The organism is Paracoccus sp. SM22M-07, from assembly GCF_001887735.1.
Lineage (GTDB): Bacteria > Pseudomonadota > Alphaproteobacteria > Rhodobacterales > Rhodobacteraceae > Paracoccus.
In genome coordinates this window covers 1-57,350 of sequence record NZ_JPKW01000013.1, presented here as the reverse complement: position 1 = coordinate 57,350, position 57,350 = coordinate 1, and the positions used below count along the sequence as shown (strand labels likewise).

Here is a 57,350-nt window from a genome sequence, read left to right as displayed (position 1 = left end):
ATGCTGCGCACAAGTGCTGTCCGTCGATCGTCTGGGACATTTCACCTCTGCGGACAGTTCGCTGACTTTCGGTTTTGATTAAGCCCCCGCATCTGCACTGCCGACGCTGCTGGTTCGAATTTGCTGCGCGGAGCACTGACCTACAGTCTGCAGGGCCAGAGAGCGATGCTTGACTGATAGCCACTGACAGAGACGGGACAATATCGATACGATGTGGCGTCAAGGCATGAAATTCGTATCCGATCGGTTCATTATGCAAAGGTTCGGTCAAGGCTAAGTCCTGCCCCCGCAAACAGAAAACACCCTCATAACAATGCCCCATGCCCAGCCTCACCGCGGGGCTTTCGTATGCCGGAAAAACAGTTCAACCAAATGACCGCAGCACAGGCGGGAACTGAGCAGTTTGGCCATGGCAACGGGGTCAACCCGCGGTGCCGTGGAAGGCGAAATCGTGGAATGACCGCACCCCGGTCGTCGGTCCGAACGCTGTCGGGGCGGCGAATTTCGGTCACGGCTGCCGACGGCCCGCAAGTGGCAAGGATGACCTCCGCCGAGGATTGCTGGCGGCCTTGTCGGAGATGCAGGTCTGCTTTTGGTAGAAGAGGCCAACCTGCTGAACGGGGTCTGTCGTCGTACTCATGGCACATGGCAGCGGACAATCTGCGTACGTTCGTGAAGGCCGCGACGACACCATACGAGTCCCGAGCCGAGTGCATGTCGTAGGATTTTCGATTGATCGGCACGCTCGGTTGCCCTGGTCCACAGGTCTGCCCGGCTTTATGTAAAGATGGCGGTCGGCGCACGCGTCGCGCCCATGATAAGCAGAACTGCCTCGGTCGCGACTTTGCGGGCAAAGTCAGCCGGTATGGTCCTATCGTTCCGGTGCGGCCAAATCGGCCGGCTGGTGCAGGCGACGGTCCACCGCTTTCTAAGATCCACCCTGAATGCGGGATTGCTGTCGCCGTCGCTGTAGCCTCGGTTTCCCGGCAGCGAGGTGACACTAGAACCAAAGGCCGCGACGCTTTAGGCACAGTCGACGAATATACCACCTTGGGTCGATGTCACCGACGTCACCTGGATCCGCCGCAAATACACGCGGCGGAAGTTCTCGCGAAAGGTCGCCTGCTGCTTTGGTTTCGCCCCCTACACTGGATGGGGCGGCATCGGGCGCGAGAGGCAACCGAGCCGGAAGGCCGAGAGCTGGTGGCGCGAGCAGGCACTTGAGCCGAAGGTGCCGGAGGCTGTCGATGAGGCGATCATCATCGTGGACGGGTGGGGCAGGCCGACCGAGTTCGCGGCCCGCTTTACCGAACTTACCGCCCAGAGGTTTGCCCCAGGCCTTGCAGGCGTCCCTGTTGATGCGCCGCATGCCCCGTCATCCCCGCGACCAGGGGCTGGTCAGACGCGCTTCAGCGTCGCAGACCGGTGACGCAGTATGGGCCTATCCAGTCTTGTTCGGCGCTAAATCTGCCGCCCGAGGTCGGGTATGATCGCTCTGACCCCGAACAAGCTCGCGGCAGTTTTCGGGAGCGGTCAGGCTTATAGCGACTAGATGAACAGGCTTTGGCAGACCGATCCCAACGTGCTTATGGACGGCGGTCGGGAGTATTGTGCGATCGACGACCAACCCGCAGACGGAGGATGGCGCTTCATCGTCAACCGGCGATGCCGTTCCAGATTGACGAAGCCGGGGGCTCTTCGCAGAGACTGCAGAGTGGGGGGACCATCCGCGCCCTGTCACCGAGATCCGCGACAACAGGTCCGAACCGTATATTTCGTCCCGCGGGACCCCGCGGTCTGGAATATGTGCACAGGGACGGCGCCACATCGTCATGGCCTGCTTCTGCTACTTCGTAGCGCCGACACAACTGCATTCTCGCGGGCGCGCGACAGGGCGCCAACGCGGCGGAGGGCCCGTTCATCGGGTTCGTCATCCTGCGGGGCAGGGAGGGCTGCCCGAATGAAAGCCGCCATGCCGGGCTGCACAATCCGCCGAGCGCGGTGATCATGGGCTTCACCGCTTCGCCGGAGGCAGGGTTAGCCTCGCAGCGGATGAGGCACCAGGCAGCAGCGGACCTGAACTGACCGCGAAAACAAACTTTAGGCATCTCGGCCTCAGTCGAATATCTTCGCGCATAAGGGTCAATAAAGTTGACCTTACGTCGCCTGTTGCAGATCATGCAGAAAATATTCCAGACATTTGCGTAAATGATGGAACGCGGTTCCGGCAGGTTGCATGCCTAAGGAATGACCATCATGAAACCGGCGAGAAAAGTCGGGCATGAAGACCAAGGTTCAACAGAGACTGGAAGGATATTCCGAATGACATATCTCTCGCGTGGCATGATCGCGGTTTCAGCGCTGGCGCTGATGACCGTGGCGGCGCAGGCCAAGACGTTCGTTTACTGTTCCGAGGCGTCGCCCGAGGGTTTCGACCCGGCGCCCTATACCGCCGGCAGCACCTTCGACGCCTCGGCGCATCCGATCTATAACCGCCTGACCGAGTTCAAGAAGGGCACGACCGAGGTCGAGCCTGGCCTGGCCGAAAGCTGGGAAGTGTCCGAGGACGGTACCGAATACACCTTCAAATTGCGCCAGGGCGTCAAGTGGCACTCGAACGAGGTTTTCACGCCCACCCGCGATTTCAACGCCGATGACGTCATCTTCTCCTATGAGCGTCAGGCGAATGCCGATCACCCCTGGCACCAGTACATCCCCGGCGTGACCTATGAATACTACACCTCGATGGCGATGCCGTCGTTGGTCAAGTCGATCGAGAAGGTCGACGACTATACCGTCAAGTTCACCCTGAACCAGCCCGAGGCCCCGTTCCTGGCCAATATCGCGATGCCCTTCGCATCGATCGTGTCCAAGGAATATGCCGACAAGCTGGAGGCCGACGGCCGTCAGGAAGACCTGAACAACATGCCCATCGGCACTGGTCCCTTCACCTTCCTGGCCTATCAGAAGGATGCCGTGATCCGGTACCAGAAGAACGCCGATTACTGGGGCACCGCACCCAAGATCGACGACCTGATCTTTGCGATCACCCCCGACAGCGCCGTGCGCCTGCAAAAGCTGAAGGCCGGCGAATGCCAGCTGATGCCCTATCCCGCGCCCGCCGACATCGAGTCGATCCGCGCCGATGACAGCCTGAAGCTGGACGAACAGCCCGGCCTGAACGTTGGCTATCTGGCCTATAACACCACCGTCGCGCCCTTCGACAATCCCAAGGTCCGCAAGGCGCTGAACATGGCCATCAACAAGCAGGCCATCGTGGATGCCGTCTTCCAGGGTGCCGCCGAACCGGCCAAGAACCCGATCCCGCCGACCATGTGGTCCTATAACGACGCGATCCAGGACGATCCCTACGATCCCGAAGCCGCCAAGGCGATGCTGGAGGAAGAGGGCGTGACGGACCTGTCCATGAACATCTGGGCCATGCCCGTCCAGCGTCCCTACATGCCCAACGCGCGCCGCACGGCGGAACTGATGCAGGAAGACCTGTCCAAGGTCGGCGTCAGCGCGCAGATCGTGTCCTATGAATGGGGCGAATACCTGTCCAAGTCGATGGAGCCGGGCCGCGACGGTGCCGTGCTGCTGGGCTGGACGGGCGACAACGGTGACCCGGACAACTTCCTGTCGGTGCTGCTGTCCTGCGATTCCGCGGGCGATGGCGGTGCGAACCGTGCCTTCTGGTGCAACGAGGAATTCTCGGGGCTGCTGAAGGACGCCAAGGTCACTGCCGACCAGGACGAGCGGACCGCGCTTTACGAAAAGGCGCAGGAGGTCTTCAAGGATCAGGCACCTTGGTTCACCATCGCGCATTCGACGCAATACGTGCCGATGTCCAGCAAGGTCTCGGGCTTCGTCATGAGCCCGCTTGGCGACTACACCTTCGAGACGGTCGACCTGGCCGAATAATCAGCCCGATCGCAACTCTGCAACCGGACGCGCGGGGCCATGCCCCGCGCTTTCCCAAAGGTATAAGGGCAAATGGTCCGTTTCATCCTCTCAAAACTGTTGTTCCTGATCCCGACCTTCCTGGGCATCACGATCATCGCGTTCGGCTTCGTGCGCATCCTGCCCGGTGATCCGGTGCTGCTGATGGCCGGCGAACGCGGCGTCACCCCCGAACGGCATGCCGAACTCAGCGCGCAGCTGGGCTTTGACCGTCCGCTGGTGATGCAATACCTGGAATTCCTGAACCGGCTGTTCCATGGCGACCTGGGCAATTCGCTGGTCACCAAGAAGCCCGTCCTGACCGAGTTTCTGGCCCTGTTCCCGGCAACGGTCGAACTGGCCCTGTTCGCCATCATCCTGGCCACGGTGATCGGCGTTCCGGTCGGCGTGCTGGCCGCGATCAAGCGCGGCAGCTGGTTCGACCAAGTGTCGATGACCGCAGCGCTGGTCGGCTTTTCGATGCCCATCTTCTGGTGGGGTCTGCTGCTGATCATCTTCTTTTCCGGCATCCTGGGCTGGACGCCTGTGTCCGGTCGCATCGACCTGCTGTATTATTTCCCCGACGCCACCGGTTTCATGCTGATCGACAGCCTGCTGTCGGGGCAGAAGGGTGCCTTCGCATCCGCCGTCAGCCACCTGATCCTGCCATCCGTCGTGCTGGCCACGATCCCCCTGGCCGTCATCGCGCGTCAGACCCGTTCGGCGATGCTTGAGGTGATGGGCGAGGATTACGTCCGCACCGCCCGCGCCAAGGGCATGCCGCAGCGCCGCGTCATCGGCGTGCACGCGCTGCGCAACGCGATGATCCCGGTCGTCACCACCATCGGCCTGCAGATCGGCGTGCTGATGGCCGGCGCCATCCTGACCGAGACGATCTTTTCCTGGCCGGGCATCGGCAAATGGATGATCGACAGCATCTCGCGCCGCGATTACCCGGTGGTCCAGTCGGGCCTGCTGCTGATCGCGGGCATGGTCATGGTGGTCAACCTGCTGGTCGACCTGACCTATGGCCTCATCAACCCCAGGATCCGTGCATCATGAGCGATACGACCGTCAAACTTTCCGACGCCGCCATCCGCCGCAGGATGCTGGCCGAATTCTGGTTCTATTTCAGCCAGAACCGTGGGGCCGTCGCGGGCCTTGTGGTCTTTTCACTGCTGGTGGTGGTGGCGATCTTCGCGCCGCTTCTGGCCCCCCATGGCGCGGCCACGCAATATCGCGACGCGCTGCTGCTGCCCCCCGTCTGGCAGGAGGGCGGCGACAGCCGCTTTCTGCTGGGCACCGACGCGGTCGGGCGCGACATGCTGTCCCGCCTGATCTATGGCGCGCAATATTCGCTGTTCATCGGCGTCGTGGTCGTCTCGATCGCGCTGGTCGGGGGCATCATCATCGGGCTGATCGCGGGCTTCTTCCGGGGCTGGGTCGATGCGATCATCATGCGTGTCATGGACCTGATCCTGGCCTTCCCGTCGCTGCTGCTGGCGCTGGTGCTGGTGGCGGTCCTGGGGCCGGGGCTGACCAATGCGATGATCGCCATCGCCATCGTCTATCAGCCGCATTTCGCCCGCCTGACCCGCGCCGCCGTCATGGGCGAGATGGAGCGGGAATATGTCACCGCCGCCCGCGTGGCCGGTGCCGGCAACATGCGCCTGATGTTCAAGACCATCCTGCCCAACTGCCTGGCGCCGCTGATCGTCCAGGCCACGCTGTCGTTTTCCTCGGCGGTGCTGGATTCCGCGGCCCTTGGCTTTCTGGGGATGGGGGCGCAGCCGCCCACGCCCGAATGGGGCACCATGCTGGCCGAGGCACGCGAGTTCATCCTGCGCGCCTGGTGGGTGGTGACCTTCCCCGGCCTTGCGATCCTGATCTCGGTTCTGGCCATCAACCTGATGGGGGACGGTCTGCGCGACGCCCTTGATCCCAAATTGAAGCGGAGCTGACGAATGGCCATTCTGAACATCCGCAACCTGACCGTCACCTTCGCGACCGCCACCGGCAGCTTCACGGCCGTCAACGGCATCGACGTCCATGTCGACCGGCACGAGGTTCTGGCGATCGTGGGCGAATCCGGGTCGGGCAAATCGGTCTCGATGCTGGCGGTGATGGGGCTTCTGCCCGACACCGCCACCGTCACCGCCGACGAAATGACCTATGACGGGCGCGACCTGCTGACGATGTCGCCCGCCGAACGGCGCAAGCTGATCGGGCGGGAAATCACCATGATCTTCCAGGAACCCGTCGCATCCTTGAACCCGTCCTTCACGGTCGGTTTCCAGATCGAGGAGGTCCTGCGCATCAATCTGGGCCTGTCGGGGCGCGCCGCCCATGACCGCGCGGTCGAATTGTTCACCTCGGTGGGCATCCCCGACCCCGAGGCCAAGCTGAAGGCCTATCCCCACCAGATGTCGGGCGGGCAGTGCCAGCGCGTCATGATCGCCATCGCCATCGCCTCGGAGCCCCGCCTGCTGATCGCGGACGAACCGACGACGGCGCTGGACGTGACGATCCAGAAGCAGATCCTGGACCTGCTGATGGCGCTGCAGGAGGATTACGGCATGGCCCTGATCCTGATCACCCATGACATGGGTGTCGTGGCCGAAACCGCCGACCGGGTCGTGGTGCAGTACAAGGGCCGCAAGATGGAGGAGGCCGACGTTCTGTCCCTGTTCGAGGCCCCCCAGAGCCCCTATACAAGGGCGCTGCTGTCGGCCCTGCCGGAACACGCGACGGGCGACCGCCTGCCGACCGTGTCCGACTTTTTCCAAGAGGAGCCCGTGCGATGACCCCCGTAGTCGAAGGCCGTGCCATCACCCGCGATTACCACGCGGCGGGCGGCATGTTTTCCAAGGGCAGCACGGTGCGCGCCCTGAAGGGCATCGACTTTCAGGTGCAGAAGGGCAAGACGCTGGCCATCGTGGGCGAAAGCGGTTCGGGGAAATCCACCCTGGCCCGCATCATCGCGCTGATCGATCCGCCCAGTTCCGGAGAGATCCTGATCGAGGGCAAGCCCGTCGACATCGCGGCCCGCCGCCCGGGCCCCGAGATGCGGTCCAAGGTGCAGATGGTGTTCCAGAACCCCTATGGCAGCCTGAACCCCCGCCAGAAGGTCGGCGACGTGCTGATGGAACCGTTGATCATCAACACCAAGGTCCCCGCCGCCGAACGCCGCGAAAGGGCGCAGGCGATGCTGGCCAAGGTCGGGCTGCAGCCCGAGCATTTCAACCGCTATCCGCACATGTTCTCGGGCGGGCAGCGGCAGCGGATCGCCATCGCGCGGGCGCTGATGCTGAACCCGTCGCTGCTGGTGCTGGACGAACCGGTTTCGGCCTTGGATTTGTCGGTGCAGGCGCAGGTGCTGAACCTGCTGGCCGATCTGCAGGATGAACTGGGCCTGACCTATGTCTTCGTCAGCCATGATCTGTCGGTGGTGCGCTATATCGCCGATGACGTGATGGTCATTTCCAAGGGCGAGGCCGTCGAACAGGGCAGCCGCGAGGCGCTGTTCGCCAATCCGCGCCACCCTTATACGCAGCAGCTGTTCGCCGCGACCCCGGCGACCGACCTGGAGGCGATCCGCGCCCGCGTCGAACGCCGCAAGGCCGCGCGCATGGCGGCAGGGGCGTGACCTGATTGTCGCCGCCCTTCGGGGCGGCGGCGGTTTTCAGCGGCGTTTGCCGCCGCGGGGCAGCGTGACGCGATTGTTGCGCGGTCCCGATTGAACGGGCGTGTTGGCGGTGTTTTCCTGATCCAGCTTGCGCCACCGTTCCAGCCGCTCCGCCGACAGATCGCCCGCCTTGACCGCCGCCTGCACCGCACAGCCCGGTTCATGTTCATGGGTGCAGTTGCGGAACCGGCACAGCGGCGCCAGTTCGGTGATTTCCGCGAACAGCACCTCCAGTCCCGCCGCCACGTCGCTGACATGCAGGGTCCGCATGCCCGGCGTGTCGATCACCCAGCCCCCGCCCGCGATGCCGTGCAGCGACCGCGCGGTGGTCGTATGGCGACCCTTGGCATCGCCTTCACGGATGCCGCCGGTCAGCTGCTGCTGGTCGGGGGCCTTTTCGGCCAGGGTGTTCAGCAGCGTCGATTTCCCCACGCCCGACGATCCGACCAGTGCCACCGTCTGCCCCGGCCCGGACCAGGGCAGCAGCGCATCGGTCGCATCGGGGTCCTTGGCATTGACCATCACCACCTGCAGGTCACGCTGGAGTTCCAGCGCCTGGTCGCGATAGCCTGCCGCGTCATCGGTCTTGTCGATCTTGGTCAGGACGATCACGGGGGTGGTGCCGGCTTCGTTCGCCAACGCCAGATAGCGTTCCAGCCGCGCCGCGTTGAAATCGTCGTTGCACGAGGTGACGATGAACAGCGTGTCGACATTGGCCGCGATCAGCTGGGGGCCGCGCATGTTCTCGTTCCGGCGGCGCAGAAGGGATGCCCGCTCCAGCCGCCGCACGGCCACGCGGCTGTCGGGATCGACCAGCACCCAATCGCCCACGGCGAAATCGTTGGTGGTGACATGCAGCGGCAGCTCCAGCCGGATCTGGTCCTGTCCCGTCTGCGCCGAGAGCCGCGACCGATGAACCGAGGCGATGCGCATGGGCACCAGTCCCGCATCCTCGGGGGTGATCTGTTCGGCATAGAAATCGGCCCAGCCAAGGCCGGAAAGCTGGGGAAATGTCATCTGCTGCACCTGTCCTGTCCGTCCTGAATGGGCATGCAGGGGTTCGGATGCAAGCCTTTCCTTGCGCGCGGGGCGGCCCCGCATAAGGTCTTATGGACAGCGAACGTCCTGCGTGCTGCCATCGGGTGGGGGACAGGCCATGCGCGACACCGACCACATGACCGAGATCGACCGCGTTCTGCGCGGACAGGCCACCGGGCGCGACGACGTGGTGCGCAGCAGCTGGCGGCGTTGCGTCGAAAGCTGGGGGCTGGACCCCACGCGCCCTTCGCCCGCCCATGTCGTGTCCGATGCACAGCTGCGCAGCCACCGCGAACAATCCGAACGCCTGATCGCCATCGCGCGGTCTGGCCTTGATGCGCTGTTTCGGCAGGTGGCGGGGCAAAGCTATGTCCTGCTGCTGGCCGATGCCAAGGGCGTGACGGTCGATTTCCTGGGCGATCTGCGCCAGGCGGACGATCTGCGCGGCGCGGGGCTGCATCTGGGGGCCGATTGGTCCGAACCGCTGGCCGGGACCTGCGGGGTTGGGTCCTGCATCGTGACGCAGAAGGCGGTCACCATCCACCAGACCGACCATTTCGACCTGCATCACACGCCGCTGTCCTGCACGGCGGCGCCGATCTTTGACACGTCGGGGCAATTGGCGGCGGTGCTGGACCTGTCGCTGCTGCGGTCGCCCCGTGCCAAGGCCAGCCAGGATCTGGCGATGGGGCTGGTGCGGACTTCGGCCCGGCGGGTGGAAATGGCGAACCTGATGGCCATGACCCGCCGCGATTGGGTGCTGCGGCTGTCGTCCAGCCCCGAATTCCTGGATGTCGACCCCGAGGCCGCCATCGCCCTTGACGGCAACGGGTGCATCATCGGGCTGACCCACGCGGCGCAGGCAGCCCTGAGCGGCGACGCGCCCCTGCTGGGCCAGCGGCTGGACCAGGTGGCCGAACTGTCGGTCGATGAACTTCCCGACCTGATGCGCGGCCGCCCGACCGAGGAACGCCTGATCCGCCTGCGCGACGGTCGGGCGCTGTTCGGCCACGCGATCGCCCCGCAAAGCGCGCGCCTGCCGCGGGGCCGGCCTGTCCTGCCGGGCGGGTTGTCCAGCCTTGCCGGACCGGACCCCACGATGCAGTCGGTTCTGGCGCAGGCGGCGCGCCTGTCGTGCAGCGCCGTGCCATTGCTGATCACCGGCGAAACGGGCAGCGGCAAGGAACGGCTGGCGCGCGCCATCCACATGTGCCTGCCATCGGGCACGCCCCTTCACCGCATCGACTGCGCAGGGCTGGCGGCGGATGCGCTGGTGAATGCCGACTGGCCGGACCATGGCACGCTGCTGGTGAAAAGCCCCGGCGATCTGGACCCGGCGGGGCAGGCGGCCTTGCTTCGACGGCTGGCCGACACGCGGCTGAGGGTCATTGCGGCCTCGGGCACCGATCTGGCGGCGATGGTGCGGCGGGGCGAATTCCGCGCCGACCTGTTCTTTCGAATTGCGGGGGCCGCGCTGGACATTCCGCCACTGCGGCTCAGGCAGGATCTGGATTGGCTGGTGGACCGGATGCTGCGGCGGGGCGATGGGGACGGATTGCGGCTGTCGGCGGCGGCGCGCGCCGAGCTGCGGTCGCGGCTGTGGCCGGGCAATTTGCGGGAACTGGCCATGACGCTGGATACCGCCGCCCTGCTGACCGAGGGGCGGGTCATCGACGTTCCCGACCTGCCGCCTGCGCTGCTGGACCCGCGTGCCGAACCCGAATCCGCCGAGGATCTGCACGCCGTTCTGCTGGCCTGCCACGGCAACATGGCGCAGGCCGCGCGGCGGCTGGGGGTCAACCGATCGACCGTGCTGCGGCGGATGCAGCGGGCGGGGCTGACGCCGCAACCGTGATGTTGCGCCCTGTTGCATGTGCAACAAGGCTGCGCCGCAGCGATGAATTGCCGCGATGCCGCGTGGGTTTTTCCTGTCGCGATGCCTGGCAAGGGACCAGCCTGACCCTAGGGAGACCATTTCCGATGGGAGGAAAACATGCTGGATTCATCCGTGGCAGACCGCGCACAGGCGGCCCTGACCGAATTGGGACAGGCGTTGGAGGCGGGCGATATCGACCGTGCTACCCAGCTTTTCGTGACCGACTGCTATTGGCGCGATCTGGTCAGCTTCAGCTGGAACCTGCGCACCTTCGAAAGTCGCGACCAGATCGCCGACATGCTGCGCGCGCAGCTGGATCACATCGAACCCACGGGCTGGGAGCTGGACCCCGCCGAGATCCCGTCCGAGGAGGATGGCGTCATCACCGCCTGGTTCCGGTTCGAAACCAAGGTCGGGCGCGGCTATGGCCTGATGCGACTGCGCGACGGCCGCATCTGGACCCTGCTGACCGCGCTGCAGGAACTGAAGGGCCACGAGGAGGCCAAGGGCTTTGCCCGCCCGATGGGCGCCAAACATGGTGCCGACAAGAACCGCCGCAGCTGGCGCGAGGAGCGCGAGGCCGAACAGGCCGAACTGGGCTATGACCGCCAGCCCCATACCGTGATCATCGGTGGCGGGCAGGGCGGCATTGCCCTTGGCGCGCGGCTGCGCCAGCTGGGCGTGCCCACGATCATCATCGAAAAGAACGACCGCCCCGGCGACAGCTGGCGCAAGCGCTACAAGTCTTTGTGCCTGCATGACCCGGTCTGGTACGACCATCTGCCCTATATCAAGTTTCCGGAAAACTGGCCGGTCTTTGCGCCCAAGGACAAGATCGGCGACTGGCTGGAAATGTATACCAAGGTGATGGAGCTGAACTATTGGACCCGCAGCGCCTGCACCCGCGCCAGCTTTGACGAGGCGAAGGGCGAATGGATGGTCGAGGTCGATCGCGACGGCGAAAAGGTCACGCTGCACCCCAAGGAACTGGTGCTGGCCACCGGCATGTCGGGCAAGCCGCGCATCCCCGTCTTTCCGGGGCAGGACAAGTTTCGCGGTGAACGGCAACATTCCTCGGCCCATCCCGGACCTGACGCCTATGCGGGCAGACAGGTGGTGATCGTGGGGTCCAACAATTCGGCCCATGATATCGCGGCGGCGCTGTGGGAACATGATGCCGACGTGACGATGGTGCAGCGGTCATCGACCCATATCGTCAGATCCGACAGCCTGATGGAGATCGGCCTTGGCGCGCTTTATTCCGAAGAGGCCGTGCAGAACGGCGTCAGCACCGAAAAGGCCGACCTGATCTTTGCCTCGCTGCCCTACAGGATCATGCATCAATGGCAGATCCCGCTTTACGACCAGATGAAGGAACGCGACAAGGATTTCTATGCCGGGTTGGAACAGGCGGGGTTCAAGCTGGATTTCGGCGATGACGGGTCCGGGCTGTTCATGAAATACCTGCGCCGCGGATCGGGCTATTACATCGACGTGGGCGCCAGTCAGCTGATCATCGACGGTCAGGTCAAGCTGGCGCACGGGCAGGTGACCGAAATCACCGAAACCGGGGTGCTGCTGGACACGGGGCAGGAACTGCCTGCCGACCTGATCGTCTATGCCACGGGCTTCGGGTCGATGAACGGATGGGCCGCCGACCTGATCGGTCAGGACGTGGCAGACCGCGTCGGCAAAGTCTGGGGCCTGGGGTCCGACACCACCAAGGACCCCGGCCCGTGGGAGGGTGAACAGCGCAACATGTGGAAGCCCACCCAACAGCCCGGCCTGTGGTTCCACGGTGGCAACCTGCACCAGTCGCGTCACTATTCGCTGTATCTGGCGTTGCAGCTGAAGGCCCGTCAGGTGGGGATCGCGACCCCGGTCCATGGGCTGCAGACGGTGCATCACCTGGGCTAGGGGATCAGCCCAGCTTTTCCTTGCCGATCAGGGCGGCCTGGGTGCGGTTCACCGCGCCCAGCTTGCGGCACAGCGTCTTGACATGCAGTTTGACCGTCACTTCGGCCAGCTGCAGGTCGTTGGCCATCACCTTGTTGGATTTCCCTGCGCAAAGTCCGCGCAGGACATCCGTTTCCCGCTTGGTCAGGTTGGCGATGGGGTTGTCTTCCTCCTGCTCCATGAACTCATAGGGCACGAAGACCTGCCCCGAGGCGATCAGCCGGATCGCCATGCCCAAAGAGGTCGAGGCCAGGGTCTTGGGCAGGAACCCGCGCGCCCCGGCATCAAGAGCCTGTCGCGCGACCGTGGGCGAGGCCGCCCCCGAAATGAGCGCCACGGCGGCATCGGGGGCAAGCTGCATCACGCGGTTCAGGCCCGCCAGCCCGTCCATCCCCGGCATGTCATAGTCCAGCAGGATGACGTCGAAGGGCAGGTCGACGGCCGCCTCGATCGCCTCGACGGCCAGGGGCAGAGACGCCACCCCGGTGACATCCGCGAAGCCCTGGCCCTTCAGCAGGGCGGCAATGGCTTCGCGGACAAGATCATGGTCGTCGGCAATCAAAAGGCGCATCAATCAACCTGTATAGCAGTGGCACGACCCGGGCGGGTTGCCATCAGGTCCTGATGTGAAGCTTCGTGCAATCCGTGGTTGCACGCAACAGCGAAGCGTCCTTGCGCACCGTTTCGCGCGATTGCGGCGTGCGGGCGGCCCGAAACCCGGTTTCCAGCTGCGTCAGCGCCACGCGCATGCGTTCCTGGCCGATGACGGCGGCGCTGCCGGCCATCTTGTGGGCCAGGCGGGCCAGGTCGTCGGGTTCCATGTCGGCCGGCGCCTCGGACAGGCGGGCCAGCCCGTCGTCCAGCTCACGGCGGACCCGGTCCAGAAGATCCGCGGCCGCATCCGCACCCAGCAGGGACGCAAGATCGGACGCGGGCCGGGGGCGCGACAGCGGCGCAGGGCGTGCCAGGTGGCGGTCCAGAAGCGCCTTGAGCACGACCCTGTCCAGCGGCTTGATCAGCGCGTCCTCCATCCCTGCGGCCCGGAAACGGGCCAGATCCTCGGGCGTGGCATGGGCCGTCAGCGCGATGATGGGGGTCGCGGCATTCGCACCATCGCCCGCCCGTATCCTGTCGGCCGCGTCCACGCCATTCAGGCGCGGCATGCTGATATCCATCAGGACAAGGTCGAAGGGGTGATGCTGCGCCGCCTCGACCCCGGCCATGCCATCGACGGCTTCGGTCACGACGCAGCCATAGCTTTTCAGCATCTCGCGGGCGACAAGGCGGTTGATCTCGTTATCCTCGACCAGAAGGATCCGACGGTCATCGTGGCGGCCATCGTGATGGGCCAAGGCGGTGGCAGGGGTCAGGTCCTGCGCTGCGATGCTGGCCGTTTCATCGGCGATGGCCAGGGGCAGGCGGATGGTGAAGGCGCTGCCTTCACCAAGTTCGCTGACCACGTCGATCTCGCCGTTCATGGCCGTGACCAGCCGCTTGACGATCGCAAGGCCCAATCCTGTGCCTTCGGCCTTGCGGTCAAAGAACGAACCCAATGTGACGAATTCGTCAAAGATACGGTCCAGATCCTGATCGGCGATGCCGGTGCCGGTATCGCCGACCTGCAATTCGATCAGGCCTGATCTGCCGATCCTGTCCAGCTGGACCGTGATCTGGCCGCCTTGGGTGAACTTGATGGCATTGCCGACCAGGTTGACCACGACCTGCCGGATCTTTCCGACATCACCCAAAAGCAGCCGGTCGTCCTGGCCAAAGCTTTCAAAGGTCAGCTCGTTGCCGCGCTGGCGGGCGCTGGCGCGCAACCCGTCCAGCAGATCCCGGATCGTGGCTGCGGGATCGAAGGGGGTCAGGTTCAGCTGGACTTGTTCGTTATAGGTGCGGGATGCGTCCAGCACGTCGTTCACATGATGCAGCAACAGGTCGGCGGAATGCCGCATCGCAGTCAAATAGCGGCTTTGTTCCGCGGACGGGGCGCCATGTTGCATCAGATCCAGCGTCCCCAGAATGCCGTTCAGCGGTGTGCGCATCTCGTGGTTCATGACGGCGATCATGCGCGCCTTGGCACGTTCCCCCTCCAATGCGCGGTCGCGGGCGGCGATCAGTTCGGCCTCGGTCTCGACCCGGCGCGTCACGTCGCGGACATAGGCCACGATCAGCGGCCCGTCGCGGTCGTCGTTGAAGGACACCGAAACCTCGACCGGGATCGTATGGCCGGCCTTGTGCAGGGCCCGCGACTGGGTAAGGCCACCGGCATTTTCCTCGGGCAGCGGTTCGCCCCGGCGCAGCCGGAGCAACAGGGCCTCGACGGCCGCCAATCGTTCGGGCGGGGTCAGCAGATCGCGGATATCCGCGCCGATGGCCTCGGCGCGGGTATAGCCATAGATCCGCTCGGCGGCCGAGTTGAAGTTGCGGATCGTGCCGCGATGGTCGGCGACCACGATGGCGTCGATCGAGGTTTCGAAAAGCGCGTTCAGGCGATTGCGTGCCAGGATGATGCTGTCGCGCTGGGCGATGATTGACCCGACGGTCACGAACAGGAACAGCACGCCCCCCGCCAGAACGATGAACAACAGCAGGATGATGCCCGCCAACTCGTCCAGAGTGACGACGATCGTCTGACGTCGCGCATCCGACGTCTGGGAAAAATGGGTGATGCCCTCCAGGGAAATCGTGCGCAGGTCCGGCGCCACAGCCTCGATCCGGTCCAGCAGGTCCGGCACCGCGGCACGCAGCGTGGCGTCATCGCCGTCGATCAGGGGGATCGCATCCACCAGCATCGTCTTGACGGATTGCAGCGCCGCCGCCACCGCGGGCTCCTGCCGCAGCCGGGCAAAGTTCTGCCCGAATTCGACCGTGTTGATGCGCGAATAAAGAATGTCGAAGCGGTCACGCAACGCTTCCAGATCGCCGTCCGGGTCCGCGTTCAACGCCATCACGGCATTGCGCAGGGCGAACATCTCGACCTCGGATTGGGCCAGGAACCATTGGGTGCTGTCGGAATTGGCCGTGCTGAGCGCCTGGATCTGGTCACGCATGTCGCGGCTGAAATGCAGGACGCCCACGAATGCCGTCACGATCACCAGGAAGAAGAACCCAAGCCCGATCCGGGCGCGGCGCGACCCGAAGCCATGCCGCATCAGGCGCAACCCCGACCCGCGTGCCACGGGGCGGCCCTAGTCGGCCTGCACGATCCGGTCCAGCTGCCAGATGCTGCGCGAGTAGTTGATTTCGGTCTGGTATTCCACCGACATGTCATAGGGATAGACGATCCAAAGCGGCCCCTTGTCGCGAACGGACATCGTTTCGCCATTCAGATGATAGGCGACGATGGGGGCAATGTCATCGATCTCGTCCAGCGGGATCTCGACGGCGTAATCGTTGATCGCGGTGGCCAGGATGCGCCCTTCGGTGATGCCCGCATCGGCCAGCAGGTCCGAAAGCAGCACGCCGGTGAATTCCTGCTCTCCCTCGGTCCAGAGGGTCGTGGTGACAAAACTGGTCTGCGGCAGCGCCTGCAGGGCTTCCAGATCGTATTCGCGCGAACCATCGGCGGTGGTGATGGTCATCAGCACCTCGGATGCGGCGACGGCATCCGCCATCGCGGCTTGCAGGCCGGCAAGACTGATTGCGGCAATCGCCGCCGATCGAAGCATGTTCATGGCGATGTTCCTGGCGAATCCTGAAGGGGAGACCCCGGCGTTATCTCATGGGCCGGGCGCAGGCGGCAAACCCGCAAAGGTATAACGCGCTAGCCTTTGGCATAGATGCAGGGAAACGTCATTCGGTCATGGCATGCCGGAACATGGCGCGATAACGGCTGGGGGTCGTGGACCTTGCGGCCCTGAACTGGCGGGCGAAATGGGCGGCATCGCTGAAGCCGCAATCGGTCGCGATCAGCGCCATGCTGCGATCGGTGCGGACCAGCAGCTGGCAGGCCTGCCCAAGGCGCAGCTGGTTGACATATTGGCTGATCGACATGCGGGTCGCGCGCTTGAAGACGCGTTGCAGCTGGCTTTCGGTCAGGTTGGCCCGGTCGCACAGGGGCGCCAGCCGCAGCGGTTCGCGGTAATGCAGGTGCAGCCAGTCCAGCACGCGCTGCATCCGGTCGCGGTCGCGGGGGATCTGGCTGACGACGATCTCTCCGGCGGCCAGGGGGCGCGCGTCGGGGGCGCGGGCCAGTTGCCCCAGGATCGCCAGCATCTCGATCGCGCGCTCCATGTCGGGCAGGTCCGGCATTGCCAGCATCCGGACGCGCAACCGGTCCGAGGTCGCCTGCCCGAAGGCCAGCCCCCGACGCGCCCGATCCAGCAGCGCAGCCACGGGGGCCAGTTCGGGAATCAGGTCGGTCAGGCGCATCGCCCAAGCGCCGTCGAACCAGCAGACCAGCGCCCGATGCAGGTTGCACGGACCCGGATGCCCGGCAATGACCGCGCCCGATTGCCAGGCATGGGGGACATTGGGGGCCAGCAGCACCAGATCGCCGTCACCATAGGGCTCGACGCTGTCGCCCACGAACCGCATGCCGCGGCTGTTCAGGGTCAGGGTCAGTTCGTATTCGGGGTGATAATGCCAGTTGAACGGGAATTCCGGTAATTGCCGGTCATAAAGCAGCCATGACCGATCCTGCGGGATGCCCACCTGTTCGAAAAAGGGTTGCATGATGGTTCCACCCCTTTGTCGCCCCCTGGATGCGGCAATTCTACAAGAAAAGGCGGCTCGTGGGAATGGCGCCCTCTGCCTGTGGGGCTACTGTCCATGCCGGGAAGACAGGGAGGCCGCATGGATCAGGATAATTCGCCGGATGTGATCATCATCGGGTCGGGCGTGGGCGGAGGGGCGGTGGCCCATCAGCTGGCGGGAACGGGGGCCAGTATCCTGATCCTGGAACGCGGCGATTTCCTGCCGAACGAGCCGCAGAATTCAGATCCCGACGCGGTCTTTGTCCAGGCCCGCTATCGCACCACCGATGAATGGCAGCATGCCGATGGCCGCCGCTTTCGGCCGGGGCAGTATTACCACGTGGGGGGACACACGAAATTCTATGGCACGGCGATGTTCCGGTTCCGCGACAGCGATTTTCGCGAGCAATCCTTCGCGGGGGGCGTGTCGACGGGCTGGCCCGTCACCTATGACCAGCTGCGTTCCCATTATGATATGGCCGAGCGTCTGTTCGGCGTGCGCGGCCAAGCGGGCGCCGATCCGACCGAGCCCGACCGCGACCCCTATGCCCATGCCGCCATCCCCCATGAACCCGTCATCGCCGACATGGCGGCGCGGCTGGCGGGGCTGGGGATGCATCCGTTTCCCATGCCCTCGGCGGTGGATTACGGGCCGGGTGGGACCTGCCGGCGGTGCGGCACCTGCGACGCCTTTGCCTGCCGGTGGGATGCCAAGGGCGATGCCGATACGCGGCTGATCCGTCCCCTGCTGGATCATCCCGACGTGACGCTGTGGACCGGTGCCAAGGTGACGCGATTGATCGCCGACGACCAGGATGGCCGGATCACCGAAGTCGAGCTGACGCATGGCAACACCCCCCTGCGGATATCGGCACCCCTGGTGGTCCTGTCGGCCGGGGCGATCAATTCGGCGCTGATCCTGCTGCGCTCGGCCTCTCAGGCGATGCCGCAGGGCCTGGCGAACCGGTCGGGCGTGGTCGGGCGTTACCTGATGAACCACCACCTGACCGGGCTGATGGGTCTGCGACCCTTTGCCACGAACCCGACACGCTTTCCCAAGACGTTGTCGATGAACGATTTCTATCACGGGCTGCCGGATGATCCGGATGCCCGCGGCAATGTGCAGATGCTGGGCAACATCAATGGCCCGATGATCCGGTCCACCTATCCGCAGATGCCGCGCGCCATGGCCGATTGGCTGGGCCGGCACAGCGTCGACTGGCTGTGCATGTCCGAGGACCTGCCCGATCGCGACAGCCGCGTGCGCCTGTTGCCCGATGACCGGGTCCAGATCGAATATGCCCCCGGCGGGCGCGCGGGTCATGACCGCTTCGTGCGCCATATCCGCAGCCAGTTGCGCCGCGCGGGTTTTCCGGTGGTCCTGCGCCACAGCTTCGGGATCGAGGCACCGTCGCATCAATGCGGCACCGTGCGGATGGGGGATGACCCTGCGACCTCGGCGCTGGATCATCTGTGCCGGGCGCATGACCACCCGAACCTCTATGTGGTGGATGGCGGATTCATGCCCTCCAGCGCCGCGTTGAACCCCGCCCTGACCATCGCGGCGCAGGCGCTGCGCGTGGGCGACCATCTGCGCGGGCAGTGGCGCCAGCTGGCCGCCGCCTGACCCCGTGCCCACCCCGCTGACAAGGAGATGACATGAATTTTCTTCTGCCGCTGACCGGTTCCTTTGCCAAACCCGCCGCCGAAAATCCCACCGTCGCCATGATCGAGGCCGCCTATCGCGCCATGGGGCTGGATTGGCGTTACCTGAACTGCCAGGTCGATCCGGCGGATCTGGGCGATGCGGTGCGCGGCGCGCGGGCCATGGGGTGGCGTGGCTTCAACTGTTCCATCCCCCACAAGGTCGCCGTGATCCCGCATCTGGACGAATTGGGAACCTCGGCCCGGATCATCGGGGCGGTGAACACGGTCGTGCGCGACGGGGATCGGCTGATCGGGGAAAACACCGACGGGCGCGGCTTCGTCAAGGCGCTGCAGCAGGTCTGCGACCCAAGGGGCAAGACAGTCGTGCTGTTCGGGGCAGGGGGCGCCGCCCGCGCCGTCGGCGTCGAGATGGCGCTGGCCGGCGCGGCGCGGATCACCGTCGTCAACCGCAGCCGGGATCGCGGACAGGCGTTGGTCGACCTGCTGAACAACCAGACTGGTGCCAAGGCCGATTATGCGCCATGGCAGGGCAGCTTCCGCATTCCCCATGGCACGGACATCGTGATCCACGCGACCTCGGTCGGGCTTTATCCCGATGTCGACGCCATGCCCGATATCGACCTGGACAGCATCACGTCCGACATGGTCGTGGCCGACGGCATCCACAACCCGCCGCTGACGCGTCTTTTGAAGGCCGCGCAGGACAAGGGATGCAAGACCGCCGACGGGTTGGGGATGCTGGTCCAGCAGGGTGTCATCGGCATCCGCTACTGGACCGGCAAGGATGCCGATCCGGCGGTGATGCGACAGGCGCTGCTGGACCTGGGGTTGTAAGCGCGGCGGGTCAGGCCTGACGGTCCAGATGCGATTTCAGCGCGGCGATATGGGGGGCGTCGATGCCGCAGCATCCCCCGATGATCGTCGCGCCCGCCGCCAGCCAGCGATCGACCCAGGCACCATAGCCCTGGGGGTCCAGATCCTTGCGGATCGCGGACAGGACCTCGTTCGCGGCGCCTTCGTCTTCGGCGGTGAAGGCATTGGCATAGACGCCGACGGGAATGTCGCGGCCGCTGCGTTCGACGACCTGCAGGGCCTGGCGGATGGCAGGCTCCATCGCCTCGGGCATGGAACAGTTGAACAGGACCGCCTGCGCACCGGCGTCGATGGCTGCCTGGACGGCGTCGGCCACCGGCTCGCCCGACCGCAAAACCGGGCTGTCCAGCTGATCGGGCAGCTCGTCGCGCAGGGTATAGGAAATCCACAGCGGCAGGCCCGTGCTTTCGATGGCCTTGGCGGCGGCGCGCGCCTCGGCGATGCAGCTGAGCGTTTCGCCCAGCCACAGGTCGACATGCGGTGTCAGGTTCTCGGCCAGCACCGACAGCACCGCCTGCGATGTAGCGGCGTCGAAATTCTCAGGCTCATAGGACCCGCCGACGGGCGGCAGGCAACCGGCGACGCGAACGTCGCGTCCGGTATCCGCCGCCGTCCGCGCCAGCTGGCCCGACCGTTCCGCCAGCATCGCGCCGTCGCGGTCAAAGCGGTCCTGGCCCAGGTGATAGGGCACCACGGCATAGCTGGCGGTGGTGACGACCTGCGCGCCCGCCGCGACGAAATTTTCATGGGCCTGCCGGACCTTGTCGGGTTCGTTCATCAGGGCCAGCCCCGACCATTCGGGTTGGCGCAGCGTCGCGCCGCAGCGTTCCAGTTCGCGGCTGAGGCCGCCGTCAAGCAGGGTGATCTTGGCCAAGGGAAGGCTCCGTTCGTTCGTGTTCAGCGCCCCGTCGGGACACGGTTTTCCAGCCAGCGCAGCCCCAGGATCAGGATGCCGCTGAGGCAGAGATAGACCGCCACCAGCAGCAGCAGGGGTTCATAGGTCAAAAGCGTGGTCTGCCGGATGCGGGTGATCACCGCGTAGAGGTCGGTGACCGTGATCGTCGCCAGAAGGGGCGTGGATTTCAGCTGCAGGATGATCTCGCCCGTCAGGGTCGGCAGGGCGCGATGCAGGGCGCGCGGGAACCAGACGCGGCGAAAGACCAGCCATGGCGACATGCCCATGGCGCGCGCGGCCTCCAATTCGCCATGCGGCACGCCGGTGAAGGCGCCGCGCATCACCTCGCCCTGATAGGCGGCGAAGGACAGGGTCAGCGCCAGGAACCCATAGGGCCAGGCCTGCCGCAGATAGGGCCAGGCCCAGGAGTCGCGGATTTCGGGAAACTGCGCGAAAAGCGCGCCCAGCCCGAAATAGAACAACCACAGCTGCAGCAGCAGCGGCGTGCCCCGGATCAGCGTGCAAAAGCCAAGCGACAGCCAGCGCAACGGGCGCGGTCCCATCACCTGGAACAGTGCCAGCGGCAGCGCCAGCACGAACCCCGCCGCCACGCTGGCCGCCAGCATCGCCAGCGTCATCAGCAACCCGTCCCACAGGCGCGGCAGGTTTTCGGGCAGCCAGTCCCATTGCATGGTCAGCGCCATGGCGACCAGCCCGGCCAGCGCCAGCGCGGCCATGACCAGGCGGTGCGGCATCAACATCTGGATCATGATATTGCGCATCATCGGGCCTGATGGGCGGCGATCAACCCGCGGCGGGCGCGGACCTCGTATCGGCGCAGGATCACGTTCGAGACCAGCGTCAGCATCAGGTAAAGCGCCCCCGCCGACAGGAAGAACAGGAAATAGGCCCGGGTCGAGGAGGCCGCCTGGCGCGTCACCTGCGTCAATTCGCTGAAGCCGATCACGGCCAGTAGGGCGGTGTCCTTGGTGGCGATCATCCACAGGTTGGCCATGCCGGGGATGGCATGGGGCGTCATGGCGGGCAGCGTGACGCGGCGCATGACCTTCAGGGGCGACATGCCGAAGGCCTGGGCTGCCTCGATCTGGCCATGGGGGACGGCGCGGATGGCGCCGCGGATCACCTCGGTCGCGTAGCCGCCCTGGACCAGCCCGATGACCAGGATGCCCGCCGCCAGCCCGTCCACCTCGATGCCCTGAAAGCTCATGCCCTGCGCCGCGCGGTTCAGAAGGTCGGTGCCGACGTAATAGAACAGCAGCATCAGCACCAGTTCGGGAACGGCGCGGATGACGGTGGTATAGACCTGCGCCAGATCGCGCATCACCAGCCCGCCATAGAGCTTCGCGCTGGCGCCCAGGATGCCGATGACGATGCCCATGGCATAGCCCCCCGCCGCCAGCTGGATCGACCGCCAGAAACCCTGCAGCAGCGCGCCGCCCCATCCGGGGGCGTCCAGCGCCAGCAGGCTGAAATCGATCGACTGGAACATGAGGCGGGGGTCCTTTCGCAGGGCCGGTCGGGGCCGGATCAGTCGCCGTAGATGTCGACGGTGAAGTATTTCTGCGTGATCTGGTCATAGGTGCCGTCTTCGCGGATCTCGGCCAGGGCCTTGTTCACGCGGGCCAGCAGCTCGGTATCCTCTTGGCGCAGGCCGGCACCGGCGCCATAGCCCAGAACCTCGGGGTCGGGTTCGACGGCGCCCTTGTATTCGCAGCAGGCCTGGCCTGCCTCGGATTCGGCAAAGGGCTGCATGGCCAGCGTGTCGCCGATGACCGCGTCCAAGCGACCCGCCGCCAGATCCTGCAGTTCCTCGTCCAGGTTCTGATAGATGCGGATCGAGCCTGCGGTGTCTGCGAAATACTTGTTGGCATAGACCTCCTGGATCGAGCCCGACTGGGCGCCCACGAAGGCGCCGCTGACGCCTTCGGCGGTCGGTTCGATATCCGAGCCCTTCTGCGTCATCAGCCCGGTCGGCGCGGCATAGTACTTGTCGGAAAAGGCGATCTGTTCGGCCCGCGCGGGCGTGATGGTCATCGAGCCCATGATCATGTCGATCTTGCCGGTGGTCAGGGCAGGGATGATGCCGTCCCACGCGATGGGGGTGACCACGCATTCCGCGCCGATGCGGGTGCAGATCTCGTTCATCAGGTCGATTTCCCAACCCGACCAGCTGCCGCTGGCATCGGGGGTGAAGAAGGGCGGATAGGGTTCGGCCGACACGCCGACCTTCAGGGTTTCGGCCATGACCGGACCCGCAAGTCCAAGGGCCGCCACGGCGGCGAGGGTGAATTTGCTGAACATGGGAAATCCTTCCGAAAATCAGGAAAATTGACGGCGGGTCACATGACCGACCGGATGAACTGTTTCAGATGCGGGGATTGCGGGTCGCCGAACAGCTGTTCGGGGGTGCCTTCCTCCTCGATCCGGCCATCGCGCAGATAGATGACGCGGTTGGCCACGTCACGCGCAAATGCCATCTCATGGGTGACCAGGATCATGGTGCGGCCCTCGCGGGCCAGGTCGCGGATCACGCCCAGAACCTCGCCCACCAGTTCGGGGTCCAGCGCGCTGGTCGGTTCGTCGAACAGCATGGCAAGCGGATCGACGGCCAGGACGCGGGCGATGGCGGCGCGCTGCTGCTGGCCGCCAGACAGGCGGACGGGATGGGCATCGGCCTTGTCGCCCAAGCCCACGCGGTCCAGCACCTGGCGGGCACGGGCGATCGCTTGGGCGCGCGGCTGGCCCAGAACATGGATCGGTGCCTCGGTCACGTTTTCCAGGACCGTCCGGTGGGGCCACAGGTTGAAGTTCTGAAAGACCATGCCCAGCTGCGCGCGGATGCGCTGGACCTGCCGCCGGTCGGCGGGTTCCAGGCCACCGTCGCGGGTGGCCCTCATGCGATAGGTTTCGCCCTGGATCGCGATCTCGCCCGCGCTGGGATGTTCCAGCATGTTGATGCAGCGCAACAAGGTCGATTTGCCCGACCCCGATCCGCCGATGATGGCGATCACATCGCCCGGATGGGCGGTCAGCGAGACCCCCTTCAGGACCTCCAGGTCGCCAAAGCGCTTGTGCAGGTCGCGGATCCGTATCGCGGGCTTGTCATCCATGGCCATATCCTTGTCGCACGGCGCGGCCTGCGACGGGCGCGGGCGGCGGCGTGTTTGGCGGCTCTTAGGGGGAAAGGGCCCGGGGTGGCAAGGGGAACCGACCGGTCCCCCCGTCGCAAAATGGTGACCGGCCCGCCGGGGTCAGCGCGCGGCGGGCTGCCGTTGCGTCAATCGGCCGGTCCCGGCAGGGCGCGTCGGGTCGTGGCGCAGCAGGCGCATGGCGTTCAGCGTCACCAGCACCGTGGCCCCCGTATCCGCCAGGATCGCGATCCACAGCCCGGTGATCCCCAGAATCGAGGTGACCAGGAACACCCCCTTCAGCCCAAGCGCCAGCGCGATGTTCTGATGGATGTTGCCCATCGTGGCGCGCGACAGGCGGATCATCGCGGCCACGTCCGCCACGCGGTCGCGCAGGATGGCCGCATCCGCGGTTTCCAGCGCCACGTCGGTGCCGGACCCCATCGCCACGCCCACATCGGCCTGTTTCAGCGCGGGCGCATCGTTGATGCCGTCGCCGACCATCATCACGCCGCCATCCGCGGACAGGTCGCGGATGGCGGCCTGCTTGTCCTGCGGCAGCATCTGGGCGCGGTGATCGGTGCCAAGGGTCCGGGCGATGGCGGCGGCGGTGCGGGGGTTGTCGCCGGTCAGGATGACGGGCGACACGCCCAGGTCACGCAGCTGCCGCATGGCGTCGGCCGCATCGGCGCGGGGTTCGTCGCGCAGGGCGACCATGCCCTGGACGTCATCTCCGAACAGGACCGCCACGGTCTTGCCCTGTGCCTCCAGCGCCTGCGCGCGGCCCAGCAGGTCGCCGGTCAGCACGCCTGCCTCGGTCGCGTGGCGGGGGCTGGCGACGGTCAGGGTCTGTCCCCCGATCACCGCCTGCACGCCCTTGCCAGGGATGGCGCGGGCTTCGGTCGCCGTGGGCAGGGGCAGGTCGCCGGCATGTGCCACGATGGCGCGCGCCAGCGGGTGGCTGGAGGCGCCTTCGACGGCGGCCATCCGGGCCAGCAGGGTGTCGGCGTCGATGCCGATGGGCAGGATGTCGGTGACCTGCGGGCGGCCATGGGTCAGGGTGCCGGTCTTGTCGATGGCCACTTGGCGGATGCGGGCGGCGGCCTCGATCACCGCGCCGCCCTTCATCAGCAGCCCCCGTCGCGCGCCCGATGACAGCGCCGAGGCGATCGCCGCCGGAACCGAGATGACCAGCGCACAGGGACAGCCGATCAACAGCAGCGCCAGCCCGCGATAGATCCAGACATCCCATGCCATCCCGAAGACCAGCGGCGGCACCACGACCGTCAGCGCGGCCAGCGCCACCACGGCGGGCATGTACCAGCGGCTGAAGCGGTCGATGAAGCGTTCGGTCGGCGCCCGCGATTCCTCGGCCTCCTCGACCAGGCGGATGATGCGAGAGATGGTGTTGTCGGCGGCGGCGGTCGTTACCGTGACGCGCAGTGCGGAGTCGGCGTTGATGGCGCCGGCAAAGACATCCTCGCCCGGGCCGCGGGTGACGGGGACGCTTTCGCCGGTCACCGGGCTTTCGTCGATGCCGCCGGTGCCCTCAAGGATCCGCCCGTCCGCCGGAATGCGGTCGCCCGGACGGACCAGCACGACCTGTCCGGGTTCCAGCGATGCGGCGGGCACCTCCTGCGTCCGGCCGTCCCGTTCCAGCAGCGCGGTCTTGGGCACCAGGTCCGACAGCGCGCGGATGCTGTCGCGGGCCTTGTTCGAGGCCACGCCCTCCAGCACCTCGCCCACGGCGAACAGGAAGACGACCAGCGCGGCCTCCTCGGCGGCACCGATCATCAGGGCTCCGGCGGCGGCGATGGTCATCAGGCTTTCGATGGTGAAGGGCTGGCCTCGGCGCAGCATGGCAAAAGCCCGGCGGGCGACCGGGGCGACCCCGATCAGACAGGCCGCGACAAAGGCCCAATGCCCCACCGCGCCCCCTGTCGTCAGGCGGATCGCCCAGGCCAGGACCAGCAACAGCCCCGTGACGATCACCAGCCGCCCCTTGGCCGAGGCATGCCATGGCCCATCGGTCGGCCCGTGGTCATGGCCGTGCTGCGCGTCGCGATGGGGGCCTTCGATCCCGAAGCCCAGCTTGCGTACCTCAGCCTCGATCTGCGCGGCCGAAGTGGCGGCATCGTCCAGCTGCAACGTCAGCTTGCGCGACATCACCGTGACCCGCGGGTCGCTGACACCCGGCAGGCGCTGCATCGCATGGGTGATCTTGGACGCGCAGCCCGCGCAATCCATCCCCGTCACGGTCCATTCGCGGCGATTGTCCATCCTGCTGTCCTCTTTTCCCGGCGGCCTTGTTCGATGCGTGATCCGAACATAGGATCTCTAGTGACTAGAGGTTCAAGGGGTCAAAATGCCAAGCATCGGAGAGACGAGCAAAAGGACCGGGGTCAAGGTCCCCACGATCCGCTATTACGAACAGATCGGGCTGCTGCCCGCGCCGGGGCGCAGCGCGGGCAACCAGCGCGTCTATGACGCAGCCATGCTGGAACGGCTGGCTTTCATCCGTCATGCCCGCGACCTGGGCTTTCCGCTGTCCGACATCCAGGACCTGCTGGCCATGGCCGACGACCCGGACCGGTCCTGCGCGGCCGCCGATGTCATCGCCACGCGGCAGCTCGCCTCGGTCAAGGCGCGCATCGCGCGGCTGACCGCCCTGCAGCAGGAACTGGAACGGATGCTGACCCAGTGTTCGCATGGCACCATCGCCGATTGCCGCGTGATCGAAGTGCTGGGCAATCACGACCTGTGTGCGCGGGACCACGCCTGATAGAAAAATGGCGCGCCGTCGCGGGCGCGCCATCCGTTGCTTGAAAGGGCCGAGGATCAGCCGATGGTTTGGCCGTCTTCGCGCCAGATGGCGATCACCGCGGAACGTGGCTTGCCTTCGTTGTCCGGCCAGGACCCGCCCGGGTGCTGGATCCCGACAAAGGCGGTCTTGCGGTCGGGCGACCAGGTCAGGCCGGTCACTTCGGCGCCCTTGGGGGCGGTCAGAAAGCGGGCGATCTGGCCGGTTTCGGGGTTGCCGACCAGCATCTGGTTGTTGCCCTGGCCCGCGAATTCGCCTTCGTTGCTGTCCTCGCCGTCGGTCTGGATCCACAGCATCCCGTCGGACGAAAACACCATCCCGTCGGGCGAGTTGAACATGTTGCCCTCGTTGATGTTTTCCGACCCGGCATAGGCATCGTCGAAGACCGTCGGATTGCCTGCCATGACATACAGATCCCAGGTGAACCCGGTCGCGCCGTGATCCTCATCCGAGGGGCGCCAGCGCACGATCTGGCCGAAATTGTTGGCTTCGCGCGGGTTCGGGCCGCCGACCGGGGTGGCGTCGCCGCCCTCGTTGGGTTCCACGCCCCGGTTCTTGTTGTTGGTCAGCGCGCAATAGGCCTCGCAGCGCAGCGGGTTGGCGGCGACCCATTCGGGACGGTCCATCGTGGTCGCGCCGACCTTGGACCCGGCCATGCGGGCAAAGACCAGCATCTCGTCCATGGCCATGCCGGTGGTTTCGGGGGTCAGCGGCAGCCATTCGCCCGACATGTCGTCGTTGAACTTGGCGACGAACAGCGTGCCGTCCGACAGCAGGCCATCGGTGGGCTGACCTTCGGCCCAGGTCCCGTTCGAGACGTATTTGTACAGGAACTCGCCGCGTTCATCATCGCCCATATAGACGACGATGCGGCCGTCATTGGCCTGCACCATCTCGGCGTTCTCATGCTTGAAGCGGCCCAGGGCGGTGTGCTTGACGGGGGTGGACTGCGCGTCAAGCGGGTCGATTTCGGTGACCCAGCCGTGGCGGTGGGGTTCGTTCGGTTCGGCCATCAGGTCGAAGCGTTCGTCGAACTTCTCATAGGCATAGCGGCTCTCGCCCCCGATGCCGTAACGCGTCTCGGCCTCGTTCGGCTGATGGTCGGCGCCGGCGCCGAAGTAACCGTTGAAGTTTTCCTCGCAGGTCAGATAGGTGCCCCACAGCGTCTTGCCTGACCCGCAATTGTTCATCGTGCCCTTGGGGGACATTCCTTCGGGGTCGGCCTTGGTGCTGACCAGTGCGGAACCTGCCGCCGGTCCGTCCATGGTCATCGGCGTTTCATGCGTGATGCGGCGGTTGTAGGGGCTGTCCAGAACGATCTGGTATCCATCGTCGCCCGCGGCGATCTCCATGACGGTGACGCCCTGAATGTTCTTCAGCATGCGGACCTGATCGGCCGATTGCGGCATGCCTTCGGTTTCGGCGGGCAGGTTGATTTCCGGGTTGGCATATTCCGAATTGATGGCAAGGATGATCTTGTCGCCATCGGTGAAGGTTTCCATGCCGTCGGTGTTTTCGCCGAAGACCTTGTCCGACATCTCGACCGAGACGCCGTTTTCAGAGGAATAGGCACCCTCGGCATCCGAAAACAGCGCGTCGCCCCAACGCACCAGCGGCTTCCACTGATAGCCCTGCGGGACATGCACGTCGAAATCGGTGGCGATGCCGATCGGCTGGAAGGCAAAGGCCGCAGCCTGCGCCCGGGCCGAGCTGGCCGAGCCCAGGATGCCGGTCCCCATCACCGCCGCGCCCGACCCGAAGGCCAGCGCCGCACCCAGGAAGCCCCGGCGCGACAGGGCGCGTTCGACCACGGCATCAAAGCCGTTGGTATCCGGGCGCGGGTCGCGCAATTCGTCATATTCGTCCCACGACAGGTTGGCGATGTCCTGCTTGTTCATGGCGAAGCCCCTCTTGCGTCTTTGTATCCGGCGTCGGTCAGGGTGACCGCGCGATGACGCAGGGCCTACGCCTGATTTCCTTCATTTTTCTGACGGTGGCGCAAAGATTTCATGTCAGCAGGTCGCGCATCAGGCGGGCCGCCTCGGGGATGGGGCGGATCAGGGGGACGGGGCTTCGGGCCGCGATGCGCTCGGCCGCCTGCGCCAAGGGGCCTCCGCCGATGATCACGGCCTGGGCGCCGGCGCGGGCAGCGTCATAGGTCGCTTCCAGCAGGGCCGGGTCCAGCCGCCCCGGGTCCGACATCACCGCCAAAGTTGGCCCGGGGGTCAGGAAGCATCCCAGATAGGGTGCATTTCCCGCATGGGCCCGCATCAGCGCATCGATGCCGTCACGCAGGTCCGGGGTCGTGGTGGCGACCGCGAAGGGACGCCCCCTGGCAGCACGCGCAGCCGCCGCGCCGATGCCGATGACCGGACAAGACTGACGCGCGGCCAGCCGGTCGGCGCCCGGATCGCCAAAGGCCGCCACGATCACGCCCCGGCAGCCCGGCGGCGGTTCCAGCAGGGCGACCTGGTCGGCGGCTTGGGCCAGCTGGTCCGGCGTCAGGATCACGCTTGGCCCGCGCGGGGCGGTCCAGCCCTGCAGATCGGGCAGGAAAGGCGCCGCGATGGCGCAGATCTGTGCCGTCGTCGCCGCGTTGCTGTTGGGGTTCACCACAAGAATCATGCCGGCCTCCTTTCCTTGCCGCGATGGGCGCGCCCGTCGCAGATCAATGTCCATCGCCATGCCCCGGACCAAGGCATGGTTTTCCTGCATGCAGAAATTGTCATCAATCTGACCGCCCTTTGGGCAGGCCGGGACCGATCCATGTCTGGCTGCCGGTTTTCCTGACCCCGACTGGTGCGGTTTCGGGCGACCGCGTCAATGGTCGGTCCCGAAAGCGGGCGACCAAGACTCCTGCGGATCTGTCCCAAGACCTGTTGTCCATCAAGGAGAATGACATTGCTTCACCTCAGAAAAGGCCTTGCCGCATTGGCGCTGTCGGTCGCGATGCTGGGCGCCCAGGGTGCCGCGGCGCAGGGAACGCTGCGGATCGGGATGACGGCGTCCGATATCCCCCTGACCACCGGCCAGACCGATCAGGGCGGCGAGGGGCTGCGCTTCATCGGCTATACCGTCTATGACGCGCTGATCAACTGGGACCTGACCAGTGCGGACCAGCCTTCGGTGCTGGTGCCGGGGCTGGCGACGGAATGGGCGGTCGACGCCGAAGACAAGACGAAATGGGTCTTCACGCTGCGCGACGGCGTGACCTTCCACGACGGCAGCACGTTCAACGCCGAGAATGTGGTCTGGAATCTGGACAAGCTGCTGGACGAAGGCTCCGAACAATACGATCCGCGCCAATCGGCCCAAGGCAAGTCGCGCATTCCCGCCATCGCCGGATATCGCGCCATCGACGACCTGACGCTGGAAATCACCACGACCGAACCCGACGCCACGCTGCCCTATCAGCTGGCCTGGATCATGATGTCCTCCAAGGCCAACTGGGAGGCGCAGGACAAGGATTGGGAAAAGGTCGCGCAGCATCCCTCGGGGACCGGTCCGTGGAAGCTGGAAACCTTCGTGCCGCGCGAACGGGCCGAACTGGTCCCCTTTCCCGAATACTGGGACGACACCCGCATCCCCAAGCTGGACAAGCTGGTGCTGATCCCGCTGCCGGAATCCAATGCGCGCTCGGCGGCGCTGATGTCGGGGCAGGTCGACTGGATCGAGGCACCGGCCCCCGACACCATTCCCGCGATGCAGGGAAACGGCTTTGCCATCTCGTCGAACGCCTATCCGCATAACTGGACCTGGCATCTCAGCCGTGTCGAAGGTTCGCCCTGGAGCGACATCCGCGTGCGCAAGGCCGCGAACCTCGCCATCGACCGCGAGGCGATGGGCGCGTTGCTGGGTGGGCTGATGATCCCCGCCGAAGGTTTCGTGCCGCCCGGATCGCAGTGGTTCGGCGAACCCGATTTCAAGCCGACCTACGACCTGGAGGCCGCGCAGGCCCTTATGACCGAAGCGGGCTTCGGTCCCGACAACCGACTGAAGGTCAAGGCGCTGATCTCTCCCTCCGGTTCGGGGCAGATGCTGCCGCTGCCGATGAACGAATACATCCAGCAATCGCTGGCCCAGGCCTGGATCGATGTCGAGTTCATGGTTGTCGAGTGGAACCAGATGATCAATCTGTGGCGCGCGGGCGCCGCCGATCCCTCGGTCGAAGGGTCACAGTCGATCAACTTCACCTATTTCATCCAGGACCCGTTCACCGGCTTCATCCGGCACCTGGATTGCAACCTGGTGGCACCCAACGGCACCAATTGGGGCCATTATTGCGACGACGAGATGCAGTCCCTGTTCGAGGAGATCAAGACCACCTTCGACCCCGCCGCCCAAGACGCGGTCATGCGCCGCACGCACGAGAAATTCGTCGACGACGCGCTGTTCCTGATGGTCACGCATGACGTGGCGCCCCGCGCGATGTCGCCCAAGGTGCAGGGCTTCGTGCAGCCGCAGAACTGGTATCTGAACTTCTCGTCCATCACGATGGCCGAGTGATCCGACATCGGCCGCGCCCCGTACGGGTGCGGCCAAGACAGGGACGCATCCATTGCTCAGCTATTTCCTTCGACGTCTGATCCTGGTGCTGCCGGTGGCCTTCGGGGTGTCGGTCGTGTGCTTCGCGCTGGTGCAGATCGCGCCGGGCGATCCGCTGACGGCCATCATGCCGGTCGACGCCACCGCCGAACAGCAGGCCGCGATGCGCGCGGCATACGGTTTGGACAAGCCCTTGCCGGTGCAATACCTGATCTGGATCGGCAACCTGCTGCAGGGAGAGATGGGCCGCTCCATCGCCAGCGGCCGCCCCGTCGCGGACGAGGTCTTCGGCGCGGTCGGCAATTCGCTGCTGTTGGCGGCGGCGGCGGCCGTGATCGCCTTTCCGATCGGCATCTTCCTGGGGTTTCTGGCGGGCTATTTCCGCGACACGATCCTGGACCGCCTGATCACCGCGCTGTCGATCACCGGTGTCTCGGTGCCGAACTATTGGCTGGGCATCGTGCTGGTCATCATCTTTTCGGTCAATCTGGGCTGGCTGCCCTCTATGGGCGCGGGGCCGGGCGGGTCGCAGGACTGGCAGTGGGACTGGGCGCATATGCGCCACCTGGTCCTGCCTGCGGTGACGCTGGCGGTGGTGCCCATCGGCATCGTCGCGCGCACCGTGCGGGCACTGGCGGGCGACATCCTGTCGATGGATTTCGTCACCGCGCTTTATGCCAAGAGCTTCAGCCGCGGCGACGTGCTGCGCCATGTGGCCCGCAATGCCGCCGCCACCGCGCTGTCGGTGATGGGGCTGCAGCTGGGCTATCTGCTGGGCGGGTCGATCCTGATCGAGACGGTGTTCAACTGGCCTGGATCGGGGTTCCTGCTGTCGAACGCGATCTTCCAGCGCGACCTGCCGCTGCTGCAGGGCACGATCCTGATCCTGGCCATGTTCTTTGTCGGCATGAACCTGATCGTCGACGTGGCCCAGGCCGCCATCGACCCCCGCATCAAGAGGAGCTGACATGGCGCAGACCGAAACCGCCATCGCGGCACCCGCCCATCGCGGCTATTGGTCGGCCGTCCTGTCACGCCTGCGGCGCGACAAGGTGGCCATGACCTGTCTTGTGATCCTCGGGTTGCTGGTGGGGTCGGCCGTCTTCGCGCCCTGGCTGGGCCTGGCCGACCCCTATCAGGGCAGCATGATTGCGCGGCTGAAGCCGCCGGGCACGCCGGGCTATCCGCTGGGCACGGACGAACAGGGGCGCGACATGCTGGCCCGCCTGATCTATGGCGGGCGGCTGACGCTGTTCATCGGGCTGATGCCGGTGGTGCTGGCCTTCTTCATCGGCGGCGCGCTGGGGGTCGTCGCGGGCTATGTCGGTGGCATCACCAACACCATCATCATGCGGGTGGTCGACGTGTTCTTCGCCTTCCCCTCGGTCCTGCTGGCCATCGCCATTTCCGGGGCGCTGGGCGCAGGCATCGTCAACAGCCTTGTGTCGCTGACCATCGTCTTCATCCCGCCCGTGACGCGGGTGGCCGAGGCCGTGACATCGGGCGTGCGACAGCTGGACTATATCGATGCGGCGCGGGCATCGGGGGCCAGCGCGCTGACGGTGATCCGGGTGCATGTCATCGGTAACGTGCTGTCGCCGGTCTTCGTCTATGCAACCTCGCTGACCTCGGTCTGCATGATCTTGGCGGCCGGGCTGTCCTTTCTGGGCATCGGCGTGCGCCCGCCCGAACCGGAATGGGGGCTGATGCTGAACACGCTGCGGTCCGCCATCTATGTGAACCCGTGGCTGGCGGCGCTGCCGGGGGTGATGATCTTTGCCACCTCGCTGTGCCTCAATCTGCTCAGCGACGGCCTGAGGAGTGCGATGAATGTCCGCGACTGACAAACCCCTGCTGAGCGTGCGTGACCTGAAGAAGCACTTTCCCATCAAGGGCGGCATCCTGGGCCGCACGCAGGCGATGGTGCAGGCCGTGGACGGCGTCAGCTTCGACGTGGCCCCCGGCGAAACCCTGGGCATCGTCGGCGAATCCGGCTGCGGCAAGTCCACCACCGCGAAACTGCTGATCGGCCTGACCGACCGGGACGAGGGGGACATCGTCCTGAACGACAGAACCCTTGGTCGCGACATGACCCTGCGGGCGCTGCGCCGCGATATCCAGATGGTGTTTCAGGACAGCTATGCGTCGCTGAACCCGCGCATGACCATCCTGGACAGCGTGGCCTTCGGGGCGCGAGTGCAGGGGCTGGACGATCCCTTGGGCCGCGCGCGGCGCCTGATGGACCGCGTGGGTCTGGCCGCCGACCGCTTTGCCCACCGCTATCCGCATGAATTGTCCGGCGGCCAGCGCCAGCGGGTCAACATCGCCCGTGCCCTGGCCATGTCGCCCAAGGTCGTGGTCCTGGACGAGGCCGTCAGCGCCCTGGACAAGTCGGTCGAGGCGCAGGTCCTGAACCTGCTGGCCGATCTGCGGGCGGAATTCGGGCTGACCTATATCTTCATCAGCCATGACCTGAACGTAGTCCGCTATATCTCGGACCGCATCCTGGTCATGTATCTGGGCGAGGTGGTGGAGATCGCCCCCGTGGACCAGATCTGGGCCGATCAGGCCCATCCCTATACGCGGTCGCTGTTTTCGGCGATGCCTTCGATGGACCCTGACAGCCGCACCGAAAAGCCGCCCCTTGCGGGCGATCCGCCGAACCCGATCGACCCGCCGTCAGGCTGTCGGTTCCATACGCGTTGTCCCTTGGCGGTCCCCGTCTGCAAGACGCGCCACCCGGTCCTGGGACCGCGCGCGCAGGGTTCGACCCATTGGGTGGCCTGCCACCTGCATGACGCCCATTCGGGCCATCCCCAGGCCGGAAAGGCGGTGCCCGCATGACCGGCACGCTGTTGCAGATCGAAAATCTGGATGTCCGCTTCAGGGGTGCCCGCAACGTCCATGCCATCAACGACCTGTCGCTGGAACTGAAGCAGGGCGAAACCCTGGCCCTGCTGGGCGAAAGCGGGTCTGGCAAAAGCGTCACGCTGAAGACGCTGCTGCGCCTGCTGCCGGAACGGCGCACCGATCTGGGGGGCAGGATCCGCTTTGACGGTACCGACATCATGACGCTGTCGGGGCGGGCGCTGCGGTCCTATCGCGGCGGTGATGTGTCGATGGTGTTCCAGGACCCTGGGCTGGCGCTGGACCCGGTCTATACCATCGGCCAGCAGATCGCCGAAACCGTGATGCGCCACAAGGGCATCAGCCGCGCCGACGCGATGGAGGTCGCGCTGGACATGCTGCACCGCGTCCGCATCCCGTCGGCGGAACGGCGCATGAAGAACTATCCGCACGAACTGTCCGGGGGGATGCGCCAGCGTGTGATGATCGCGCTGGCGCTGGCCTGCCGGCCGCGCCTGCTGCTGGCGGATGAACCGACCACGGCGCTGGACGCGACCGTGCAGATCCAGATCCTGCTGCTGCTGCGCGAATTGCAGCGGGAATTCGGCATGGGGGTGATCTTTGTCACCCATGACATCGGCGTCGCGGTGGAAATTTCCGAACGGATCGCGGTCATGTATGCCGGCCAGATCATCGAGGAAGGCACCACGCATGAGGTGATCCGCAACCCCCAGCATCCCTATACCCAAGGATTGTTGGCCGCGAACCTGCATGACGTGGCGCGCGGCACGCGGCTGGACGCCATTCCCGGATCGCCCCCCGCGCTGGAAACGCGCCCCGATGCCTGTCCCTTTGCGCCGCGCTGCCCGCTGGTCATGGATGCCTGCCGCCAAGCGCTGCCGCCGATGCAGCATCCCGGTCTGCGGCGCCGCGTCGCCTGTCTGCGTGCGGGCGAACCGATCCCGGCCTAGGGGGTCAGAATGGTGGCGGCGGGGCGGTCAAAGCTCTGCCGTCCGCGTTTGAAACCCATCAAAGGTTGCGCGATGCCGGCAAAGGCATCGGTGGCCGAAGGCGCGTCCAGCACCACCAGATCGGCCCAAGCCCCGACATGCAGCCCGTAATCCGCCAGCCGCAGGATGCGCGCGGCATCATGGGTGACCATCGCCATGCAGCCCGCGAAATGGTCGGCGCCCAGATGCATGGCGTTGGCATAGAGATTGGCCATGCGCATCAGCGATGCATCGCCATAGGGCGTGAAGGGGTTCATCACGTTGTTCGTGGCGACCGATACCTGCACCCCGGCCTGCGCCAGCAGATGCATCGGCGCGATGCCGCGGGGCGCACGGTGCCCCATCGCCATCCCGTTCAGATAGAGATCGGTCGCGGGCAGGGCCGTCACCGCCACCCCCGCCTGCGCCAGCATGGCCGCATATCGGGCAAAGCGCGCGTCATCCATCATCGCCAGCTTGGTCGCATGGCCGATATTGACGCGCCCCTGCCAGCCATGGCGGACGGTCGCATCGCAGACAGCGTCCATCTGCGACCCGTCCGGGTCCAGATCGAAATCCAGGTGAAAGTCCAGATCGACATCGTGGCGGAGGGCCATGGCGAACAGGCGCTCGATCTGTCCCACAGGGTCGGTGTCGGTATAGGGGCAGCCGCCCAGCAGATCGGCCCCCTGGTCCAGCGCCTGTTCCAGCAGATCCTCGGTGCCCGGATCGTTGGTCAGGCCTTCCTGGGCAAAGGCGCAGATCGACAGGTCCAGCGCAAAGGCGAAATCGCGTTTCAGCGCCAGCATGGCCTGGAAACTGCGAAGGCCCGCCCTTAGGTCGACCTCGACATGGGTGCGCATGTGCATGGTGCCCTGGGTGATAGCCTTGCGGATGACGCGTGCCGCACGGTCATGGACATCGGCCACGGTGAAGTCGCGCTTGGCCGCCGAGACCGCCGCGACCGCCCCTGCCAGCCCGCCCGCCTGGCCACATCGGCAAAGCAAGCCCGCCTTGTCCAAGTGGATATGGGTTTCGACCAGCCCCGGAATGACCACCCGCCCGGCCAGATCATGCGTGCCGGCCGCCGGACCAAGATCCTTGCCGATGCCTGCAATCCGACCATCCCTGACGCCGATGTCGCAAACCGCGTCATCAAGGCGGGAATTCAGCAGCAGCAGGTCGAAAGGGGCGGTCATGATCTTGCATTCCGGTGCTGTTGTGTATGGGGTAAGTGTATGCAGTTGGAAACCGAAACTTCAAGGATCAAAGAGGCGCATCATGGACCCGAACACCGAACGTGACCTGCAGGCGGTCAAGGATTACCTGGATGCCTCGATGGCGCGCGACACCGAAAGGGCGGCGCGTTTCGTCGCGCCGGGCTTTGTCTGCCGCTTTACCGGCGGGCGGGTCTATGACGCGCCGGATGGGCCGACCGGCTTCAACGCCGGGCGGTACAAATGGGTCAGGAAGCGGATCGAGCGTTATGACGTGATGCCCGGCGATGGGCAGACGGTGATCTACAGCCTGGGCTATCTCTATGGCGAATGGCCCGATGGGACGGCCTTCGACATGAACCGTTATGTCGACCGGTTCACGGTCAGGGATGGGCTGATCCTTGACACCGATGTCTGGAACGACAGCGCCGAATGGATCCTGGACCCCTCCATCGCCCGCAGCTAGTCGCCGCGATAGGGCGCCAGAATGCTGACCAGATCGCGCCCACGCGCCTCCTGTCCGCCCAGCAGCGCGCGCGAGGCGACGGCCTCAAGGTGATCGGCCATCATCTGGGCGGCCTTGTCGGCGGGGCCCTTGGCAATGGTGTCGATCAGCTGCAGATGTTCGCTGATCGCGCATTCCGACGAATGCGGCCGGCCAAGCGAGGACAGCGAAAGCCCCGCCCGATAGCAGATTTCCGTGACATAGCGCACCAGGATCGGACGGCCGGTCATTTCGGCCAGCCTGATGTGGAATTCGGTCGCCAGCCGGATCGAGGCACCCTCGGGGCCGTCGCGCGCATCATGTTCCTGCCGGACGATATCCTTCAATTCGCGGATCTGGGCGTCGGTCAGATGGCCGGCCAGATGCCCCACGACCTGCCGTTCCAAGGCCACGCGGATGTCGAAGATATCGCGGGCATCGGCGGGGGTGGGAGCCGCCACGGTGGCGATGCGGTTGCGCCGCAGGTCGACCAGTCCCTCGGCCGCCAACTGTCCCAGGGCGTGGCGGGCGATGGTGCGGCTGACGCCGAAGCTTTCGCCCAAGGCATCCTCGGGCAGGCGGTCGCCGGGGAACAGCGCGCCCTCGATGATGGCGCGGCGGATGCCGTGGCAGATGGCGGACATCCGGTCGCCTTCGGATCTGCTTGCCGTCTTGCGTGTCGTCATGGCCTGTTCCCCGCCTGCATCATTCCTGCGCATCTACCGGCCCAATGCGGAAAAAACCCGCACAAGGCCGCTGTCCCGATGGTTCCCGTTCCGAACATTGTTGTCGCCCGCCGGAAGGCCGGCCTAGATCGGAGCAATGAAGTGCATGCACTTTCGTCATGCACCTTGGACGGGAAGCCATCATGCAACCTGAAATCGCACAGATCGCGACCGAACAAAAGCGCCCTGCGGTGCAGCTGTCCCGCGCCGGCGTGTCCTTCGGGCAGGGCGATGCCACGGTGCAGGCCTTGCAGCCCACCGACCTGCGCATCGACGAGGGAGAGTTCCTGGCGCTTGTCGGCCCCTCGGGCTGCGGCAAGTCCACCATCCTGAAACTGGCCAGCGGGTTGCTGCGCCCCACGACCGGCGCGGTCATTGTCGGCGGGCGCGAGGTCGCGGCCAGGGCCCTGCGCGTCGGCATGGCCTTCCAGAACCCGACCATGCTGCCTTGGCTGACCATCGAACAGAACGTCATGCTGCCCCTGAAGATCGTGCAGCCATTCCGCCGCGACTTTGCCCGCAAGAAGCGCGGCGAATACCGCGACCGGGTCCATGCCCTGCTGGAGGATGTGGGTCTGGGCAAGTTCGCGGGCAGTTTCCCCTGGCAGCTGTCGGGCGGCATGCTGCAGCGCGCCAACCTCTGCCGCGCGCTGATCCACGACCCCAGCCTGCTGCTGCTGGACGAACCCTTCGGCGCGCTGGACCAGTTCACCCGCGAAGAGCTGTGGGGCACCATGCAGGACCTGTGGATCAAGCGCCGCCCCACCGTGCTGCTGGTGACCCACGATCTGAAGGAGGCGGGCTTCCTGGGCACACGCATCTGCGTCATGAGCGCGCGTCCCGGCCGCATCATCGACGACAGCCCCGTGACCTTCCCGCGTCCGCGGACGGTCCAGATGACCTTCCAGCCCGATTTCGTCGCCCTGAACCAGCGCCTGCGCGAACGCATCATCGATGCCCGCAGCGAAACCCTGGAAGAGGTCTGAACCATGCCCTATGCCATCCGCCGCCGTATCTGGGCGGCCCTGCTGATCGTCGGTTTCTTCGCTGCCTGGGAAATCCTGTGCATCGCCATGGACGTGTCCGACCTGGTCGTGCCGCGCCCCAGCCAGGTCTTCGCCACGCTGTTCGACCGCTTTCCGGTGCTGGTGCCCCATATCGTCCACACGCTGTGGACCACGATGATCGGCTTTGTGTTGGGGGTGATCGTCGGCGTCGTCATCGGGGCCGCGATCGGCACGTCGCGTACCGCCTATGACACGGCCTATCCGCTGCTGATCGGCTTTTCGTCCATCCCCAAGGTCGCCGTCGTGCCGATTTTCGTGCTGTGGTTCGGGGCAGGGCCGGTGCCTGCGGTCCTGACCGCGCTGGCCATGTGCTTTTTCCCCATCGTCGTGAACATCGCCACCGGCCTTGCCACGACCGAGCCCGAGCTGGAGGACGTGCTGAAATCCCTAGGCGCCAGCAAGATGGACCTGCTGCTGAACGTGGGTCTGCCGCGCACCATGCCGTTCTTTTTCGCATCCCTGAAGATCGCCGCGACCTTTGCCTTCGTCGGCACCGTGCTGGCGGAAACGGTCGCCTCGAACAAGGGCATCGGCAACGTGATGATGAGCGCGTCTTCCAATTTCGACGTGCCCCTGGTCTTTGCCGGCCTCTTCATTCTGGCCTTCCTCGGCGTCGCTCTCTACGTCCTCTTCTCTCTCATCGAGGGACGGTTCGTGGGTTGGGCCAACCGCCGCGACGATTTCGCATCCACCTGAAACCCCCCTTGGAGTTCCGACATGCCGATGAAAACCATGCTTGCCACCGTCGCCACCCTGACCATGGGGACCGCCGCCATGGCCGATACCGATATCCGCTTTACCCTGGGATGGAAGACCCAAGGGTCGGACGCGCCCTTCCTGATGGCCCTGGAAAAGGGCTATTTCGCCGAGGAAGGCCTGAACGTCACCATCGATCAGGGCGAAGGGTCCGCCGCCACCGTCACCCGCATCATGTCGGGCACCTATGACGCGGGTTTCGGCGATATCAACGCCATCATCCAGAACGCCGCGACCCGCCCCGATGAAACCCCGGTCATGGTCTATCAGCTGTGGAACAAGCCGCCCTTCGCGGTGGTCAGTGCCAAGGCCACGGGCATCACCACCCCTGCCGATCTGGCGGGCAAGACGCTTGGCGGGGCGCAAGGGACGCCGACCACCCGACTGATGCCGGTGCTGGCGCGGCAGAACGACGTCGATATCGACGCCATCGACATCCAGAACATGGCCCCGAACCTGCAGGAACCCATGCTGATCCGCGGCGATATCGATGGCGCGATGGTCTTCAACATCACCAGCTGGTTCAACCTGATCAACAACCGCCAGGACCCTGCCGCCGATTACAACTGGCTGAATTTCGGCGATTTCGGGCTGGATCTCTATTCCAACGGGATGATGGTGTCGCAGGCGCTGATCGCTGAAAACCCCGAAGCGGTGACGGGCCTTGTCCGCGCCGTGAACCGCGCCGCCGTCGAGATCGCCAAGAACCCCGAGGCGGGGGCCGATGCCGTCATGGCCTATGACAACCTGGCCAAGCGCGATCTGGAAAAGGCGCGGATGCTGTTCTCCTATGAAAACCTGATCGCCTCGCCCGAAGTCGAGCGTATCGGCCTGGGTGATCTGGATGACGAACGGCTGGCACGCTCCATCGATCTGGTGGCCGAAGGCTATCAGCTGGAAACGAAACCAGACGCCGCGGCCATCTTCACCCGCGATTTCCTGCCGCCGCTGGAAGACCGCCAACTGATCATGGCCGACTGATGCCGGGCATGGTCACCAGCCCGCACCCCCTGGCCAGCCATGCGGGGGCCGAGGTGCTGCGCGGTGGCGGCAATGCCGCCGAGGCCGCCGTGGCCATGGGGGCGGTCCTGACCGTCGTCATGCCGCATTTCTGCGGCCTTGGCGGTGACGCCGTCTGGATGCTGGCCGACCGCGACGGGCTGGAGACGTCGATCCTGGGGATCGGGCAGGCGCCGCAGGTGCTGCCCGATCTGGACGGTCCGCTGCCGATGCGCGGGGTTGGGTCGATGCTGACCACGGCCTGCGCGGTCGACAGCTGGGACCAGGCGCTGAATGTCTGGGACGGGGGGATGGATTTCGCCGACCTGATCGCCCCGGCCATCGCCTTGGCGCGGGACGGGTTCACGCCATCGCGCAGCCAGGATTTCTGGCTGGATTTCCGCGCCGCCGACTGGCCCGCTTGGCCGGGTTTTGCCGGGCGCTTCGACCACCGCAGCAGCGACGGTCCCCTGCGCCAGCCCGAACTGGCCGAGATGCTGACCCTGATCGCGCGCGACGGCCCGCGCAGCTTCTATGACGGGCAGGCGGCCGTCAGGGTGGCGCAGGGGCTGGCCGATCTGGGCGCGGCGATCACATCCGCCGATCTGGCCGCCACGCGCAGCCGGCGAGGCGACCCGGTGGCCCTGGATTATCGTGGGCTGCGCCTGCTGGCACCGCCGCCGCCGACCCAAGGCATCACCACCCTGGCGATCATGGGCATCCTGGCGCGGCTTGATGCGGGCGACCCCACGCATCGGATCGTCGAGGCGGTCAAGCAGGCCTTCCTGGATCGCCATCTGATCGCCGATCCCGACATGGTTCCCGTCGATTGCGCCGCCCTGCTGTCGCCTGCGCGGCTGCAGGCCAAGGCCGCCGCCATCCGCCCGGACCGCGCGATGGACTGGCCGCAACCGTTCCGGCATGGCGATACGGTCTTTCTCTCCGCCCGCGACGACCAGGGGCGCTGCGCCAGCGTGCTGCAAAGCACCTTTTTCGACTGGGGCAGCGGGGTCGTGGTGGGCGATACCGGCATCATCTGGCAGAACCGGGGCGCCGGTTTTTCGACGGTGCCCGGCCATCCGAACTGCATCGCGCCGGACAAGCGGCCCTTCTATACGTTGAACCCCGGCATCGCGATGAAGGATGGCGCACCGCATCTGCTTTACGGAACCCAAGGGGCCGATGGCCAGCCCCAGACCCTGGCGGTGATCCTGTCGGCGCTGATCGACCGGGGGATGATGCCCGCCGACGCCCTTTCACAACCGCGCTGTCTGCTGGGCCGGACCTTCTCGGACAGCGGCGACAGCCTCAAGCTGGAGGCATCGCACGGCTCGCAGATGGTGGCGGGGTTGCGCGACCTTGGGCATCAGGTGGCGGAACTGCCCGCCCTGTCGCCGATCTTCGGATGCGCGGGCGTGATCCGGATCGACGACGGCGATGTCACCGGCGCGCATGATCCGCGCGGCGAAGGCATCGCGATCGGAACCCACGCCCGGCCGTGACCGGGCGCGGGTCGTCGGTCATTCCGCGGCGATCGGCGGGTTGGTCTCTGGCGGGATCGGGCAGGCATAGGGGTGTTCGGCCAGATGATCCTGATGGGCCTTCTTGGCGGCGGCGATCAGCGCCGGGTCGGTCAGCGCCGCCCGCGCGGTCGCGGCCATCACCTTGGCAGCGTGCAGCATGCCCTTATGCGCAGCCGGGGCCTTGCCCTGGGCCGTCTGCTGCCAGCTGTGCAGCGCCGTGCCCACCGCGCAGGTCGCCACGCGGGCCTGGACCGTCGGCACAGCCCAGCTGACATCGCCCACATCGGTCGACCCCATGCCGCCCATGAAGGGCCGGTCCAAGGGCGCGATGAAGTCGCACAGCGGCATGTCGTAATCGGGCTTCATCGCCAGGCGCTCGAAGGTGTCGGCGATATCTTCGCGCGAGAGGCTCTCGCGGATGGCGGTGGCGAAGGCCGCGTCCTCGGCGTCGAAGGGGACGGGGCCCAGGGCTTCGAATTCAGCCTGCATGGCCTGGGACAGGGGGCGGTTCTCGGTCAGGTTCGACACCGCCGAAAAGACGCGTGATGTGACCTTGGTCCCCGACATCAGCGCCGCACCGTCGGCGATGGCGCGCACCCGTTCGACCAGCGAGGACAGGTCCCCCAGGCTGGGGCTGCGGATCAGCTGGCGCACGGTCGCCTTGGCCTGCACCACGTTCGGCGCGATGCCGCCCGCATCCAGATAGGCGTAATGCACCCGCGCCGCATCCGGCATGTGTTCGCGCATGTAGTTGACGCCGATATTCATCAGCTCGACCGAATCCAGCGCCGAACGGCCCAGTTCGGGCGCCCCCGCCGCGTGCGCCGCCTTGCCGTGGAAGGTGAAATCGATCCGGGTGTTGGCCAGCGACCGCATGTCATCGACCGCGTTGAAGCTGGCCGGGTGCCAGGTGATCGCGATGTCCACATCATCGAACTGCCCGTCGCGCACCATATAGGTCTTGGCGGCGCCGCCCTCCTCGGCGGGGCAGCCGAAATAGCGGACGCGGCCGGGCAGCCCTTCGGCCTCCAGCCAGTCCTTGACGGCGGTGGCCGCCGACAGCGCGGCCGATCCCAGCAGGTTGTGGCCGCAGCCATGGCCGAAACCGTGATCGGCAATCTGGCGCGGTTCGGCCAGGCCCGGTTCCTGCGACAGGCCGGGCAGGGCGTCGTATTCGCCCAGGATGGCGATGACGGGGCCGCCGGTGCCTGCCTCTCCCATGACCGCGGTCGGGATGCCGGCGACGTTTTCGGTCACGCGAAAGCCCTGGTCGCGCAGCATCCGGGTATGGGCTGCGCAGGATTTCACCTCGCCATAGGCCAGTTCGGGGGTGTCGAAGACGCGGTCGGCCAGGCCGGTGAATTCCGGGCCCTTGGCATCGACATGGGACCAGATCGGATTGTCGTTACGCAATGATAGTCTCCTTGGAAGGGGGCGTCAGGCCGCCCGGTCGTTCAGGTGGCAGGCCGACAGGCGACCGGGGGCCACCTCGCGCAGGACCGGCACCTCCAGGCGGCAGCGGTCATGGGCATGGGGGCAGCGGGGGTGGAAATGGCACCCCTTGGGCGGGTTCAGGGGCGAGGGGATCTCGCCCTTGATGGCGTGATAGCTGCGCTTGCCGGTCTCGAAGGTCGGGATCTCGCTGATCAGCGCCTGGGTATAGGGGTGGTTCGGACGCGCGATCAGATCCTCGGCATCGCCCAGTTCGACCAGGCGGCCCAGATACATGACCGCGATCCGGTCCGAGATATGTTCGACCACGCCCAGATCGTGGCTGACGAACAGATAGGTCAGGTCGAAATCCTGGCGCAGCTTGACGAACAGGTTCAGCACCTGCGCCTGGATCGACACGTCCAGCGCAGCGACGGATTCGTCGCAGACCAGGAAATCGGGCCGCACCGCCAGCGCGCGGGCGATGCCCACCCGCGCCCGCTGCCCGCCCGAGAACTGATGCGGATAGCGTTTGGCGGTGGCCGGATCCAGGCCCACCTGGTTCAGGATATCCTCGACATAGCCGTCGACATCACCTTTAGGAACGATGCCGTGGACGCGCGGTGCCTCTCCGACGATGTCGCGGACGCGCATGCGCGGGTTCAGCGACGACATCGGGTCCTGGAAGATCATCTGAATCTTCAGCGCCGCGTCGCGGGCGGCGGCGCCCTTCAGGCCGGCCACGTCCTGGCCGTTATAGACGATGCGCCCGTCCGACGGCGCGGCCAGCCCCGCCACCATCCGCCCCAGGGTGGACTTGCCGCAGCCGGATTCGCCGACCAGGCCCAGCACCTCGCCCCGGCGGATGTCCAGGCTGACGTTATCGACCGCATGGACGGTGACCGGCGCGATCTTGGCGCCCAGCTTGCGGGCGGTGCGTTCGGCGATGTCCAGGTCCTTGGAAAAGCGCTTGGACACGCCGTCGATGGTCAGGATGGTGTCTTGGGTCACGACAGGGCCTTTCCGTCGGCATCGCAATGGGGGTGGTGGCAGCGCACGTGGCGGTCGGCACCGGCGGGGTCCAACGACGGCTCGACCCGGCAGGCGGCGTCGGCGCGGGGACAACGGGGGGCGAACTTGCACCCGTCCGGCAGGTTCAAGAGCGACGGCGTCATGCCGCGGATCTGGGTCAGCATCGCGCCGTGACGCTTGCCCTGCGGCACGCTGTCGATCAGCCCGCGCGTATAGGGATGGCGCGGGTTCGCGATGATCTGCGCGGTCGGCCCTTCCTCGATGATGCGGCCGGCATACATGACGGCCAGTCGGTCGGCCAAACCCGACACCACGGCCAGATCGTGGGTGATCCAGATCAGCGACGTGCCCGACCGGGCACACAGCGCCTGGACCTCGGACAGGATCTGCGCCTGGATGGTCACGTCCAAAGCCGTCGTCGGTTCGTCGGCGATGATCAGGTCGGGCTTGTGCAACAGCGCGATGGCGATGGCCACACGCTGGCGCATGCCGCCCGAGAACTGGTGCGGATAGCTCTGCAGCCGTTCGTCCGGGGACGAGATGCCGACCTGGACCAGCGCCTCGCGGCAACGGGCCAGGGCCTCGGCCTTCGACACCTTGTCATGGGCGCGCACGGTCTCGATCATCTGGGTGTCGATGCGCAGGACCGGGTTCAGCGTCATCATCGGGTCCTGAAAGATCATCGCGATGCGCTTGCCGCGCAGCTGGCGCAGCATCGGCTCTCCTCCGGCGACCAGGTCGTCGCCGTCAAACAGGATCTGCCCCCCGGTCACCCGGCCCGGCGGATCGACCAGACCCAGGATGGAAAAGCCGGTGACCGACTTGCCCGACCCGGATTCCCCGACCAGGCCCAGGATCTGGCCACGTTCCAGCGAAAAGCTGACCCCGTCCACCGCCTTGGCCACCCCGTCGCGGGTGAAGAAGTGGGTCTGCAGGTTCTTGACGTCCAGCAATCTGTTCATTTCTGCAACCTCGGGTTCAGGACGTCGCGCAGCCGGTCGCCGACCAGGTTGATGGCGATGATCGTCACCACCAGCGCGATGCCGGGAAACAGGCTGATCCAGTAGCTGCCCGACAGAAGATAGTCGTAGCCATTGGCGATCAGCAGCCCCAACGACGGTTCGGTGATGGGCACGCCCACGCCCAGGAAGGACAGCGTCGCCTCCAGCGCGATGGCCTGGGCGATCTGCACGGTGGCGACCACGATCAGGGGCGGGACGCAATTGGGCAGCAGGTGGCGGAACATAATCCGCCGGTCCGACAGCGCCAGGCAGCGCGCCGCATCGATGTAATCCTTGCGCCGTTCGACGATGGCCGAACTGCGCACCGTGCGCGCGTAATAGGCCCACTGCACGATCACCAGCGCCAGGATCACCTTGTCCACGCCGCGGCCCAGCAGGGCCAGCAGGATCAGCGCGATCAGGATGGCCGGGAAGGACAGCTGCAGATCGACGATCCGCATGATGAAGCTGTCCAGCCGGCCACCGAAATAGGCCGCCGAGACGCCGACGATGGTGCCGATGGTGATCGCCAGCGCCAGCGACACCAGGGCGACCATCAGGCTGATGCGCAGCCCGTACATGATCGCCGACAGCATATCGCGGCCCTGCTGGTCGGTGCCCAGCCAATAGGTCATGTCGGTGCCGAAGCTGGCCTCGCCGGGGGGCAGGGCGCTGTCCATGATGTTCAGCTGCGCCAGGTCATAGGGGTTCTGCGGCGCGATCCAGGGCGCCGCGATGGCGATCAGCGCGACCATGACGAACAGCGCCAGGCCGATGACGGCGACGGGGTCCTCCAGGAATTCCTTGACGATGCGTCGGGTCGGGCTGTCGATGCGGACGGGGGGTGCGGGGGGTGCGATATCGGTCATCCCTTCATCTCCGACAGGCGGATGCGCGGATCCAGCAGCGAATAGATCACGTCGACCAGCAGGTTGATGCCCACGATGATCAGCACCGTCAGCATCAGGTAGGCCACGATCACCGGGCGATCCAACAGGTTGATGCTGTCGATCAGCAGCTTGCCCATGCCCGGCCAGGCAAAGACGGTTTCAGTCACGATGGCGAAGGCCACCATCGAACCCAGTTCCAGCCCGATGATGGTGACCACCGGGATCATGATGTTCTTCAGGACATGGACCAGCACGACGCGGCGGCCCGACAGGCCCTTGGCGCGGGCGAATTTGACGTAATCCTGCAGGCAGACCTCGCGCGTGTTGGCGCGGGCCAGGCGGATGATCAGCGACATCTTGAACAGCGCCAGGTTGATGGCGGGCAGGATCAGGTGGGTCAGCCCGTCCCAGGTCAGGAAACTGACCTGCATTCCCAGAAACTCGGTCGTCTCGCCGCGGCCGCCCGCGGGCAGCCAGCCCAGCAGGACCGCAAAGACCAGGATCAGCAGCATCCCCTGCCAGAAGTTCGGCAGCGAAAAGCCCAGGATCGACCCGCCCATGATGGTGCGGCCCGCGATGCTGTGGGGGCGCAGGCCCGCCCAGACCCCCAGGGGAATGCCGATGCCCACTGACAGGGCCAGCGCGACCAGCGCCAGTTCCATCGTGGCGGGCAGACGGTCCAGGATGATGTCCAGCGCCGGGCGGCCATAGACGAAGGATGTGCCCAGATCGCCCTGCAGGGCGTTCCAGATGAAGATGCCGAACTGCTGGTACAGCGGCTTGTCCAGGCCCAGACGTTCGGTCGTGGCCAGGATGTCGGCCTGCGTGGCCTCGGGGTTGATCAGCACATCCACGGGATTGCCGATGAAATAGACGCCAAGAAAGACCAGGACGGCCATTGCCATGACGGCAAGCAGGCTCTGGCCCAGACGGCGGACAAGATAGACGATCATGGCGGAGGTCCTTCGCGATCCGGCATTCGGCAAGGGTCCGGCATCCCCGCGAAGGGATGCCGGAAGGGTCGGATCACTCGGCCTTGGCGGGCTTCACTTCGGACGCCATGGTGTATTGGTCGACGCGCGGCTCGTAGGTCAGGTCCGGCTTCATCGCCCAGACGGTCTGTTCGTAATGCAGCGGGATGATGCCGAAATCGTCCAGGACCATGGTTTCGGCCTGTTGCAGCATCTGGTCGCGCTTGGCGTCGTCGATGGTGGCCATCGCCTCGACCAGCACCTTGTCCATCTCGGGGTTGGAATAACGCCCGGCATTCGTCGGACCCATGCCGGTATCGGCGTCATAGGTCGCGACCAGCGATTTCAGCGGCGAGGACATGTCCCCCGACGATGCGCCCCAGCCCGCCATGTAGATGGGAAATTCCAGCGCGTTGCGGCGGCTGAAGAACTGGCTGGCGGTGCTGGCATCCACATTGGTCTGGATGCCGATGCGGGCCATCATCTGGGCCACGGCCTGGGCCACCTGTTCGTCGTTGATATAGCGGTCGTTCGGCGTGCCGAGGGTGATGGTGAACCCGTCCGGATAGCCGGCTTCGGCCAGCAGCTCCTTGGCGCGTTCGGGGTCATAGGCATCGACCGCCCGCCCCGAGGTGCCGAACATCGGCGGCGGCAGCAATTCGCCCGCGGGCTGGGCATAGCCGCCCATGATGCGTTCGGCGATGGCGTCACGATTGACCGAAATGGAAATGGCCTCGCGGACGCGCGGGTCCAGCAGGGGGTTCTTGCCATCGGTGCCGCCGATGCCGGGGGCGTCCTCGGTCTGCTGCATGTGCAGATAGATGATGCGGTTCGACAGGGCGTCGACGACGTTGAAGCCCGCGTCCTCAATGCGCTTGATGTCCTGAATGGGGGGCGATTCGATCATGTCGACATCACCCGCCAGCAGGGCCGCCACGCGGGGGCCGTCGCTGGTGATGGGGCGCATGACGACCCGGTCCCAATCGGGCGTGCCGCCCCAGTAATCGTCAAAGCGGGTGACGACCATTTCCGACCCGCGGGTATAGTTGTCCAGCTTGTAGGGACCGGTGCCGACCGCGACATCGGGCGAATTGAAGGCCGGCGACTGGGGCACGTCGCCCATGCCTTCGCAGCTGCCTTCGGGGCCATAGGTGACGGTGTCCTCGGCGCCCAGGGCATTGGCGGACACGATCGCCAGGCTCCACAATTCGGTGGGCAGCAGGGGGTTCGTGGCCTTGGTGGTGATGGTCAGGGTGTGGTCGTCCTCGGCCTGCATGTCGGCGATGCCGCCGGTGAAGATCGTGAAGGCCGAGGGCGAATTCTGGACCAGCGGCACCCGGCAGAAGGAATAGATCACGTCGCGGGCGGTGAAGTCGCTGCCATCGTGGAATTTCACGCCCTGGCGCAGCTTGAAGCGCCAGGTGGTGTCGTCGATGGCCTCCCAGCTTTCGGCAAGACCGGGGGTCACCTTCTGCACGGCGTCCTGGGTGGTCAGGGCTTCGAAGATGTTCTTGGCCACCTGGATGTTGGTGGACAGCTGATGGAATTGCGGGTCCATCGAGGTCGCTTCGGATTTCAGGCCGATCGACAGATCCTGCGCCATCGCGGGGGCAAGCCCTGCGACGATGAAACCGGCCATCAGCGGAAAGGTCAGTGCTTTCACGGGGATATCCTTCCTGTTGTCGTATTTTTTTCGCGTTTTTCAGCCCCGAAGTTGATCCCCGGTGGTGCAATCAGCTTGGCTGTCACGGTATTATGCGATAATCAGAAGTCAATCACGAATATCAATGCGTTTTGGTAATACCACAGGATGCACCCGAAATGACCACCGACAAGGCAGCCGAAGCCAAGGACCGCCGATCCGGCATCACCCTGCGCGAGCTGGAGGTGCTGCAGGCCCTTGTGGGGGCGGGCACGGCCATCAATGTGGCGCGCAGGCTGGGCATTTCCCAATCGGCGGTCAGTCGCAGGCTGGCCCAGCTGGAAGATCGGCTGGGGTTCCAGCTGTTCATGCGGGCAGGGGGGCGGCTGGTCCCGACGGTCGAGGCGATGTCGATCAACGAACAGCTGACCCCGGTCTTCGACACGCTGGCGCGCATCGCCAACCATGCCGATCAGCCCCAGAAGGCCCATGCCGGCAGCCTGGCCATCGTCGCCCCGCCGACCATCGCGCATCGCTTTTTGCCGGCACGGATCGCGGCCTTCAAGAAGCAGAACCCCGATCTGCAGATCACCTTCGAGGTGCTGGCCAGCGACAGCCTGCTGACCGGTATCGCCGAACGTCGCTTCGATATCGGACTGACCGACAGCGTCACCGCGCATGAGGGGATCCAGTCCGAACTGCTGCTGGAAACCCAGGCGATCTGCATTCTGCCCCAGGACCACCCGCTGACCGCACAGGACGTGATCCGCCCCGACGATCTGCAGGCGCAGGATTTCATCGCCCTGTCGCGCCGCCATTCAAGCCGCGTCATCATCGATCGCGTTCTGGACAAGGCCGGGGTGCGGCCGAACATCGTCATCGAGGCCTCGACCAATGTCGCCGCCATCGAATTCGTCCGCGCGGACTTGGGGATCGCGGTGCTGAACCCCTTTCCGCTGGTCCACCAGCTGGGCGACGGGGTGGTGATGCGGCCGTTCATGCCGGCGCTGTCCTACAGCACGAATTTTCTGCTGCCATCCAGCCAGGCGCCTTCTGCGGCGACCCTGGCCTTCATGCAGGCGACACGCGCCAGTCTGGACCGCGCCGCCTATCCCGCCCTTGCGCCGCTGGCCTGACCCGACAAAGGAACAACCGATGCCCACCCCCTCCAGCCGTGACATCCTGGCAGAACTGGTCGCCTTTGACACGACCAGCCGGAATTCCAACCTTGCGCTGATCGACCATGTGCAGGCGTACCTGTCGTCGCATGGCGTCGAAAGCCGCCTGGTGACGGACGCGACCGGACAGAAGGCCAACCTGTGGGCCACGATCGGCCCTGCCGACCGGGCGGGGGTGGTCCTGTCGGGGCATACCGACACCGTGCCGGTGGATGATCAGGATTGGGCCAGCGATCCCTTTGCCCTGGATGCGCGGGACGGTCGCCTCTACGGGCGCGGCGCCTGTGACATGAAGGGCTTTCTGGCCTGCGCGCTGGCCGCCGTCCCGGCCCTTGTCGCCCGCGATCTGACCCGACCCGTGCATCTGGCCTTTTCCTATGACGAAGAGGTCGGCTGCGTCGGCGTCGTCGGTCTGCTGGAGATGCTGCAGGCGGAAAACATCCGGCCCGCCATGTGCATCGTGGGCGAACCGACGCTGATGGAGGTGGTGATCGGCCACAAGGCCAAACGCTCGATGCGGGTGACGGTGCGGGGCAGGGGGTGCCATTCCTCGCTGGCGCCCCAAGGGGTCAACGCGGTCGATTACGCCGCGCGCCTGGTGGTCCGGATGCAGGACATCGCCGCCCGGCTGGCGTCGACGGGGGACCGTGACGCGGATTGCGACATCACCCACAGCACAGCCCATACCGGCGTGATCCGCGGCGGCACGGCGCTGAACATCGTGCCCGACAGCTGCAGCATCGACTGCGAATTCCGTGTCCTGCCCCATGAGGATGCCGACGCGCTGGTGCAGGAATTGCGCGACTATGCGAGCGAATTGGAGGCGGGGATGCAGAAGATCGCCCCCGAAGCCGGAATCGAGATCGAGGTCTTTGCCCAGTTCCCCGGTCTGGACACCGATCCCGATGCCGATGTCGTGACCCTGATCAAGCGGATGACCGGCACCAATGGTCACTCCAAGGTCGCCTTCGGGACCGAGGGTGGACGCTTTGATCAGATGCTGGGCGTGCCGACCGTCATCTGCGGACCGGGATCGATCGGCCAGGCCCACAAGCCGGACGAATATATCGATCAATCGCAGCTGGATGCCTGCGACGCTTTCCTGGCCAAGATCGCCGACTGGGCCGCACAACCGACCTGAACTGCCTGCCCCGGATCACCCCCGCAGGCAAAGGCAAGCGTTCGGAGGGCCCTGTCGTCTCTCCGAATGTCATCAGCCTCTGCGGCGCACAGCATGGCATGAATTGCGACTATGGAAATGGTGCACCCGACAGGAGCCCGCTTAGGGTGAACTTGCAAGCTCTTGCGCGGGAAACAGGGGAGGGGTCCACCTACCGGTTTGCAATAGGTTACAGACATTTTTGGAAACAGATTTGGCCACGGCGACGAGCATGGCGCGCAGCTTCTTGAGCATGAAAACTTGGTTGGGATGCAGATGAGGCGACCATGCAGCGGCAGCGATGGGGCGAGGGCTCAACAAGCCGCCGCATCTCGCCCATGGAACAACCAAGTTTGACCAGCGTTGTTTCAGCAACTCGACCGAAGGAGAGATTGCATGCTGAAAAGTTCTTTTATCGCCGCGTTGACGTTCCCGCTGGCTAGTGTCGCAGTCGCGCAGACGGCGGACGTTTCTGGCTATACCAATATCGATGACATCGCCGTCATCGGAAGCGACGATAACAAGATTGGGGAGGTTGAAACCGTCCTGGTCGATGAGGCTGGCGTGCCTGTCGCCGTGGTGATCGAGGTCAACGACGGGTTCCTCGATCTCGGTGACTCTGACGTAATCGTGCAGATGGACGCTCTCACTTGGGAGGACGGTCGCTATAAAACGACGATGACGGCCGAGGCTATGGGAGAGCTTCCGAAGTGGGACGATTGATCATTCGGTCATTTTGACTATCAGAGGAGGGAGCCGTAACCGCGGCTCCCTTTTTTATGCCATCAAACGGCGGCGCACTCGACCCCTTGCGGTCGGTCGAGAGTGCAGCAATGCCGCCGTGCGGCTTCTGCAGACCGGCCACTCATGCTTGGCGCAGCAAGATTGACCGGGCAATGTCGCTGATGCGGGATGAAGCGGTCATAGAAAATTGACCCCGATAGCTCGCCGCCCTGTATAAAATGAGCTGGTGGGTTTCGCAGCGTATGGCGGCCTGTTCGGTGTCATCAGAAGGAACAGAAGATGAAGTTTTCAGATATTGCTGAGCGACAAATTCTGAAGGCCCAGGCCGAGGGCCAGCTTGATAACCTGAATGGCACAGGGAAACCGCTCAATATTGAAGGTGATGGAAGCGCGGACGCTATCGGGTTTCGCATCATGGCTGACGCAGGCGTGGTGCCGCGCGAAATTCAACTGCGGAAAGCCGTCGAGGCGCAGTCCCGAATATTGCGGGAAACGACGGGTGAAGAGGCTCGCAAGCGAGAGATGATCAAGCTGAATGATCTCCAGTTGCGCCTCAGCATTGAACAGGAAGCGCGGCGACGCTTCTACGGCAGCTAAGGGCTCGAAGCGACGTTCAGCAACGCGGCCATTCCGCTGCGACCGCCGGTCGCCAGACGAACGACCTGTGCGGCCCTTACCGGCCGCTCTAATCAAGACTGATGATACCTTGCAGCTTCTCCAAACCGGACGTTCGTGACTTGGAGCAGCGAAACCGAGACGGCACAGTCTGCTCTGCGGGACCAAGCAGACCATCGCCGGACCCGCATTTACCCCAGATCAAGTTCAAGGCGTGCTGGAAGGAACGCCAACATCTTGGATGTCAGGGAGGCTAATCGACCCGATACGCGGCCCACCAGCTCGCCACGCTCATGCCTTCGTCGATGAGACACCGCAGCGCCAGCTTGCCGACGCGGAAGGCGGTTGATTGCGATCCGCATCATGGGTCAGTCCTTGGCCTCGGCGTCGATGGCATCAACGCGGTTCTGCAGAGCGATGCGCTCGAGACTGCTTATGGGCAGCGCCACAAAGGCCTCGATCCGGCGGCGCAGCGCGCCGTAGGTCTGGGCGAAGACCAGCGCCTTTTCCGCATCCGTTCCCTGGGCCTTGACCGGGTCGGGGAGGCCCCAATGGCCCGTGATGGGTTGGCCGGCCCAGGGCGGGCATTCCTCGGCAGCAGCCGTGTCACAGACTGTGAAGACAAAATCCATCTGCGGCGCACCCTCGGCTTGAAACTCGGACAGGTGCTTGGAGCGCAGGAGTGTGGTGTCGTGGCCGTTTCGCTCCAGCACCTGAAGTGCAAAGGGGTTAAGCTGTGTGCCGGGCCGGGTACCGGCGGAATAAGCGTTGAAGCGGGTACCGCCCAGATCACGCAAGGCTGCTTCGGCAAAGATCGAGCGGGCAGAATTGCCTGAGCAGATGAAGAGAACGTTGTAGGTGTCAGACATGGGTCTCTCTCCGATGAGCGGCGCCAGCAGGTCAGGCCGCGCCCGTCCCAGATCCAGCGCCAGATAGCTGATGAGTGCCTCGGCCCGGTCAAGTTGGGCCGAATAGAACAGTGATCGTCCCTCGCGCCGCACCTGCGCCAGTCCACAACCTGTCAGGTCCGACAGATGATGCGACAGCGTGTTCGGCTTTAGCGCCAGCGCGTCGGCAATCTCGGTCGGACGCACGTCGCCCGGGGCAAAGCGCATCAGCAGCCGAAAGACAGCAAGGCGGCCGGGATGACCGAGGCAGGTGAAGGATCGAGCAACGTCATTTGTTTCCATACTTCCTGAATGAAGGAAATGCATAATAAGTCCAGCGAAACTTTGGTAACAAAAGGGTGTCAGTCAAGTTGCCTGACACTGGTTCACACAGGCAGTTTGCTTCGTTTCACAGGCACCAATCCGCGCTCGAGTGTATGTTCCAGTGGAGGTGCATGCCGTGGCACGTCGACGACCGGCGGTTTTGGATTCTTCGCGTCGATCGACCGGCCCTGACGGCGGGACGAGCGCAGGAGGCCTTCCACCCGCGCACTCGGCCCGAGGACGAAGCCGCTCCGCTGCATTGGCGCATTTGCTGATGGCGTGAGACGTCTACAACGCTGCGCGTTTTGCGATCTGACCGACCTGACTGACGATTGGGGCCTTCTCAATCATCAGAGAGGAGGCTTCCATGACAGAGAAGAAAGTGAGCGCGCTTCGTCAGCGGATGATCGAAGACATGCCCATCCGCGGGATGGGTGACAAGGCGCAGAAGTCACACATCCGGGCGATCAAGGATTTCACGGCCTTTCTCGGGCGATCACCAGACACGGCGACACCGGAGGATCTGCGCGCCTATCAGCTCCACCTGACCGACACCGGGGTCACGCCATCGACGTTCAACGTGCGGATCGTGGCGCCGCGGTTCTTTTTCGGCATGACCTGCGGGCGGGAGGAGATGAAGCGCTACATGCAATTCCGCACCGAGCCGCGCAAGTTGCCGGTCATCTTCGGCGTTGAGGAGGTGTCCGACATCCTGATGGCGGCGCCGGAGCCGGGGCTAAAGTATCGCGCCGCACTCAGCATGTCCTACGGTGCTGGGCTCAGGGCCGCCGAGGTCTGCAACCTCAAGATCGGCGATATCGACAGCGACCGGATGCTGATCCATGTCGAACTGGGCAAGGGTCAGAAGGATCGCAATGTGATGCTGCCGCCCGGCTTGTTGGAGTTGCTGCGTGCCTGGTGGCGCGAAGCACGTCCCGAAGGCTGGCTGCTTTCTGGCAAGCCCAGGATCAATCCGATCTCACCAAGACAGTTGAACCGCGCATTCACCTCTGCCAAGCACATGGCCGGGGTCAGGAAGCCCGCGACCTTGCATACCTTGCACCACAGCTGCTGGAGGCCAATACCGACGTGCGGGTGATCCAGGTGCTGCTCGGCCACGCCAAGCTGACGACCACCGCCCGATATACCCACGTGGCCACCAAGACGATCCGGGATACCGTCAGCCCCTACGCGATGCTGGCAAAGTTGCAGGATCAGTCGGTGGAGCGAAGCGTGGAGTGATCGGGTGCGGGGGTGCCCCGGCCATCGCTGGAACTGGCTGACATCTTCCGTGCCTATGGTCCTGCGTGGCGGCAGGCCAATGCGGGGCACGTCAGCCTGACCCAGCTGAAGGTGATGTCGGCGATTGAAGCCTGCCCGACCGAGGCGCTTGGCGGGCATGTGGCGAGCTGTGCCAAATGCTGTCACCAGCATGTGGCCTACAACTCCTGCAAGACCCGGCATTGTGCAAAGTGTCAGGGACCGGCGGCGCAGGATTGGATGGAAGCGCGCGCAGGACCTATTGCCCGTGAAGTATTTCCACATCGTCTTCACCCTGCCGGCCGAGATCGCCCAGATCGCCTATTGGAACAAGAAGGCGGTCTACGGACTGCTCTTCAAGGCATCGGCGGAAACGGTGATGACGATCGCCGCCGACCCCAAGCGCCTTGGCGAAGACCGCTTGAGTTCAATTAAGTGGATATACGTCTGCCCAGTGATCACTTTTGCCAACCTTAGGAACCTGCACATTCTCGATGTCATTAGTACCGACTTAACCAAAATGACGATTGACGAAGGCGTCCTTTGTACGGCGATTTTATGGGTGAGGAACTACGGCTTATTCAACATGCCTTGCGTTCCTACCAGCATAACACCGGCTATCATGCCCTAATTTCGAAAGTTGAGAGGACGGTCGAACGTTCAGCGTTTGGGTATGGCCCACAACTTCCGTTTGAGCTCCTTAAGCAGAGAGCCACACACCTCTGATGAATCGACGAACGCTTGCGAGGGGAGGCTGCCATCCTTGAGGCCTCCAATGCTGGCCACGCGGGACAAGCAGTTTCATCGGGGCCATGGCCTTCCTCTCATTGCCAGCTGACCTCATCTCTTCAGTCTTTCGGGACCTTGTACACTGTCGTCGCGTTGGGTTCTCATGCCGCCATGACGCGGTGCAAATTTGGAGGCGATGATGACCAAAGCCATTCTCAAGCTTGAAGGAATGCAGGAGATTAGAGGCGAAGCCGAAAAAGGCGGAGACTACGTCAAACTTTTGATCGATCGTGCCCACGCCCCGGCGAGCTTCAAGCCCCCCGTTCATGGCGATCTGGAGATGGAGGGCGACAAGACGCATGTCATTCTTGAGAGCGCAAGCCCCGCCACTGATGATGCCGAGGGCACGTTGCTGACAATGAGACGTCTGTCTCCTCCCATTTGATTTCCAGCTTAATTACGCCCACCGGAGACCTCTTCCATCCAGTTCTGCACATCGGCAGCGGCAGTGGCATCATTCAATGTCGAAGCCGCTGCATATTGAGCATGTTGGTCTGCCAACTGGCGCAGGTTTTGCGGCAAACCTGCGTCACCCGGCTTGATTGCCAGCCCATTCATTTGAGCTCTGGTCATCTCGATTATGCGGCGAAACTAAGCGAGAGAAACGTCGAACTCACCGCAGTGCCTGTTTTAGCACCTGTGACCGCTAAAAGTGTTAACAAAATGCTACCTGTGTCAGCTCGGCGACACAGCTTGCGACCGATCTTCGGCATTCTGACTGAATTTAGAACATTTGGGGAAGTGCGCCCGAGGCAGACGGGCAAGGCTTTAGGCCATCATATTTGGGAGCGACAGAATGTCATATAGTTTCACCAGTGAAGAGCTGCTGCTGATCAGCCGTGCAGTGGCATCGTACCAACATAATGCTGAGTACCGAACCGTGATCGAGAAGATGGCGATGCTGACCAGCGACGAACGGACGACGAACGATTTTTACTCTTCAACCAATTCGTCCCGTGCGCATGCGCGCTTAACGACGAACGCCCGCTAGGGAAGTTCCCGGCGGGCGCACCTGTGGATGATGACAAGAGTTATTACCCCGTGAGGGATAAGCGATCAAGAGTTTTTGGTTGTGTGCGCGTGCATGCGGTCCAGCACCTCCGCCAGCGCAACATGCAGCTTTGATGTATGTTTTCCGTCCAAAACCCAGCCATGCGCCTTCAATACGGCTCGAAAGCTCTTACCCTGCAGGCAGCTCGCATCGACCAGCGCGCGGTTGGCAATGACCGACGCCCTTGCGTCGCCGCGACTGGATGGGCGCACGCGGTGAGCCATTGTCGGTCAGCATCTCGACGACCGAAGGCGCACGGTATGTCTCGAAGCGATGCTCGACGGCCTCTAGCATGATGTCGCGGATGTCTGACCCGCTGATCCCGACATTCACCACCGCACGCCGGGCAATGATTTCGCGGTCGTGGGCGTCGATGATGAAGGCACCGCGGGCGATATCGCCGTTCCAAGCCGGGTGAATTCGAAGCCGTCCGAACACCAGCGCAGGTTCGAGCGCATGACGATGACCTTGCCGTCGTGGACATGCTCGGGCCGCTCCGTATATCTCCGCGCCAGCAGCAGGCCATGGGACTGCATGATCCTGTAGATCCTTTTGTGATTGACCGGTGCCAGGCCCTCTGACCGCAGCTGGCGGTTCAGGATCGCGGTGATGCGCCGGCAGCCA

Annotated in this window: 49 protein-coding genes and 3 pseudogenes; 28 read left to right on the top strand and 24 right to left on the bottom strand. The window is 65.0% G+C overall.

Going from position 1 to position 57,350, the window contains the following annotated elements:
- Window positions 1–2,322: 2,322 nt before the first annotated feature.
- From IE00_RS16215 to IE00_RS16195, 5 genes are all read left to right on the top strand, one after another.
- Complete coding sequence (locus tag IE00_RS16215) at window positions 2,323–3,924, top strand: ABC transporter substrate-binding protein (protein WP_072298241.1); 1,602 nt, start codon at window positions 2,323–2,325, stop codon at window positions 3,922–3,924.
- A gap of 72 nt (window positions 3,925–3,996) precedes the next feature.
- Window positions 3,997–5,004 carry an ABC transporter permease subunit gene (locus IE00_RS16210; protein ID WP_072298240.1) on the top strand — a complete coding sequence of 336 codons (1,008 nt, stop codon included), beginning with the start codon at window positions 3,997–3,999 and terminating at the stop codon, window positions 5,002–5,004.
- Window positions 5,001–5,903 (top strand): ABC transporter permease subunit, encoded by a 903-nt coding sequence (locus IE00_RS16205; protein WP_072298239.1) that lies wholly within the window; start codon window positions 5,001–5,003, stop codon window positions 5,901–5,903. Before IE00_RS16210 ends, IE00_RS16205 begins: the two co-directional genes overlap by 4 nt.
- A gap of 3 nt (window positions 5,904–5,906) precedes the next feature.
- A complete protein-coding gene (locus IE00_RS16200) occupies window positions 5,907–6,746 on the top strand; it encodes an ABC transporter ATP-binding protein (protein ID WP_072298238.1) in 840 nt (279 codons plus the stop codon).
- The gene (locus IE00_RS16195) at window positions 6,743–7,588 is read left to right on the top strand and encodes a dipeptide ABC transporter ATP-binding protein (RefSeq protein WP_072298237.1); all 846 of its coding nucleotides are present in this window, start codon (window positions 6,743–6,745) and stop codon (window positions 7,586–7,588) included. Before IE00_RS16200 ends, IE00_RS16195 begins: the two co-directional genes overlap by 4 nt.
- A gap of 36 nt (window positions 7,589–7,624) precedes the next feature.
- On the opposite strand, the gene rsgA is transcribed toward IE00_RS16195, so the two are convergent.
- Window positions 7,625–8,644 carry a ribosome small subunit-dependent GTPase A gene (gene rsgA, locus IE00_RS16190; RefSeq protein WP_072298258.1) on the bottom strand — a complete coding sequence of 340 codons (1,020 nt, stop codon included), beginning with the start codon at window positions 8,642–8,644 and terminating at the stop codon, window positions 7,625–7,627.
- 139 nt (window positions 8,645–8,783) lie between these two features.
- Between rsgA and IE00_RS16185 the strand changes: the two genes are divergently transcribed.
- Window positions 8,784–10,520, top strand: coding sequence for a sigma-54-dependent Fis family transcriptional regulator (locus tag IE00_RS16185; RefSeq protein ID WP_072298236.1), 1,737 nt, complete (start codon window positions 8,784–8,786; stop codon window positions 10,518–10,520).
- A gap of 138 nt (window positions 10,521–10,658) precedes the next feature.
- Window positions 10,659–12,458: an NAD(P)/FAD-dependent oxidoreductase gene (locus IE00_RS16180; protein ID WP_072298235.1), complete on the top strand. Its 1,800-nt coding sequence runs from the start codon at window positions 10,659–10,661 to the stop codon at window positions 12,456–12,458.
- 4 nt (window positions 12,459–12,462) lie between these two features.
- Here IE00_RS16180 and IE00_RS16175 read toward each other — a convergent pair whose 3' ends face one another.
- The 4 genes from IE00_RS16175 to IE00_RS16160 all read right to left on the bottom strand — a co-directional run bounded on the left by IE00_RS16175 (window position 12,463) and on the right by IE00_RS16160 (window position 17,174).
- Window positions 12,463–13,068, bottom strand: a complete 606-nt coding sequence (locus IE00_RS16175) for a response regulator transcription factor (RefSeq protein ID WP_072298234.1) — start codon at window positions 13,066–13,068, stop codon at window positions 12,463–12,465.
- A 43-nt stretch (window positions 13,069–13,111) separates the two neighbouring features.
- Window positions 13,112–15,679, bottom strand: coding sequence for an ATP-binding protein (locus IE00_RS16170; protein ID WP_139291497.1), 2,568 nt, complete (start codon window positions 15,677–15,679; stop codon window positions 13,112–13,114).
- A 9-nt stretch (window positions 15,680–15,688) separates the two neighbouring features.
- The gene (locus tag IE00_RS16165) at window positions 15,689–16,174 is read right to left on the bottom strand and encodes a molybdopterin-dependent oxidoreductase (RefSeq protein ID WP_139291496.1); all 486 of its coding nucleotides are present in this window, start codon (window positions 16,172–16,174) and stop codon (window positions 15,689–15,691) included.
- Between the two features lie 118 nt (window positions 16,175–16,292).
- Window positions 16,293–17,174 (bottom strand): AraC family transcriptional regulator, encoded by an 882-nt coding sequence (locus IE00_RS16160; RefSeq protein ID WP_072298232.1) that lies wholly within the window; start codon window positions 17,172–17,174, stop codon window positions 16,293–16,295.
- A 120-nt stretch (window positions 17,175–17,294) separates the two neighbouring features.
- On the opposite strand from IE00_RS16160, the gene IE00_RS16155 reads away from it, so the two are divergent.
- Window positions 17,295–18,821, top strand: a complete 1,527-nt coding sequence (locus IE00_RS16155) for a GMC oxidoreductase (protein WP_072298231.1) — start codon at window positions 17,295–17,297, stop codon at window positions 18,819–18,821.
- 32 nt (window positions 18,822–18,853) lie between these two features.
- Window positions 18,854–19,696 (top strand): shikimate dehydrogenase, encoded by an 843-nt coding sequence (gene aroE / locus IE00_RS16150; RefSeq protein ID WP_072298230.1) that lies wholly within the window; start codon window positions 18,854–18,856, stop codon window positions 19,694–19,696.
- A gap of 10 nt (window positions 19,697–19,706) precedes the next feature.
- On the opposite strand, the gene IE00_RS16145 is transcribed toward aroE, so the two are convergent.
- The 6 genes from IE00_RS16145 to IE00_RS16120 all read right to left on the bottom strand — a co-directional run bounded on the left by IE00_RS16145 (window position 19,707) and on the right by IE00_RS16120 (window position 26,059).
- Entirely contained in the window at window positions 19,707–20,609 is a 903-nt protein-coding gene (locus IE00_RS16145) for a homocysteine S-methyltransferase family protein (protein ID WP_072298229.1), read from the bottom strand.
- Between the two features lie 23 nt (window positions 20,610–20,632).
- The gene (locus IE00_RS16140) at window positions 20,633–21,412 is read right to left on the bottom strand and encodes an ABC transporter permease (protein ID WP_240493945.1); all 780 of its coding nucleotides are present in this window, start codon (window positions 21,410–21,412) and stop codon (window positions 20,633–20,635) included.
- Window positions 21,412–22,140, bottom strand: coding sequence for an ABC transporter permease (locus tag IE00_RS16135; RefSeq protein WP_072298227.1), 729 nt, complete (start codon window positions 22,138–22,140; stop codon window positions 21,412–21,414). The genes IE00_RS16140 and IE00_RS16135 overlap by 1 nt, the downstream gene beginning before the upstream one ends.
- Before the next feature lie 38 nt (window positions 22,141–22,178).
- Window positions 22,179–22,952 (bottom strand): transporter substrate-binding domain-containing protein, encoded by a 774-nt coding sequence (locus IE00_RS16130; RefSeq protein WP_072298226.1) that lies wholly within the window; start codon window positions 22,950–22,952, stop codon window positions 22,179–22,181.
- A 38-nt stretch (window positions 22,953–22,990) separates the two neighbouring features.
- Entirely contained in the window at window positions 22,991–23,761 is a 771-nt protein-coding gene (locus IE00_RS16125) for an ABC transporter ATP-binding protein (protein WP_072298225.1), read from the bottom strand.
- 141 nt (window positions 23,762–23,902) lie between these two features.
- Window positions 23,903–26,059: a heavy metal translocating P-type ATPase gene (locus tag IE00_RS16120; RefSeq protein ID WP_072298224.1), complete on the bottom strand. Its 2,157-nt coding sequence runs from the start codon at window positions 26,057–26,059 to the stop codon at window positions 23,903–23,905.
- A gap of 85 nt (window positions 26,060–26,144) precedes the next feature.
- Here IE00_RS16120 and IE00_RS16115 point away from each other — a divergent pair, with 85 nt between their 5' ends.
- Entirely contained in the window at window positions 26,145–26,561 is a 417-nt protein-coding gene (locus IE00_RS16115) for a helix-turn-helix domain-containing protein (RefSeq protein ID WP_072298223.1), read from the top strand.
- Window positions 26,562–26,617: 56 nt separating this feature from the next.
- On the opposite strand, the gene IE00_RS16110 is transcribed toward IE00_RS16115, so the two are convergent.
- Together IE00_RS16110 and IE00_RS16105 are read right to left on the bottom strand one after the other, a co-directional pair.
- The gene (locus IE00_RS16110; RefSeq protein WP_072298222.1) at window positions 26,618–28,498 is read right to left on the bottom strand and encodes a PhoX family phosphatase; all 1,881 of its coding nucleotides are present in this window, start codon (window positions 28,496–28,498) and stop codon (window positions 26,618–26,620) included.
- Between the two features lie 109 nt (window positions 28,499–28,607).
- Window positions 28,608–29,225: an aspartate/glutamate racemase family protein gene (locus IE00_RS16105; RefSeq protein ID WP_072298256.1), complete on the bottom strand. Its 618-nt coding sequence runs from the start codon at window positions 29,223–29,225 to the stop codon at window positions 28,608–28,610.
- A 276-nt stretch (window positions 29,226–29,501) separates the two neighbouring features.
- On the opposite strand from IE00_RS16105, the gene IE00_RS16100 reads away from it, so the two are divergent.
- From IE00_RS16100 to IE00_RS16080, 5 genes are read left to right on the top strand one after another with little or no spacing between them, the layout of a single operon-like run.
- Window positions 29,502–31,106 carry an ABC transporter substrate-binding protein gene (locus IE00_RS16100; RefSeq protein WP_371328451.1) on the top strand — a complete coding sequence of 535 codons (1,605 nt, stop codon included), beginning with the start codon at window positions 29,502–29,504 and terminating at the stop codon, window positions 31,104–31,106.
- A gap of 52 nt (window positions 31,107–31,158) precedes the next feature.
- Window positions 31,159–32,112 (top strand): ABC transporter permease, encoded by a 954-nt coding sequence (locus IE00_RS16095; RefSeq protein ID WP_072298220.1) that lies wholly within the window; start codon window positions 31,159–31,161, stop codon window positions 32,110–32,112.
- A 1-nt stretch (window position 32,113) separates the two neighbouring features.
- Window positions 32,114–32,989 (top strand): ABC transporter permease, encoded by an 876-nt coding sequence (locus tag IE00_RS16090; RefSeq protein ID WP_072298219.1) that lies wholly within the window; start codon window positions 32,114–32,116, stop codon window positions 32,987–32,989.
- Window positions 32,976–33,989 carry an ABC transporter ATP-binding protein gene (locus tag IE00_RS16085; RefSeq protein ID WP_072298218.1) on the top strand — a complete coding sequence of 338 codons (1,014 nt, stop codon included), beginning with the start codon at window positions 32,976–32,978 and terminating at the stop codon, window positions 33,987–33,989. The genes IE00_RS16090 and IE00_RS16085 overlap by 14 nt, the downstream gene beginning before the upstream one ends.
- On the top strand, window positions 33,986–34,963 hold the full coding sequence (locus IE00_RS16080) for an ABC transporter ATP-binding protein (protein ID WP_072298217.1): 978 nt from the start codon (window positions 33,986–33,988) through the stop codon (window positions 34,961–34,963). Before IE00_RS16085 ends, IE00_RS16080 begins: the two co-directional genes overlap by 4 nt.
- Here IE00_RS16080 and IE00_RS16075 read toward each other — a convergent pair.
- Complete coding sequence (locus IE00_RS16075) at window positions 34,960–36,180, bottom strand: amidohydrolase family protein (protein WP_072298216.1); 1,221 nt, start codon at window positions 36,178–36,180, stop codon at window positions 34,960–34,962. The two genes, IE00_RS16080 and IE00_RS16075, sit on opposite strands and share 4 nt — an antisense overlap.
- A gap of 82 nt (window positions 36,181–36,262) precedes the next feature.
- On the opposite strand from IE00_RS16075, the gene IE00_RS16070 reads away from it, so the two are divergent.
- Window positions 36,263–36,664, top strand: a complete 402-nt coding sequence (locus IE00_RS16070; RefSeq protein WP_072298215.1) for a nuclear transport factor 2 family protein — start codon at window positions 36,263–36,265, stop codon at window positions 36,662–36,664.
- On the opposite strand, the gene IE00_RS16065 is transcribed toward IE00_RS16070, so the two are convergent.
- On the bottom strand, window positions 36,661–37,368 hold the full coding sequence (locus IE00_RS16065; protein ID WP_072298214.1) for a GntR family transcriptional regulator: 708 nt from the start codon (window positions 37,366–37,368) through the stop codon (window positions 36,661–36,663). The two genes, IE00_RS16070 and IE00_RS16065, sit on opposite strands and share 4 nt — an antisense overlap.
- Window positions 37,369–37,550: 182 nt before the next feature.
- On the opposite strand from IE00_RS16065, the gene IE00_RS16060 reads away from it, so the two are divergent.
- From IE00_RS16060 to IE00_RS16045, 4 genes are read left to right on the top strand one after another with little or no spacing between them, the layout of a single operon-like run.
- Complete coding sequence (locus IE00_RS16060; RefSeq protein ID WP_072298255.1) at window positions 37,551–38,393, top strand: ABC transporter ATP-binding protein; 843 nt, start codon at window positions 37,551–37,553, stop codon at window positions 38,391–38,393.
- A 3-nt stretch (window positions 38,394–38,396) separates the two neighbouring features.
- Entirely contained in the window at window positions 38,397–39,170 is a 774-nt protein-coding gene (locus tag IE00_RS16055; protein WP_072298213.1) for an ABC transporter permease, read from the top strand.
- 21 nt (window positions 39,171–39,191) lie between these two features.
- Window positions 39,192–40,211, top strand: coding sequence for an ABC transporter substrate-binding protein (locus IE00_RS16050; RefSeq protein ID WP_240493943.1), 1,020 nt, complete (start codon window positions 39,192–39,194; stop codon window positions 40,209–40,211).
- Entirely contained in the window at window positions 40,211–41,731 is a 1,521-nt protein-coding gene (locus IE00_RS16045; protein WP_205949695.1) for a gamma-glutamyltransferase family protein, read from the top strand. Before IE00_RS16050 ends, IE00_RS16045 begins: the two co-directional genes overlap by 1 nt.
- Window positions 41,732–41,749: 18 nt before the next feature.
- Here IE00_RS16045 and IE00_RS16040 read toward each other — a convergent pair whose 3' ends face one another.
- The 6 genes from IE00_RS16040 to IE00_RS16015 form a co-directional block, all read right to left on the bottom strand.
- Window positions 41,750–43,165 (bottom strand): M20 family metallopeptidase, encoded by a 1,416-nt coding sequence (locus IE00_RS16040; RefSeq protein WP_072298211.1) that lies wholly within the window; start codon window positions 43,163–43,165, stop codon window positions 41,750–41,752.
- A gap of 24 nt (window positions 43,166–43,189) precedes the next feature.
- Window positions 43,190–44,194 (bottom strand): ABC transporter ATP-binding protein, encoded by a 1,005-nt coding sequence (locus tag IE00_RS16035; protein WP_072298210.1) that lies wholly within the window; start codon window positions 44,192–44,194, stop codon window positions 43,190–43,192.
- Window positions 44,191–45,177: an ABC transporter ATP-binding protein gene (locus IE00_RS16030; RefSeq protein ID WP_072298209.1), complete on the bottom strand. Its 987-nt coding sequence runs from the start codon at window positions 45,175–45,177 to the stop codon at window positions 44,191–44,193. Before IE00_RS16030 ends, IE00_RS16035 begins: the two co-directional genes overlap by 4 nt.
- On the bottom strand, window positions 45,174–46,085 hold the full coding sequence (locus IE00_RS16025; protein ID WP_072298208.1) for an ABC transporter permease: 912 nt from the start codon (window positions 46,083–46,085) through the stop codon (window positions 45,174–45,176). Before IE00_RS16025 ends, IE00_RS16030 begins: the two co-directional genes overlap by 4 nt.
- Window positions 46,082–47,059 (bottom strand): ABC transporter permease, encoded by a 978-nt coding sequence (locus IE00_RS16020; protein ID WP_072298207.1) that lies wholly within the window; start codon window positions 47,057–47,059, stop codon window positions 46,082–46,084. Before IE00_RS16020 ends, IE00_RS16025 begins: the two co-directional genes overlap by 4 nt.
- Before the next feature lie 73 nt (window positions 47,060–47,132).
- Window positions 47,133–48,740, bottom strand: coding sequence for an ABC transporter substrate-binding protein (locus tag IE00_RS16015; RefSeq protein WP_205949694.1), 1,608 nt, complete (start codon window positions 48,738–48,740; stop codon window positions 47,133–47,135).
- Window positions 48,741–48,898: 158 nt separating this feature from the next.
- Here IE00_RS16015 and IE00_RS16010 point away from each other — a divergent pair, with 158 nt between their 5' ends.
- The 4 genes from IE00_RS16010 (at window position 48,899) to IE00_RS15995 (ending at window position 52,397) form a co-directional block, all read left to right on the top strand.
- Window positions 48,899–49,855, top strand: coding sequence for a LysR substrate-binding domain-containing protein (locus tag IE00_RS16010; RefSeq protein ID WP_072298206.1), 957 nt, complete (start codon window positions 48,899–48,901; stop codon window positions 49,853–49,855).
- A 19-nt stretch (window positions 49,856–49,874) separates the two neighbouring features.
- The gene (gene argE / locus IE00_RS16005) at window positions 49,875–51,038 is read left to right on the top strand and encodes an acetylornithine deacetylase (protein WP_072298205.1); all 1,164 of its coding nucleotides are present in this window, start codon (window positions 49,875–49,877) and stop codon (window positions 51,036–51,038) included.
- Between the two features lie 414 nt (window positions 51,039–51,452).
- Window positions 51,453–51,779 carry a PRC-barrel domain-containing protein gene (locus IE00_RS16000; protein WP_240493941.1) on the top strand — a complete coding sequence of 109 codons (327 nt, stop codon included), beginning with the start codon at window positions 51,453–51,455 and terminating at the stop codon, window positions 51,777–51,779.
- Between the two features lie 300 nt (window positions 51,780–52,079).
- Window positions 52,080–52,397, top strand: coding sequence for a DUF1992 domain-containing protein (locus IE00_RS15995; protein ID WP_072298204.1), 318 nt, complete (start codon window positions 52,080–52,082; stop codon window positions 52,395–52,397).
- A gap of 386 nt (window positions 52,398–52,783) precedes the next feature.
- Here IE00_RS15995 and IE00_RS15990 read toward each other — a convergent pair whose 3' ends face one another.
- Window positions 52,784–53,605, bottom strand: coding sequence for a metalloregulator ArsR/SmtB family transcription factor (locus IE00_RS15990; RefSeq protein ID WP_072298203.1), 822 nt, complete (start codon window positions 53,603–53,605; stop codon window positions 52,784–52,786).
- A 388-nt stretch (window positions 53,606–53,993) separates the two neighbouring features.
- On the opposite strand from IE00_RS15990, the pseudogene IE00_RS15985 reads away from it, so the two are divergent.
- The 3 genes and pseudogenes from IE00_RS15985 (at window position 53,994) to IE00_RS15975 (ending at window position 56,060) form a co-directional block, all read left to right on the top strand.
- Window positions 53,994–54,868 (top strand): annotated as a pseudogene (locus tag IE00_RS15985) (tyrosine-type recombinase/integrase).
- A gap of 12 nt (window positions 54,869–54,880) precedes the next feature.
- Window positions 54,881–55,298, top strand: a pseudogene (locus IE00_RS15980) (transposase zinc-binding domain-containing protein); the annotation flags it as partial.
- Between the two features lie 516 nt (window positions 55,299–55,814).
- A complete protein-coding gene (locus IE00_RS15975) occupies window positions 55,815–56,060 on the top strand; it encodes a hypothetical protein (protein ID WP_139291494.1) in 246 nt (81 codons plus the stop codon).
- 8 nt (window positions 56,061–56,068) lie between these two features.
- On the opposite strand, the gene IE00_RS19865 is transcribed toward IE00_RS15975, so the two are convergent.
- Window positions 56,069–56,248, bottom strand: coding sequence for a hypothetical protein (locus tag IE00_RS19865; RefSeq protein ID WP_139291493.1), 180 nt, complete (start codon window positions 56,246–56,248; stop codon window positions 56,069–56,071).
- A 223-nt stretch (window positions 56,249–56,471) separates the two neighbouring features.
- On the opposite strand from IE00_RS19865, the gene IE00_RS19860 reads away from it, so the two are divergent.
- Window positions 56,472–56,666, top strand: a complete 195-nt coding sequence (locus tag IE00_RS19860; protein WP_139291492.1) for a hypothetical protein — start codon at window positions 56,472–56,474, stop codon at window positions 56,664–56,666.
- Between the two features lie 273 nt (window positions 56,667–56,939).
- Here the strand turns inward: IE00_RS19860 and IE00_RS15970 are convergent.
- Window positions 56,940–57,350, bottom strand: a pseudogene (locus IE00_RS15970) (IS3 family transposase); the annotation flags it as partial.

Excerpts from the sequence above, each read along its gene's own strand:
- IE00_RS16215 (WP_072298241.1), top strand. The coding sequence starts at position 2,323 with ATGACATATCTCTCGCGTGGCATGATCGCGGTTTCAGCGCTGGCGCTG.
- IE00_RS16210 (WP_072298240.1), top strand. The coding sequence starts at position 3,997 with ATGGTCCGTTTCATCCTCTCAAAACTGTTGTTCCTGATCCCGACCTTC.
- IE00_RS16205 (WP_072298239.1), top strand. The coding sequence starts at position 5,001 with ATGAGCGATACGACCGTCAAACTTTCCGACGCCGCCATCCGCCGCAGG.
- IE00_RS16200 (WP_072298238.1), top strand. The coding sequence starts at position 5,907 with ATGGCCATTCTGAACATCCGCAACCTGACCGTCACCTTCGCGACCGCC.
- IE00_RS16195 (WP_072298237.1), top strand. The coding sequence starts at position 6,743 with ATGACCCCCGTAGTCGAAGGCCGTGCCATCACCCGCGATTACCACGCG.
- rsgA (WP_072298258.1), bottom strand. The coding sequence starts at position 8,644 with ATGACATTTCCCCAGCTTTCCGGCCTTGGCTGGGCCGATTTCTATGCC.
- IE00_RS16185 (WP_072298236.1), top strand. The coding sequence starts at position 8,784 with ATGCGCGACACCGACCACATGACCGAGATCGACCGCGTTCTGCGCGGA.
- IE00_RS16180 (WP_072298235.1), top strand. The coding sequence starts at position 10,659 with ATGCTGGATTCATCCGTGGCAGACCGCGCACAGGCGGCCCTGACCGAA.
- IE00_RS16175 (WP_072298234.1), bottom strand. The coding sequence starts at position 13,068 with ATGCGCCTTTTGATTGCCGACGACCATGATCTTGTCCGCGAAGCCATT.
- IE00_RS16165 (WP_139291496.1), bottom strand. The coding sequence starts at position 16,174 with ATGAACATGCTTCGATCGGCGGCGATTGCCGCAATCAGTCTTGCCGGC.
- IE00_RS16160 (WP_072298232.1), bottom strand. The coding sequence starts at position 17,174 with ATGCAACCCTTTTTCGAACAGGTGGGCATCCCGCAGGATCGGTCATGG.
- IE00_RS16155 (WP_072298231.1), top strand. The coding sequence starts at position 17,295 with ATGGATCAGGATAATTCGCCGGATGTGATCATCATCGGGTCGGGCGTG.
- aroE (WP_072298230.1), top strand. The coding sequence starts at position 18,854 with ATGAATTTTCTTCTGCCGCTGACCGGTTCCTTTGCCAAACCCGCCGCC.
- IE00_RS16140 (WP_240493945.1), bottom strand. The coding sequence starts at position 21,412 with ATGCGCAATATCATGATCCAGATGTTGATGCCGCACCGCCTGGTCATG.
- IE00_RS16135 (WP_072298227.1), bottom strand. The coding sequence starts at position 22,140 with ATGTTCCAGTCGATCGATTTCAGCCTGCTGGCGCTGGACGCCCCCGGA.
- IE00_RS16130 (WP_072298226.1), bottom strand. The coding sequence starts at position 22,952 with ATGTTCAGCAAATTCACCCTCGCCGCCGTGGCGGCCCTTGGACTTGCG.
- IE00_RS16125 (WP_072298225.1), bottom strand. The coding sequence starts at position 23,761 with ATGGATGACAAGCCCGCGATACGGATCCGCGACCTGCACAAGCGCTTT.
- IE00_RS16120 (WP_072298224.1), bottom strand. The coding sequence starts at position 26,059 with ATGGACAATCGCCGCGAATGGACCGTGACGGGGATGGATTGCGCGGGC.
- IE00_RS16115 (WP_072298223.1), top strand. The coding sequence starts at position 26,145 with ATGCCAAGCATCGGAGAGACGAGCAAAAGGACCGGGGTCAAGGTCCCC.
- IE00_RS16110 (WP_072298222.1), bottom strand. The coding sequence starts at position 28,498 with ATGAACAAGCAGGACATCGCCAACCTGTCGTGGGACGAATATGACGAA.
- IE00_RS16105 (WP_072298256.1), bottom strand. The coding sequence starts at position 29,225 with ATGATTCTTGTGGTGAACCCCAACAGCAACGCGGCGACGACGGCACAG.
- IE00_RS16090 (WP_072298219.1), top strand. The coding sequence starts at position 32,114 with ATGGCGCAGACCGAAACCGCCATCGCGGCACCCGCCCATCGCGGCTAT.
- IE00_RS16085 (WP_072298218.1), top strand. The coding sequence starts at position 32,976 with ATGTCCGCGACTGACAAACCCCTGCTGAGCGTGCGTGACCTGAAGAAG.
- IE00_RS16080 (WP_072298217.1), top strand. The coding sequence starts at position 33,986 with ATGACCGGCACGCTGTTGCAGATCGAAAATCTGGATGTCCGCTTCAGG.
- IE00_RS16075 (WP_072298216.1), bottom strand. The coding sequence starts at position 36,180 with ATGACCGCCCCTTTCGACCTGCTGCTGCTGAATTCCCGCCTTGATGAC.
- IE00_RS16070 (WP_072298215.1), top strand. The coding sequence starts at position 36,263 with ATGGACCCGAACACCGAACGTGACCTGCAGGCGGTCAAGGATTACCTG.
- IE00_RS16065 (WP_072298214.1), bottom strand. The coding sequence starts at position 37,368 with ATGACGACACGCAAGACGGCAAGCAGATCCGAAGGCGACCGGATGTCC.
- IE00_RS16060 (WP_072298255.1), top strand. The coding sequence starts at position 37,551 with ATGCAACCTGAAATCGCACAGATCGCGACCGAACAAAAGCGCCCTGCG.
- IE00_RS16055 (WP_072298213.1), top strand. The coding sequence starts at position 38,397 with ATGCCCTATGCCATCCGCCGCCGTATCTGGGCGGCCCTGCTGATCGTC.
- IE00_RS16050 (WP_240493943.1), top strand. The coding sequence starts at position 39,192 with ATGCCGATGAAAACCATGCTTGCCACCGTCGCCACCCTGACCATGGGG.
- IE00_RS16045 (WP_205949695.1), top strand. The coding sequence starts at position 40,211 with ATGCCGGGCATGGTCACCAGCCCGCACCCCCTGGCCAGCCATGCGGGG.
- IE00_RS16030 (WP_072298209.1), bottom strand. The coding sequence starts at position 45,177 with ATGAACAGATTGCTGGACGTCAAGAACCTGCAGACCCACTTCTTCACC.
- IE00_RS16025 (WP_072298208.1), bottom strand. The coding sequence starts at position 46,085 with ATGACCGATATCGCACCCCCCGCACCCCCCGTCCGCATCGACAGCCCG.
- IE00_RS16020 (WP_072298207.1), bottom strand. The coding sequence starts at position 47,059 with ATGATCGTCTATCTTGTCCGCCGTCTGGGCCAGAGCCTGCTTGCCGTC.
- IE00_RS16010 (WP_072298206.1), top strand. The coding sequence starts at position 48,899 with ATGACCACCGACAAGGCAGCCGAAGCCAAGGACCGCCGATCCGGCATC.
- argE (WP_072298205.1), top strand. The coding sequence starts at position 49,875 with ATGCCCACCCCCTCCAGCCGTGACATCCTGGCAGAACTGGTCGCCTTT.
- IE00_RS16000 (WP_240493941.1), top strand. The coding sequence starts at position 51,453 with ATGCTGAAAAGTTCTTTTATCGCCGCGTTGACGTTCCCGCTGGCTAGT.
- IE00_RS15995 (WP_072298204.1), top strand. The coding sequence starts at position 52,080 with ATGAAGTTTTCAGATATTGCTGAGCGACAAATTCTGAAGGCCCAGGCC.
- IE00_RS15990 (WP_072298203.1), bottom strand. The coding sequence starts at position 53,605 with ATGGAAACAAATGACGTTGCTCGATCCTTCACCTGCCTCGGTCATCCC.
- IE00_RS15975 (WP_139291494.1), top strand. The coding sequence starts at position 55,815 with ATGACCAAAGCCATTCTCAAGCTTGAAGGAATGCAGGAGATTAGAGGC.
- IE00_RS19865 (WP_139291493.1), bottom strand. The coding sequence starts at position 56,248 with ATGACCAGAGCTCAAATGAATGGGCTGGCAATCAAGCCGGGTGACGCA.
- IE00_RS19860 (WP_139291492.1), top strand. The coding sequence starts at position 56,472 with ATGTCATATAGTTTCACCAGTGAAGAGCTGCTGCTGATCAGCCGTGCA.